Below are 57,671 nucleotides of genomic sequence, written 5' to 3'. Positions count from 1 at the left end.
AACGCGTGTATATCCACCTTGTCTATCTTCATAGCGCGCAGCAACATCATCAAATAGTTTTTGAATTACATTATTTTCTTCATCCGCTTCTTTGTTGTATAAAAATGCTGCAGCTTGACGGCGTGCATGTAAATCCCCACGCTTACCAAGAGTAATCATTTTATCTACAATCGATCTTAACTCTTTCGCTTTTGCTTCTGTTGTTTCAATGCGTTCATGAATGATTACATCAGCTGCAAGGTTGCGAAGAAGAGCCATACGACTATCTGTTGAACGTCCTAATTTTCTAGCCACGGACTATCCCTCCCTTTTTTGAAACTAGTCAGGTGACTGTTATATCAGTCATCATCTCGAAGACCTAATCCTAGATCCTCTAATTTTACTTTTACTTCTTCTAATGATTTACGTCCTAAATTACGAACCTTCATCATATCTTCTTCAGATTTATTTGCAAGCTCTTGTACAGTGTTGATGCCAGCACGTTTCAAACAGTTGTAAGAACGAACAGAAAGATCAAGCTCTTCAATGGTCATTTCCATTACTTTTTCTTTTTGATCTTCTTCTTTTTCAACCATAATTTCTACGTTCTGTGCTTCATCTGTCAAGCCGACAAAAATATTCAAATGCTCCGTAATGATTTTTGCACCTAGAGAAACTGCTTCTTCTGGGCGAATACTACCGTCAGTCGAAACATCCAATGTCAGTTTATCATAATTAGCGATTTGACCTACACGTGTGTTCTCTACTTGATACGTAACACGTGATACTGGTGTAAAAATGGAATCAATTGGAATGACACCAATTGGCTGATCATCAAAATTGTTTTCATCTGCCGGGCGATATCCGCGGCCTCTTTCAGCAGTTAACTTCATATGAAGGTTAGCTTTACTGTTTAATGTCGCAATATGAAGATCTGGGTTCATCACTTCCACATCACTATCATATGTCAAGTCTGCAGCAGTTACTGCTCCTTCTCCCTGAACATCAATTTCTAATGTCTTCGGTTCATCAGAGTAGATTTTTAGTGCAAGCTTTTTCAAATTAAGAATGATAGTAGTAACGTCCTCCACAACCCCATCAATCGTTGAAAATTCATGCAGTGCTCCATCGATATGAACAGTTGTTACAGCAGCACCTGGTAGTGAGGATAGTAAGATACGACGCAAGGAGTTTCCAAGTGTGGCACCATATCCACGTTCTAGCGGTTCAACTACAAATTTACCAAACATAGCATCATCGCTAATTTCAATCGTTTCAATTTTTGGCTTTTCTATCTCGATCATTTAACAAACCCTCCTTTAAAACGTCGAAACCCCGGCTAGACAACAAAGTCTAACCGAAATTCCTCAAATAGGCAGTTGGCGTTTCTGCTCTACCTAATAATCTTTTGTACAAACTGTCTTTGGAATCTGTTTATCTACACATGTAGATAACCGTATGTTTTATCAACCAGTATGACCAAGTTGATAAAATTCTATACGGTTAAATTAAACACGACGACGTTTTGGCGGGCGGCAACCATTATGAGGAACTGGAGTTACGTCAACAATTGCAGTAACTTCTAATCCAGCAGCCTGTAAAGAACGGATTGCAGCTTCACGACCAGCGCCAGGTCCTTTAACAGTAACTTCTAATGTTTTCATGCCGTTTTCGGTTGCAGACTTCGCAGCTGTTTCAGCAGCCATTTGTGCAGCAAACGGAGTTGATTTTTTAGATCCTTTAAAACCTAGAGCACCAGCAGAGCTCCAGCCGATAGCATTACCTTGTGTATCCGTGATAGTAACAATTGTATTGTTAAAAGTAGAACGGATATGAGCAATACCAGATTCTATATTCTTTTTCACACGACGTTTACGCGTATTTGTTTTACGTGCCATTTGTAAGCTTACCTCCTTACATTACTTTTTCTTGTTAGCCATTGTCTTACGTGGGCCTTTACGTGTACGAGAGTTATTCTTTGTCTTTTGTCCGCGAACTGGTAATCCGCGACGATGACGAATACCTCTGTAAGCACCGATTTCGATCAAACGTTTGATGTTCAAGGATACTTCACGACGAAGATCCCCTTCTGTAGTGTAGCTATCAATCGCTTGACGGATTCTTGTTAATTCGTCTTCCGTTAAATCACGGACACGAGTATCTTCAGAAACGCCTGCTTCTTTAAGGACTTCCTGTGCAGTAGTTTTTCCAATACCATAAACATATGTTAAGGAAATTACTACTCTTTTATCACGTGGAATATCAATACCTGCAATACGTGCCATAGAATGCTAGCACCTCCTATTTATTAGCCTTGTTTTTGTTTGTGTTTTGGATTTTCACAAATTACCATTACTTTACCTTTGCGTTTGATGACTTTGCATTTCTCGCAAATTGGTTTTACAGATGCTCTTACCTTCATCATCATTACCTCCTTTTAGATCGGAGCTCGTTTATTTATAACGGTACGTAATTCGTCCTTTGGTTAAATCATACGGAGAAAGCTCAACCGTAACTTTATCGCCCGGTAAAATGCGGATAAAGTGCATACGGATTTTACCAGATACATGCGCCAATACGGTATGGCCGTTTTCAAGCTCCACTTTAAACATCGCATTCGGCAATGTATCTGTCACTGTACCTTCTACTTCAATAACATCGTCTTTCGCCATTGTGTGTGATCTCCCTTCTTCAAATCAGTTACAACCTTATCTAAATCTAGGATAAAGCTTTCGTTTCCTTTTGTGACAAGCCAGTCTTGATATGCTGCTCGCTTATCTTCCGGGAAACATTGAACGTACATCTGGCGCTCTATCATCAGAAGATGATTTATAAACGCACTGCTTGCTTCTTCCATTGGCCAGCGTAGGACAACCGGCCGTTCACAACCGAGATATCAATTGTACTGACCTGAATCACTATCCTGCATCATACGTACAAATTGACCCTTGCTTTTAGAAAATCAATTTGTTAACGTATATCAGCTCTCACCATCACCTAGGCAATTGTTTGTTTTATATCAAAAGGTTGATGAACCAATTTTTTATCGTGTTTGATAAAAGCATTACACATTATCTCACCTATTATAACTCGCAGACCTAAGTTTTGCACTTATTCTGTCTGCTAAAAGGGGTGACTTATTTATCCAAAATGGATTCAATATCGGAGAACACATCGTTAATATCACGATCACCGTCCACCTTCAAAAGATATCCTTTTTCTTGATAAAAATCAAGTAATGGCTGTGTTTGCTCTACGTTAACGGCTAACCGTTTTTTCACCGTTTCAGGTTGATCATCATCTCGCTGAATTAACTGGGAGCCATCTTTATCACAAATACCTTCTGTTTTAGGAGGGTTATAAACAACGTGATAAGTTGTTCCGCAAGTCGGACAAATTCTCCGTCCAGTTAAACGCTCTACCAATTTTTCTTCTGGTACATCCACATGTATACAATAGTCGATGGTTCTATTCAAATCAGCTGTCAATTCTTCAAGTGCTTCCGCTTGAGCAATTGTGCGCGGGAATCCATCTAATAGGAAACCTTCTTTACAATCGTCCTTTGCTAAGCGCTCTTTGACTATACCGATGGTTACTTCATCTGGAACAAGATTTCCTTGGTCCATATATTCCTTTGCTTTCTTGCCAAGATCCGTACCTTCTTTAATCGCCAGTCGGAACATATCCCCCGTTGAAATGTGAGGGATGTTATATTTTTCTTCGATTTTCTCGGCCTGGGTACCTTTCCCGGCACCAGGTAGCCCCATTAAGATTAAATTCATTCTTTCCCCTCGCTTTTGTAGGCAGGAAATTTACTTAATAAACCCTTTATAATGTCGCTTTACAAGCTGACCTTCTAATTGCTTCATGGTTGTTAATGCAACACCGACAACAATGATCAAGCTCGTACCGCCGATTTGAACTGTCTGCGGAAGATTTGCAAGACCGCCCAAGATAATTGGGAACACAGAAACAGCTGCTAAGAATAATGCACCAACAAAGGTCAATCTGCGAATCACCCTTGTTAAATATTCTTCTGTATTGTGCCCCGGACGAATTCCAGGAATGTAGCCGCCCTGTCTTTGCAAGTTCTCGGACATTTGTTCTGGATTGACCTGAACAAATGTATAGAAATAGGAGAAAGCAATGATCAGTGCAACATAGATTATCATACCTACAGGTTGTGTGTAATCAAAAACGTACGTTACGATATTTGCTACTTGATTTCCTTCAAAAAATCCAGCAATGGTCGTAGGTGCAATCATAAAGGCAATCGCAAAAATAACTGGAATTACCCCTGCTGCATTTACCTTGATTGGCAGATGCGTTGACTGTCCGCCTACTGGTGTACGATTAACTAACTTTTTCGCATACTGCACTGGAATTTTACGCAATGCTTCGTTTACGAAAATAATTCCAACCGTCACAGCAATAACCACTAACACAATTAACGTTACAATAACGATATTGATAAACAATTCACTTCCCGGGTTCGAGAAATATTGATTGTATATTTGGCCAGCGCCGTTCGGAATAGCAGCAACGATACCGGCAAAGATAATGATAGAAATACCATTACCTACACCGTGAGCAGTAATCTGTTCACCTAACCACATTAGAAAAGCTGTTCCGCCTGTTAATACGATAGCAATCGTTAAGAATTTGATGACGCCAGGATCCTGAATCAGTAATCCCCCTGCCATGGCATTAAAACCGATGGACATAGCAATTGCCTGAACAAATGCTATACCGACAGCCGCATAACGTGTGACCTGAGCGATTTTCTTTCGACCCATTTCTCCTTGCTTCTTCCATTCAGCAAACTTCGGAACAACATCCATTTGCAACAACTGCATGATAATTGATGCGGTGATGTAAGGCATGATCCCCATCGCAAAAATAGAGAAGTTTTCTAACGCCCCACCGCCAAACGTATTTATGAAGCCAAACATATTTTGCTGGCTCATCATAAATTGAATTGCTGATTGATCTGTAAAGGGCACGGTAATAAACGTACCAATACGGAATATAATAAGCATTAGCAGTGTAAATATAATTTTATTTCTTATATCTTTCACACGTAAAAAATTGGAGAGTGTCTGAAACAAATTAGATCACCTCAGATTGACCGCCCGCTGCCTCAATTGCTTCTTTCGCAGATGCAGAGAACTTATGAGCTTTTACAGTCAGTTTCTTTTCTAATTGACCTTTTCCAAGAACCTTAATTCCAGCATTCAATTTGCTTACGACACCAGTTTCTAATAATAGCTCTGGAGTAACTTCAGTTCCTTCTTCAAAGCGATTAAGTGTATCCAGGTTCACAATTGCATATTCTTTACGGTTGATATTTGTAAAACCGCGCTTCGGCAGACGTTGGAATAAAGGCATTTGACCACCTTCAAAACCAAGTCTTACACCGCCGCCAGAACGTGCTTTTTGACCTTTATGTCCACGACCAGAAGTTTTTCCGTTACCTGAAGAAGTTCCGCGACCTACACGGTTTCTTTCTTTACGAGTTCCTTCTGCTGCTTTTAATTCATGAAGTTTCATGCGAGCACCTCCTCTTCACAATAAATTTATTAAACTTCTTTAACTGTCAATAAGTGGGACACTCTGTTAACCATACCGCGAACGGCTGGAGTATCTTCACGTACAACCGATTGACGAATTTTCTTTAACCCTAACGCTTCAACAGTTTTACGTTGAACGTCACTGCCTCCGATAACACTGCGAGTGAGGGTTATTTCTAATTTTTTAGACATAGTGATTCCCTCCTTATCCTAACAGTTCTTCAACAGACTTTCCACGTAATTTCGCTACGTCCTCAGCTGTTTTTAAATTAGTTAAACCGTTCAATGTAGCACGGATAACGTTAATTGGTGTGTTGGATCCTAATGATTTTGTCAGGATATCACCTACACCAGCAAGCTCTAAAATCGCACGTACTGGACCACCGGAGATAACTCCAGTACCTTCAGAAGCAGGCTTCATCAATACGTTACCAGAACCAAACTGACCATGGATTTGGTGTGGAATGGTTGTGCCTACGATTGGTACAGTAATTAAGTTTTTCTTCGCATCATCTACTGCTTTTTTAATAGCTTCAGGTACTTCTTGTGCTTTACCAGTACCGAAACCTACATGACCGTTCTTGTCACCTACAACTACTAATGCTGCAAAGCGGAAACGACGTCCACCTTTTACAACCTTTGCAACACGGTTGACCGTAACAACACGTTCTTCAAGATCTAATTTGCTCGGATCAATATTCGTAATCATTATAGATGGTTACCTCCTTTTACTTTTAAAATTCAAGGCCTTCCTCGCGAGCTGCCTCTGCTAAAGCTTTGATTCGTCCATGATATAAATAACCACCACGATCAAATACAATAGATTTATATCCTTTGTCAATTGCACGTTTTGCAACAGCTGCCCCAACTGCTTTCGCAGCGTCGACATTGCTTCCGTTGATTTCAAGCTCTTTATCAACTGTAGAAGCACTTGCCAGGGTTACACCATTGACATCATCAATCAATTGAGCATAAATGTTTTTGTTGGAACGATACACATTCAAACGTGGACGTTCTGCAGTTCCTGATAATGTTCTGCGTACACGGTTGTGACGCTTTTTACGGATAACATTTTTGTCAGGCTTTGTGATCATCTGGGTCACTCCTTTCTCGGGCTAAAAAACTTACTTAGCAGTTTTACCTTCTTTACGACGTACATATTCATCCGCATATTTGATTCCTTTACCTTTATAAGGCTCTGGCGGGCGGATTGCTCGGATATTAGCAGCAACTGCTCCTACTAACTCTTTATCGATACCTTTAACAACGATTTGTGTGTTTTTAGGTACTTCGATTTCAATACCGTCAATTGGGTCAAGTTCAACAGGATGTGAATAACCAGCGTTAACAACTGTTTTGTTTCCCTGCTTTTGAGCACGGTAACCAACACCGTTGATTTCCAATGATTTTTCAAAACCTTTACTTACTCCAACTACCATGTTATTGATTAAGCTGCGAGTAGTACCATGCAGTGCTCGGTGTTCTTTATGATCACTCGGGCGCTCCAAAGTTACGATATTACCCTCAACGTTAACTTTAATATCTGGATGAAAATCTCTTGTTAATTCACCCTTTGGTCCTTTAACTGTCAGTGTAGTTCCGTTGAATTTCAACTCTACACCTTCTGGAATTTCAATAGGCTTAAGTCCGACACGAGACATTCTCTGCACCTCCTCTGATAAATTATAGTTCTTACCAAACGTACGCTAGTACTTCTCCGCCAACTGCCTGAGAACGAGCTTCTTTGTCAGAAAGCATTCCGTTAGAAGTTGATACGATAGCAATGCCAAGTCCGTTCAATACACGTGGTACTTCATTTGCTTTAGCATATACGCGTAAACCTGGTTTACTGATACGTTTGATTCCTGTGATAACTCTATCTTCGTTTGCACTATATTTTAAGAAGATACGTAATATACCTTGTTTGTTATCTTCAACTAACTCATAATCCTTCACATAGCCTTCACGTTTCAGGATATCAGCGATCTCTTTTTTAATTTTAGAAGCAGGAAGCTCTAATTGTTCATGTTTAACCATGTTCGCATTACGAATGCGAGTAAGCATATCTGCAATTGGATCTGTCATAACCATTACTAATTACCTCCTTCCCGAATCGGGGATTACCAACTTGCTTTTTTGACACCAGGAATTTGACCTTTATAGGCAAGTTCACGGAAACAAATACGGCAAAGTTTAAATTTACGAATTACTGAATGCGGGCGACCACAGCGTTCGCAACGAGTGTACTCTTGTACTTTATATTTTTGCGGGCGCTTTTGTTTCGCTATCATAGATTTTTTAGCCAAAATTTTCCCTCCTTGTATTAGCTCACGACTACTTTTGGAAAGGCATGCCCAGCCCAGCTAAAAGTTCACGAGCTTCTTCGTCAGTGTTAGAAGTTGTTACAATAACAATATCCATACCACGAACTTTATTGACTTTATCGTAATTAATTTCTGGGAAAATCAACTGTTCTTTCACACCTAAAGTGTAGTTTCCACGACCATCAAATGCTTTTTTAGAAATACCGCGGAAGTCACGTACACGTGGAAGAGATACAGCAATCAGTTTTTGCAAGAAGTCATACATGCGTTCTCCACGCAAAGTAACTTTTGCACCAATTGGCATTCCTTCACGAAGACGGAAACCTGCGATGGATTTCTTAGCACGAGTAATCAATGGTTTTTGACCAGAAATTAAAGCTAATTCTTCAACAGCACTATCCAATGCCTTAGAGTTTTGTACTGCGTCACCAACACCCATGTTGATTACGATTTTCTCTATTTTAGGTACTTCCATTACGGAATCATAATTGAATTTATTCATTAAAGATGAAGTGATTTCATCATTATACTTTTGTTTTAATTCGTTCATGTGTTAGCCCTCCTTTCACAGAAAAACTTATTTATCTAATGCTTCACCGGATTTTTTTGCAATACGGATTTTTTTACCATCTTTTATTTCATAGCCAACACGAGTTGGTTCTCCGGACTTCGGATCGATTGGCAATACATTAGAAACATGAATTGGAGCTTCGATATTCAAGATTCCGCCTTGCGGATTATCTTGAGATGGCTTCGCATGTTTTTGGATCATGTTCACACCTTCTACTAATACGCGCTCTTTCTTCGGAAATGCTTCTAATACAGTGCCTTCTTTACCGCGGTCTTTGCCGGATAACACTTTGACTTTATCACCTTTTTTTACATGCATGCTTTACGCACCTCCTTGATGAGGAAATTTCTTCTTATAAAACTTCTGGAGCTAGAGATACGATTTTCATGAATTGAGCCTCACGTAATTCACGTGCAACAGGTCCGAAGATACGAGTTCCTCTTGGACTTTTATCATCACGGATAATTACGGCAGCATTTTCATCAAAACGGATGTAAGAACCATCTTTACGACGAGCACCAGATTTAGAACGTACAATCACTGCCTTTACAACGTCGCCTTTCTTGACAACGCCCCCTGGTGTTGCTTGTTTGACCGTGCAAACAATTACATCACCAATGTTGGCAGTTTTGCGACCGGAACCGCCTAATACTTTAATGGTTAATACTTCACGAGCACCAGAGTTATCTGCAACCTTCAAACGAGTTTCTTGTTGAATCATAACACTGTGACCTCCCTTCGGATACCTTCCGAGCGAACTTTATTAAATAATTACCGCTTCTTCTACTACTTCTACTAAACGGAAACGTTTTGTAGCTGATAGTGGGCGAGTTTCCATGATTTTTACAACATCACCAGTTTTTGCAACATTGTTTTCATCATGTGTTTTAAATTTCTTAGAATACTTAACACGTTTTCCATAAAGCTTATGGAATTTGTAAGTTTCAACTAAAACTGTAATAGTTTTATCCATTTTGTCGGATACAACACGACCAGTATAAACTTTACGATCATTACGTTCAGACATTGAGGTTAACCTCCCCTCTGGAATCTTTAGTTATTTGCACTTAGTTCGCGCTCGCGAACAACGGTTTTAAGACGAGCAATTGATTTGCGTACTTCACGGATACGTGCAGTGTTTTCCAATTGACCAGTAGCTAATTGGAAACGTAAATTAAATAACTCTTCTTTCAACGTTTTAACATTTTTTTCAATTTCGGCAGTGGTTAAATCTCTGATTTCTTTAGCCTTCATTGCTTTCACCACCAATTTCTTCACGTTTTACGAATTTCGTTTTAATAGGTAATTTATGTGCTGCAAGCCGAAGTGCTTCACGAGCTACCTCTTCAGATACACCTGCAATTTCAAACATAATTTTACCAGGCTTTACTACTGCTACCCATCCTTCTGGAGCACCTTTACCGGAACCCATACGAACCTCTAAAGGCTTTGCAGTGTAAGGTTTGTCTGGAAAGATTTTGATCCAAACTTTACCGCCACGTTTCATGTAACGAGTCATTGCAATACGCGCTGCCTCGATTTGGCGGCTTGTAATCCAAGAAGCGTCAAGTGCTTGTAAACCATATTCTCCGAAAGAAACAGTTGTACCGCCTTTTGCTTGGCCTCTCATTTTACCACGATGTTGTCTACGATATTTAACACGTTTAGGCATTAACATAGTAATGAGCCCCCTCCCTTATTTATCGGTTTTTGTTGGAAGGACTTCTCCACGATAAATCCATACTTTAACACCTAATTTACCATACGTAGTATCAGCTTCTGCTGTACCATAGTCAATGTCAGCACGTAAAGTATGAAGTGGTACTGTTCCTTCACTGTAATGTTCTGCACGAGCGATGTCCGCACCGCCTAGACGTCCAGATACTTGTGTTTTGATTCCTTTAGCTCCAGCACGCATCGCACGTTGGATAGCTTGCTTTTGAGCACGACGGAATGAAATACGATTTTCTAATTGACGAGCAATATTATCAGCAACAAGTGCTGCATCAATATCTACTTTTTTGATTTCAACGATATTGATATGAACTCGTTTGCCAGTTAAGTTGTTTAAAGATTTACGTAAAGCTTCAACTTCGGATCCGCCTTTACCAATGACCATACCTGGTTTGCCAGTATGGATAGTAATGTTTACACGGTTTGCTGCACGTTCAATTTCAATAGAAGAAACAGCAGCCGTTTTAAGACGTCCTTCAAGATATTCTCTGATTTTAATATCTTCATGCAGTAAGTCTGCATAGTCTTTCCCAGCGTACCATTTAGACTCCCAGTCCTTAATGACACCTACGCGAAGACCTGTTGGATTAACTTTTTGACCCACTGACTATCCCTCCTTCTTTTCGTTTACCACAACTGTAATGTGGCTGGTACGTTTATTGATTCTGCTTGCACGTCCTTGTGCACGTGGACGGAAACGTTTCAAAGTAGCTCCTTCGTTCACATATGCTTCAGATACTACTAAATTGTCTGCATCCATTTCATAGTTATGCTCTGCGTTCGCAACAGCAGAATTTAATACTTTTTCTACGACTGGAGAAGCTCCACGCTGTGTATGTTTTAAAATAGCGATTGCTTCGCCAACCTCTTTTCCTCGAATTAGATCTACAACTAAACGAACCTTACGAGGAGCAATACGAACTGATTTCGCAACGGCTTTAGCTTGCATGCCTGGTACCTCCTCTCATTTAACGTCTTGTTTTTTTATCGTCACCAGCGTGTCCTCTGTACGTACGAGTTGGTGCGAATTCACCTAATTTATGACCGACCATATCTTCCGTGATATATACTGGCACATGCTTACGTCCATCATATACTGCAACGGTATGACCAACGAATTGCGGGAAAATTGTTGAGCGACGAGACCAAGTTTTTATTACTTGCTTCTTGTCTTCTGTGTTCAATACTTCAATTTTCTTCATTAGATGGTCATCTGCAAAAGGTCCTTTTTTTAAACTGCGACCCATGGATAAGCCTCCTTCCAGGGATTAGAGACGGGTGCTTTAGCCCGCCCGTTTTTCCGTTTATTTTTTACGTCTACGAACGATATACTTATCAGATGGTTTATTACGTTTACGTGTTTTATAACCAAGTGTTGGTTTGCCCCAAGGTGACATTGGTGATTTACGGCCAATTGGCGCGCGTCCTTCACCACCACCATGCGGGTGATCATTAGGGTTCATAACAGAACCGCGAACAGTTGGACGGATACCTTTCCAACGGGAACGACCAGCTTTACCTACACGGATGAGTTCATGTTCAATGTTACCGACTTGACCAATTGTAGCACGGCAAGTTGTTAATACTAAACGAACTTCTCCAGAAGCAAGGCGTACAAGTGTATATTTTTCTTCGCGTCCCAAGATTTGAGCTTCTGCACCAGCAGAACGAGCAATTTGGCCTCCGCGTCCCGGTTTTAATTCGATATTATGGATAACAGTACCTACTGGAATGCTTCCAAGCGGTAATGCGTTACCTACTTTAATATCTGCATTTTCACCAGATTCAATTACTTGCCCTACTTTAACATTTTTCGGAGCAAGGATATAACGTTTCTCCCCATCAGCATAATGGATTAATGCAATGTTTGCTGAACGGTTAGGATCGTATTCGATTGTAGCAACGCGTCCTGGCACACCATCTTTATCGCGTTTGAAGTCGATAATACGATATTGGCGCTTATGACCGCCGCCGTGATGACGAACCGTTAATTTCCCTTGATTGTTACGTCCACCACGTTTAGATAATGGAGCTAAAAGGGATTTCTCAGGGGTATTCGTAGTAATCTCTGCAAAGTCTGATCCAGACATATTACGTCTACCATTTGAGGTTGGTTTATACTTTTTAATCGCCATCGTTGTCCCTCCTTTTAGTTTGGAATATATTCATTCGTATGATTAAGCCTCAAAGAAATCTAAATCTTCGCTATCTGCCGATAACTGAACGATAGCTTTTTTACGGTCTGGACGATATCCACCGTAGCGGCCCATTCGCTTAAATTTACCTTTAAGGTTCATTGTGTTTACTTTTTCTACTTTCACACCAAAGATGGTTTCTACAGCATCTTTGATTTCTGTTTTGTTCGCTTTTACAGCTACTTCAAACGTGTATTTTTTCTCTGCCATTAAGTCAGCAGAATTCTCTGTAATGACAGGGCGTTTAATTACATCGCGCAAATCTTTCATTATGCGAGCACCTCCCCTGCTTTTTCAGCTGCATCTTTTGTGATGATCAGCTTGTCATGCGTAAGCAAGTCAAGTACATTTAATTCTTCTACAGTTAATACCTTTACGTTTTGTAAGTTGTTCGCAGAGCGGGCAACTGTTTCGTCTTTCTCAGAAAGAACAACAAGTGCTTTCTCTTCAACTTTAAGTCCGTTTAAGATATTTACAATTTCTTTTGTTTTTGGAGCATCAATTGTGATTGCTTCTAAAACAAACAAGCTTTCTTCTTTTACTTTAGAAGATAATGCTGACTTTAACGCTAAGCGACGAACTTTCTTTGGTAATTTATAGCTATAGCTGCGTGGAGTAGGTCCGAAAACAGTCCCACCGCCAACCCATTGTGGTGAACGGATAGATCCTTGACGTGCACGGCCAGTTCCTTTTTGGCGCCATGGTTTGCGGCCTCCGCCACGAACTTCTGAACGATTTTTAACAGCATGTGTACCTTGACGTAAAGATGCACGTTGCATAACAACCGCTTCATGAAGTACATGTGTGTTTGGCTCGATACCAAAAACAGCGTCATTTAATTCGATTTCTCCAACATTACTTCCATCCTGTTTTAAAAGTGCTACTTTAGGCATGACATATCCTCCCTTCGTTTATGTGATTAGTTACCTTTTACTGCACTCGTAATTTTTACGTAAGATTTTTTTGCACCAGGGATATTTCCTTTAATCAGAAGTAAATTCTTTTCAGTATCTACACTGACAACTTCAAGGTTTTGAATTGTTTTTTGTTCAGAACCCATATGACCTGGTAATTTTTTACCTTTGAAAACACGCATTGCATCAATTGCAGCCATCGCACCTGGAGCTCTATGAAAATGAGAACCGTGTGTTTTTGGTCCGCGTTGTTGATTGTGACGTTTGATAGCACCTTGGAATCCTTTCCCTTTAGATGTTCCTGTCACATCGATTTTTTCACCGGCTTCAAAGATATCAACGTTGATTTCTTGACCAACTTCATAGTTGTCAACCTCTGCGCCACGGATTTCACGAACGTAGCGCTTAGGGGCAGTGCCTGCTTTCTCAGCATGACCTTTCTCCGCTTTGTTTGTACGTGATTCCTTTTTATCAGCAAAACCGATTTGCAACGCTTCGTAACCATCATTTTCTAATGTTTTCTTTTGCAACACAACATTTGCCTCAGCTTGAACAACTGTTACTGGTACAAGTTCTCCATTTTCAGAGAAAAGCTGAGTCATGCCGATTTTACGACCTAAGATTCCTTTCGTCATCCGTTACACCTCCTGTATTTAAAACGAATTATAATTTAATTTCAATATCTACACCAGATGGAAGATCTAAACGCATCAGCGCATCAACCGTTTTTGGTGTAGGCTCAAGAATATCGATCAGACGCTTGTGCGTACGCATTTCGAACTGTTCACGAGCATCTTTGTACTTATGAACCGCACGCAACACTGTATAAACAGCTCTTTCAGTCGGCAATGGAATCGGACCAGACACTTTTGCTCCGGAACGTTTTGCAGTTTCCACAATTTTCACAGCAGACTGATCTAAGATGCGGTGATCGTATGCTTTTAAACGAATTCTGATTTTCTCTTTTGCCATCATTTTCCCTCCTTCTCGCCTATATTATTATAGACATTCTCCGCGAAAATTCCTTAACACACCGCCATGGCAAAGGGGCCGGGTGTGCCAACAACCTTCCGCATCATCGCATTAATTGGTCAACTACATTAGTATAACAAATATCTTTGACCTTAGCAAGCTTATACATAGCTATCTACAAGTTTGCACATTTTTATATTATACATAGCATCCAGTATGATTGCAAGCTTATTTTAAAAGTTTTTTTATTTCCTTATATAATATCAGAAATTCTGCTTGTTCTTGTGCTAAATACTTTTAAATAAAACAATGAATAAGCGGAATCGGCTGTTTTACCGTTCCGCTTCACAATCTTATATAAACTTTCCGTTATAATAGTAGAAACCCGATCGCAATCGGAATAAAGGTAAACAGTAGAATCATGACACAAAAGCCCATAATATCCCGAATCTTCAACCCGGCAATGGCGAGTACAGGCAGGGCCCAAAATGGCTGTATCATATTTGTCCAGGCATCTCCCCAGGCAACTGCCATGGCTGTTTTTGCTGTATCGGCTCCAATTTCAAGCGCTGCTTGTATCATGATAGGGCCTTGGACAGCCCATTGTCCGCCGCCGGAAGGTACTAACGCATTAACCAAACCTGCGCTGAGAAAAGTGAAAATAGGCAGTGTATATTCGGTTGCGAAACTGACAAACCATAATGAAATCTTATCTGATAATCCAGATGCCACCATCATCCCCATTATTCCAGCGTAGAATGGAAACTGTATAATAATTCCGCCGGCGTTCTTCACACCTCTCCCTACCGTATCCAGAAACCGTCTTGGTGTTCTGTGAAGAAGGATTCCCAAGAAAAGAAAAATAAAATTGACGATATTGATATTTAGGTCAAATCCATTGGCAACGAAATGATACCCAATAAAAAGGAGTCCCATCATGCCAATCAGAAAAGACAAGGCCTGACTGTTCTCCAGCCTTTCTGCGGGTGTTACCGACTGAGGAACTTCCGCTTCCGTTTCCTCTCCGGATTCTTCCTTCCATAATGAAGGATCGATTTTACCTATAGGATCTGCTCCCTTTAATAAGTACCGATTAAAAAGCGGAAGTGTAATTAATAAGGTAATGACAATAAACAGATTAAATGAACTGAACAATGTCTCTGTTACAGGAATTATTCCAATAGCATCTTCTAAAAAATGCCCTGGTGTGGCAATGAGCAGCGGTACCGACCCGGAAAAACCGCCATGCCAGATGACCATACCGCTGTAGGCGCTGGCAATCAATATCCGATAGTCCACTGCAGGAACCCGCTTTGCCACATGAACAGCAAATAATGCTCCGACAACAAGTCCAAAGCCATAGTTTATTAAACAAGCAAGCAAAGCAACGAATGTTACCAGCATCACCGCTTGCCCCGGTGTTTTTGCCGCTCTGCTGAGTTTCGCTAAAAAACCTTTCACAACAGGTGTACTTGCTAAAATATACCCTGTCACAACCACCAGTGACATTTGCATTCCAAATTCAAGCAGGTCCCAAAAACCCTCTCCCCAATACGTTATCATTTCCACCGGGCCGCTACTTGTTATAGTGACACCCAGTAAGTAAACCAAAATCGTTAAAATAACAGCAAATAAAAATGCATCTGGTAAATATCTCTGTACCACCCTGTCAAAGAATCTTGTTAAAACTTTCAATCGAGCTCCCCCCTTGTATGCTGCTATATTATCAATCGAAACACTCTTCCAACAGCATCACCGTTTCGGTTCTTTCTATAATATATTATGACATACCGTTTCTTTAGCACGACTTCTTATGAATAAAACTTCCAGCAGCCAAGTTTTCATTCTGCTCCTTTCACAGAATTCAAAACGTATACGATCACAACCCGGCTGTTGGATTTGTGTTTTATCTATCCCTCTAGTAGATGCCCAAAGACGCTAAAATGATTGCGGCCGCTGTTGCTAAAACTGGAATAGCTACCGCTACTACAAAAATATCCTTATAGCTGTCTTTATGTGTCATCCCTGTAATGGTAAGCAACGTTAGCACTGCACCATTATGCGGCATCGCATCCAGTCCTCCCGAGGAAAGAGACGCAATTCGGTGGAATGCTTCCGGAGCAATACCTGTACTGAGTGCCAGCTCATAATATCTCTCCCCTAAAGCTTCCAAGGCGATACCCATCCCGCCTGAAGCAGAGCCTGTGGAGCCGGCTAAAACATTTACTGCAATGGCTTCAGAAATTAAGGGGTTTCCTTTCACTCCCATTAACAGCGCCGTCAACCGATCAAAGCCCGGCACCGCCTGAACAACCGTACCAAACCCAACAGCAGCGCTGGTATTTACAATGGCTGTAACAGAGCCTACTGCGCCACTATTAATTGCTTTCACAAACCCTCTGAATTTCGTAATATTTAATAGAAGCAGCAGAATAATTCCGGACAATAAAGCAATCACAATATCCCATTGAAAAATATTCAACGTTACCACAACGGTGACTAACGGTAAGATAGATAATATAAAATGAGGCGCGTTCCCTTCTACCTGTACGATTTTATTATCTTTTGGCTCGGTATAGCCCTCCCCTTTTGCAGTCAGCTGCTTTTCTCTCCATCGCATGTAACCATAACCGCCAACAGCCATAATAACAGCTGCTGTTATCCCCATAACCGGAGCTGCCATCGCATTCGTATTAAAATACGGAACCGGAATTAAGTTTTGAATTTGAGGAGTCCCGGGAATAGCTGTCATCGTAAATGTAAAAGCCCCTAATGCGACAGTACCCGGAATCAGACGTCTGCTGATATTCGCCTCCCGGAATAATGTCAACGCTAATGGATAAACAGCAAACACGACAACGAATAAACTGACCCCTCCATAGGTTAAAACCGCACAGGAAACAAGCACCCCCAGTATAGCCCGTTTCGTGCCAATTACCTTTGTTAATGCAATAGCAACGGACTTCGCCATCCCTGTGTCTTCCATCAACTTGCCAAAAACTGCCCCCAGCATAAACACAGGAAACCATTGCTTAGCAAAATTAACAAACCCGCTCATATATGTGTCTGTATATGCCTCTAAAAGATCCAGACCTCCAGCGAGTGCCACTACTCCTGCTGCAATGGGCGCTACCCAAATAATAGACCACCCTAAATAAGCAAGAACCATCAGCACAACTAAGCCTAATATAATTCCAAACATGCATACCCCTCCATTTCTCTCTTTTTTGTCGCTATGCTAATTAGAAAGAACAAATCATTTTACCGCAAATTAAATTGCCCTCTCACAGCAGAGAAGAATCTATTCTTGATGTATCATTTCAGGTTAAACAGCCTCCAAAATCATCGCAATCCCCTGCCCTCCACCAATACATAAGGAGGCAATGCCATATTTCTTCCTGCTTCGTTTCAGCTCCTTCGTTAATGTGTAGAGCACCCTTGTTCCGCTGGCTCCAATCGGATGTCCCAAAGCGATAGCGCCCCCATTGACATTGACCTTTTCCCGATCCAAGCCAAGCACTTTTTCAACAGCTAAATACTGGGCAGCAAATGCCTCATTTACTTCTATTACATCTATATCATCCAAGGTAAGATCGGCTTTTTTTAAGGCCTGTTTTATCGCAGGCACCGGCCCAATCCCCATATATTCCGGTTCCACGCCCGCAACTCCCCATGACACGATTCTTGCCAGAGGCTTTACCTGATGCCGCTCTACGTAGTGCTCATCGGCTACAATAACTGCTCCAGCACCATCATTAATCCCGCTGGCATTCCCTCCTGTCACCGTTCCATCCTTCTTAAAAGCACCCTTGAGCCCCGCAAGCTTCTCCACCGTCGTACTCTCACGGATATGCTCATCCGTATTTACAACTGTTGTTCCTTTTCTGGACATTATCTCCACTGGAATGATTTCCTCCTCCAGCTTTCCTGCTTTCTGTGCTTTTGCAGCCCGCTGGTGACTCAAACAAGCATATACATCCTGTTCTTCACGGGAAATATGATATTTCTCAGCTAAATTCTCTGCAGTAACTCCCATCCCCGAACCAATATATTCATCGGTTAAAGCTGCCCAAAGCATGTCATCCACATGAGGTGTTTTTAATTTTGTCCCGAACCTGCTTCCCCTTAATGCATAGGGAGACTGACTCATATTTTCGACTCCTCCAGCCAGTGCCACACTCGCCTCGCCGAGTAAAATGGATTGCGCGGCCGAGACGACAGACTGCAGGCCGGAGCCGCATAAACGGTTGACCGTCAAAGCAGGACTCGCTAACGGTATGCCCGCCTGCAGCGCGACATGTCTGGAAAGATAGGGCGCATTCTTTTCGGAATGAATAACATTGCCCAAAACGCTCAGATCAATAACTTCGGCCGGTATTCCGCTGCGGCGAATTGCTTCCTTACTAACTGCTATACCTAATTCAGCAGGTCCGACATCCTTCAAACTTCCGCCGAAGGTGCCAAATGGTGTTCTTGCTCCTTCAATCAAATATACATTTGTCATTTTTATTCTCACCTCTTCTTTTTATTATTGAGCTGTATAGCCGCCATCTAATGCAATTGCCTGCCCCGTAATTCCCTTTGCTTTATCACTGGCTAAGAACATGACATAATCCGCAACCTCCTGAACATCTAAAAGCCGTTTCTGAGGCACTAATGGGTATAATACTTCTTCCAGTACTTTTTCAATTGGCACACCACGATTTTTTGCCAAATCCTCAAACTGTCCGCGCACCAGCGGCGTGTCGACATACCCAGGGCAAATCGCATTCACCGTAATCCCATCTGCAGCTCCTTCTAAAGCAGACACCTTGGTCAAACCGATCACCCCGTGCTTAGCACTGTTATAGGCTGCCTTACCTGCAAAACCAATCAGCCCATTAATCGAAGCCATATTAATAATCCGTCCAAATCCTTGCTTTTTCATCAGCGGGAAAATAAGCTTGGTTGCCATAAATGGAGCAACCAGCATAACCTTAGTCATAAACTCAAATTTTTCAGTTGGAAAATCTTCAATAGCAGATACATGCTGTAACCCTGCATTGTTAATTAAAACGTCGATTCTTCCATACTTTTCTTCTGTGTAATCCAAAGCCTGTTTAAGCTCTTCTTCACTGGTAACATCGCATTTCAGTCCGATACAGTCATGGCCCTTCTTCTTTAAATTCTCCGAAGCCTCCACCACTTTCTCTTCATTCACATCTGACAAAGCTACCTTTGCACCGTTTTTTGCAAACGCACGGCCAATTTCATACCCGATACCGCTTGCTGCACCTGTTATAAAAACTACTTTATTTTCTATCATATATAATCCCCCTCGCAATACTAACCCTTAATAAAGTTTCATTTTATATCCAATCATACCAGCTTTCCGGCAAAGAGATTAATAAGCTCCCGGTTGCAAATGCTCACTAATTCGAAGCTCAGCTTCTGTTGACGCGATAATCTCTTCTGCCGTCCAGCCTTCTGCTACTTCGACAAGCATAAGACCATCTTCCTCCACATCAATCACCGCTCGATCGGTAATAATTCGATTGACGACCTGTTTGCCGGTTAAAGGCAAGCTGCATTTTTTTAAGATCTTTGGCTCATTATGCTTATTAACATGGTCCATAATAACAACGATTTTTTTTGCTCCATGGACAATATCCATTGCTCCCCCCATACCTTTGATCATTTTTCCCGGAATCATCCAGTTTGCCAAATCCCCGGTTTCAGAAACTTCCATCCCTCCCAGGATAGCAAGATTTAAATGTCCCCCCCGTATCATTGCAAATGACTCTGCATTACTAAAATAGGATGCACCGATTTGAGCTGTAACCGTCTCCTTCCCGGCATTAATCAAATCCGGATCAACCTCCGTTTTTAAAGGAGACTTTCCTATCCCGAGCAGCCCATTTTCTGATTGAAGGACAACCTGTTTCCCTTCCTGAATGTAGTTAGCAACCATGGTAGGCATTCCAATCCCTAAGTTAACGTAGTAACCGCTTTCAATTTCTTTTTCAGCCCTCCTGGCAATTCTTTCTCTGACAGAAGCTTTATCTAATTGTTTTACCATAACCTTCATCCTCCTTGATCTCGATTACATTTCCTGCCGTAATGTCAGACGTTCAATTCTTTTCTCCTGTTTCCCTTCAATCATTCCCTGAACATAGATTCCCGGCGTATGGACATGATCTGGATCGATAGAACCTGTTTCAACCAGCTGCTCTACCTCTGCAATGGTTACTTTTCCTGCAGCAGCCATCATCGGATTAAAATTTCTCGCTGTCTTGTTGTAAACTAAATTTCCGGCATCATCTCCGACAGCGGCTCTGATTAAGCTGAAATCTGCCTTTAATGCAGTCTGCAGCAAATACTCTTTTCGATCAAAAACACGCACTTCTCCATTTTCTGCAACAGGGGTTCCGACTCCAGCCGGTGTATAAAACGCAGGAATACCTGCCCCCCCTGCCCGAACCCGCTCTGCCAGCGTGCCCTGAGGTGTTAATTCTACCTCTAATTCTCCCGCCAGCACCTGCCGCTCAAACTCTTTATTTTCTCCAACATAGGAACCAATCATTTTATCTATTTGCTTATTTTTTAAAAGTAATCCCAGTCCCCAATCATCTACTCCGCAATTATTCGATATAACTGTAAGGTGTTTAACTCATGAGTCCACCAATGCCAAAATAAGATTCTCGGGAATACCGACCAGCCCAAACCCTCCTACCATAATCGTGGAACCATCCTGAATATTTTTTACAGCGTCTTCAAAAGATGTATAAATTGTTTTCATTTGCATCTCACCCCTCCACAGTACAGTAGCAAAAAACATGCCAAAAATGATTAAACAGAAGAATAAAGGATAGACAACAAAGTAAGCCGATAAACAGAAGGCCCGTATTCCGGATTTATGGAATACAGGCCTTCCGCTAACATTTATGTATTTGTAAGCACTTACACAGAAAGAGTTTTAAATTTTCCGGATTCACGGAATTTATTCCACGTTTCTGGAATCTATAAGTCATATTTTTTTATTTTCTCATAAAAACTCGACTTGCCGATTCCAAGTAAATCAGCAGCTCTTATCTTATCTCCATTTGATTTGTGGATAGCATGTAGCAAAGCTTGTTTTTCTGCTCTGCTCAAAATTTCTTTCAACCCCATCCCGTCTTCCGTTATATAGAGGCTTTGCTGCATATGATCAGGCAGGTCTTCCAATTCAATCATTTCTGTATTGGTCAGATGTACTGCAGATTCAATCACATTTTCCAGTTCGCGGACATTCCCCGGCCAATCATAGTGCATAAAGAAATGCATTACCGCATCACTGAAGCTGACCACTCGTTTGCCTGTACGCTGTGTGATTTTCCTCAGCAAAAACTTTGCCGTTACCCGAATATCTTCCGCTCTTTCCTTTAAAGGAGGAATTTTAATGGAAATTACATTAATCCGGTAATAAAGATCCTCCCGAAAACGATTCTCCTTTATCAGCTCTTCAATTGACTGATTTGTTGCAGAAATAATTCGGACATCAATTTTCTGTGTTTTTTCCGTTCCAACTGCTTCAATCTCTCCTTCTTGCAGCGCACGAAGAATTTTAACCTGTGCCGTTAATGGCATATCTCCAATCTCATCCAAAAACAGTGTCCCGCCATCAGCCAGTTGAAATTTACCCTTTTTTCCTTCTTTTTTAGCTCCGGTAAATGCGCCGCCTTCATAACCAAATAATTCGGACTCCAGTAAATCTACTGGAATGGCTGCACAGTTCACTTTTATAAATGGCTTAGCACTGCGTTCACTTAAATGATGAATACTATGGGCAAATAGCTCCTTTCCCGTGCCGCTGCCTCCCTCTAATAATATCGAGGCATCTCCTGACGAAACCTTTTTAATCTTTTCTTTAATGTCATTTATCTGGATAGAGCTGCCGACAATATCATTTAATGAATAGGTGGCCCCTTTTGGATTACGTAATTTTTTCTGATAGTTTTCAATTTCTAATAACAACGCTTTCACATGGGAGTTCATTTTCTTCCATTCTTCGGTGTCTTTGTATAGCACGGTTCCGACAGCTCCAACTAGCTCCCCTTCAGCAAACAGCGGGATGCGATTTGCAATCATATGGTTCCCTTTTATATATTGCAGATCTGCAATTTCTTCTGTTCCCGTCTCTGCGACAATATGCATCCTGGTATTTTCAATAACATCGGTGACATGCTTACCCAGCACATCGTCTAATGTCACCTCAATGAAATCACAGTAATTTTTATTTAAATAAGTAATCAATCCCTCTCGATTGACTACAACAAAACAAAAATTAGTTTTTTCAAATACAGCTTCAATAATCTCTTCTCTGTACTTATTATTAAAAAGCATCTTCTCTCTCCCATCACAAAAATCCTGATTGCATATCCAATTCACTAACACGTATTTTCATTTACTGCTCTTTTATCATAACAAATTCATATCTATTGGAGGAGTTGTTTTTTTTCTAACTTTTTATACCATATGGCAGTTACACCACAGTCTTATTCCTTCATTACATATCGCTATCTTAACAAGCACCACGAAATAAAAACTAAAAATAATAATCAATAATAAATGAAATATATTGATATAAAATGAAAACTGTATTACTATTAATTTAATACTCATTTTGTTATATTACTTTAAAAGCACCTTCTGAATGATGTATTTCATAATCGTTATTTCGTTTTACAAATAAAAATTCTAAAGGAGTTGGCAGTTATGAATCAGTTCATTCAAGAATTTCTGCATGTTACCGAGTCCGCAGCACTTGCAACATATCCTTGGATTGGCACGGGAAATAAAATAGAAGCTGATCAGGCAGCTACAGATTCGATGCGTACCCAGCTAAATAAAATCCATATGGACGGGGAAATCGTTATCGGGGAAGGAGAAATCGATGAAGCGCCTATGCTGTTTATCGGTGAAAAGGTGGGCACCGGACACGGAAAAGGCATTGACTTGGCTGTTGATCCAATTGATGGGACTACTTCTACTTCTAAAGGAAAAAATAATGCGATTGCCGTCATTGCCATTGCAAAGAAAGGTACACTGCTTCATGCGCCTGATATGTATATGGAGAAGATTGTAACTGGTCCGGAAGCAGCCGGCAAAATTAATATTGATTTTCCTCTGGAGAAAAACTTGCGTATCATTGCAGAGGCCAAAGGAAAGAAGCTGGAAGAATTAAAAATAATTACACAGGATAGAGAAAGGCACAATCACTGGGTAGAAGAAGCACGTGCTTTAGGTGTTCGAACAGAATTGTTTGAAGAGGGCGATATTATCCCTGCCATTTCAACATGTATACATCGCCAAGGCAACGCTGACTTATTTATTGGTATCGGCGGTGCACCAGAAGGAGTTCTGGCAGCTGTCGGAGTAAAAAGCTTAGGCGGAGAGATGCAGGCAAGGTTGCTTCCTAATACAGATGAGCAATGGAATCGTTGCGTATCTATGGGACTTGCCCGCCCAAATGAAGCACTTTCTCACCATGAGCTGGTCAACACAGATGAATGCGCTTTTATAGCTACAAGTATAACCAGTAATATGCTCTCACAAGGAATTGAGAATAATCAAGATGTCTTTATAACACATTCTATCGTTTTAAATGCATTAGATAAATGCTTTCGCCATATTGCAACGGAACACCCTAAAGTTACTGTATAATATAAAAAAGAACCTTCGATAATCAGCTGATAATTTATCGAAGGTTCTTTTTTATTAGGAATAGAAAGACAACGTCGTCACGCTGCCTTCCTATATGAAAAGCATTTATTATTTTTCGATAGTAGATACAACGCCAGATCCAACTGTACGTCCACCTTCACGGATAGAGAAACGAGTTCCGTCTTCAATCGCGATTGGTGCAATAAGTTCTACTGACATTTCGATGTTATCTCCAGGCATTACCATTTCAGTTCCTTCTGGAAGCGTGATTACTCCAGTTACATCCGTTGTACGGAAGTAGAACTGTGGACGGTAGTTAGAGAAAAATGGCGTATGACGTCCACCTTCATCTTTTGATAATACATAAACTTCTGCTTTGAAGTTTGTATGTGGAGTGATTGAACCAGGCTTAGCTAGTACTTGTCCACGGTTGATATCTTCACGGGAAACACCACGAAGTAGTGCACCAATGTTATCACCAGCTTCAGCATAGTCAAGAAGCTTACGGAACATTTCTACTCCAGTTACAGTAGTTTTAGAAGATTCTTCGTTGATACCGATGATTTCTACTTCGTCTCCAACGCGAACTTCTCCACGCTCAACACGGCCTGTAGCAACAGTACCACGACCAGTGATAGAGAATACGTCCTCAACTGGCATCATGAATGGTTTATCTGTATCACGTTCTGGAGTTGGAACATATTCGTCCACTGCAGCCATTAATTCAACGATTTTTTCTTCATACTCTTCATCGCCTTCAAGTGCTTTAAGAGCAGAACCTGCGATAACTGGTACATCATCACCAGGGAAATCATATTCAGATAATAAATCACGAACTTCCATTTCTACTAATTCAAGTAGCTCTTCATCGTCTACCATATCTGTTTTGTTAAGGAATACTACGATAGAAGGTACCCCAACGTTACGAGATAATAGGATATGCTCACGAGTTTGTGGCATTGGGCCATCTGCAGCAGATACTACAAGGATAGCTCCGTCCATTTGTGCAGCACCAGTGATCATGTTTTTAACATAGTCAGCGTGACCTGGGCAGTCAACGTGTGCATAGTGACGAGTTTCAGTTTCGTACTCTACGTGAGAAGTTGCGATTGTAATTCCGCGTTCTTTCTCTTCTGGAGCACCATCAATTTGGTCATAAGCCATTGCAGTGCCATCACCATTTCTTTTTGCCATTACTGTAGTGATTGCAGCAGTTAAAGTTGTTTTACCATGGTCAACGTGACCAATTGTTCCAATGTTTACGTGACTTTTCGAGCGGTCGAATTTTTCTTTAGCCATTTATAGTTCCTCCTTTAAATATATAGCAATTTTTTATATGCCAGGAAATCGTTAAAAATTTCCCAGCCTTTATTAAATGTTATACGTCAGATTGAAGAAAAAATCAATTATTGACCTGCATTTTTCTTGATAATTTCTTCTGTAATGCTTTTAGGTGTTTCTTCATAGTGGTCAAAGTGCATCGTGTACACTCCACGACCTTGTGTGTTTGAACGTAATGCAGTTGCATAACCAAACATTTCAGCAAGCGGTACGAACGCTTTAACTACTTGAGCAGTTCCGCGTGCTTCCATACCTTCTACACGTCCACGACGAGATGTTACATCACCCATGATGTCTCCCATGTATTCTTCTGGAACAACAATTTCTACTCTCATCATTGGTTCAAGCAGAACTGGGTTACATTTGTTTTTAGCAGCTTTAAGTGCCATAGAAGCAGCTACTTTAAACGCCATTTCGTTGGAATCGACATCATGATAGCTTCCATCATATAATGTAGCTTTTACGTCGATTAATGGATATCCGGCAAGGACACCATTTTCCATGGATTCTTCGATACCTTGTTGAACAGCCGGGATGTATTCACGAGGAACAACACCACCAACGATATTGTTAACAAATTCGAATCCAGCGCCTTCTTCGTTTGGCTCAAATTTAACCCAAACGTGACCGAACTGTCCACGTCCACCAGACTGACGTACGAATTTACCTTCTACTTCAGCAGCAGCACGGAAAGTTTCTCTGTAAGAAACTTGTGGAGCACCAACTTGTGCACCAACTTTAAATTCACGTTTTAAACGATCAACGATGATATCTAAGTGAAGCTCACCCATACCAGAGATGATTGTTTGTCCAGTTTCTACGTTTGTTTCTGTACGGAAGGTTGGATCCTCTTCTGCAAGTTTAGCAAGAGCAATCGCCATTTTATCTTGGTCTGCTTTTGTTTCTGGTTCAATCGCAACCGAGATAACCGGCTCAGGGAATTCCATGGACTCAAGAATAACAAGATCCTTTTCATCGCATAGTGTATCACCTGTTGAAGTATCCTTCAAGCCTACCGCAGCAGCGATTTCGCCAGCATATGCAACCGAAATCTCTTCACGGGAGTTTGCGTGCATTTGCAGGATACGTCCAATACGCTCACGCTTATCTTTTACAGAGTTCTTCACATAAGAACCTGATTTAAGTGTACCGGAGTACACACGGAAGAATGTTAATCTACCAACATAAGGGTCAGTCATTACTTTAAATGCCAATGCAGAGAATGGACCTTCATCAGATGATGGACGAGTTACTTTTTCTTCTGTTCCAGGAACAATACCTTCGATTGGAGGTACGTCTGTTGGAGCAGGAAGATAATCGATAACCGCATCCAGCATTAACTGAACACCTTTGTTTTTAAATGCAGAACCGCAAAGTACCGGATAGAAATCAACATTCAAAGTAGCTTGACGAATTGCGTTTACAAGCTCCTCTTCAGAGATTTCTTCTCCTTCAAGATACTTCATCATAAGCTCTTCATCCGTTTCAGCTACGCCTTCAATCAGGTTAGCACGTAACTCTTCCGCTTGGTCTTTTAATTCATCAGGAATTTCAGTTGTTTCCGATTTTTGCCCTAAATCATCTAAATAGATGTGAGCTTCCATCTTAATCAAGTCGATAATTCCGTTAAATTCATCTTCAGCACCAATTGGCATTTGAATTGGATGTGCGTTTGCACCAAGGCGTTCTTTTAATGTATTTGTTGAATACAAGAAATCAGCGCCTGTTTTATCCATTTTGTTAATAAACACAATACGAGGAACACCGTATGTTGTCGCTTGACGCCATACTGTCTCCGTTTGTGGTTCTACACCTGATTGTGCATCAAGTACAGTTACCGCACCATCAAGTACACGAAGGGAACGCTCAACTTCAACAGTGAAGTCCACGTGTCCAGGTGTATCGATAATGTTTATACGATGGTCATTCCAAGCAGCAGTTGTTGCAGCGGAAGTAATCGTGATTCCACGCTCCTGCTCTTGTTCCATCCAGTCCATTTGTGAAGCACCCTCGTGGGTTTCACCAATTTTATGAATACGTCCTGTATAGAAAAGAATACGCTCAGTAGTTGTTGTCTTTCCCGCATCAATGTGCGCCATAATACCGATATTACGTGTCTTTTCCAAGGAGAACTCTCTAGCCATGTATTCTTCTCCTTCCTATAAAAAGCTTTTGTTAGATTTATATTACCAACGGTAGTGAGCGAATGCTTTGTTCGCTTCTGCCATTTTATGCATATCTTCTCTTCTCTTAACAGCAGCTCCTGTGTTATTAGAAGCATCAAGAATTTCATTAGCAAGACGTTCTTCCATTGTTTTTTCTCCGCGCAGACGGGAGTAGTTAACAATATAACGTAATCCTAACGCTTGACGACGTTCTGGACGAACCTCCACTGGTACTTGATAGTTTGAACCACCAACACGGCGGGCACGTACTTCAAGTACTGGCATAACATTTTTCATTGCCTGCTCAAAAACTTCCATTGCGTTTTGGCCGCTTCTTTCAGCAACTAATTCAAACGCATTATAAAGGATTTTTTGTGCTTTACCACGCTTACCATCAATCATAATTTGATTAATGAGACGTGTAACTAATTTTGAGTTATAAAGCGGATCTGGTAATACATCACGCTTTGGTACTGGACCTTTACGAGGCATTGTACATCCTCCTTTCCTTCATATGAGTAATTTTATTTATTTTTTCTGTTTCGGTTTTTTCGTTCCGTATTTTGAACGACCTTGCATACGGCCTTCTACTCCAGCAGTATCAAGTGCACCACGTACGATGTGATAACGTACCCCAGGTAAGTCTTTTACACGACCGCCGCGGATAAGAACAACACTATGCTCCTGCAGATTGTGACCAATTCCAGGAATGTATGCAGTTACCTCCATGTTGTTAGACAAACGTACACGCGCATATTTACGAAGTGCAGAGTTTGGTTTCTTAGGAGTCAGTGTACCTACACGAGTACATACACCACGCTTTTGCGGAGCGTTCTCATCAGTCATTTTCTTTTTAAAGCTGTTATAACCTTTATTAAGTGCTGGTGAGTCAGATTTCTTTGACTTTGACACACGGCCTTTACGCACTAACTGATTAATTGTTGGCATTGCATTTTCCTCCTCTCAATTTCAATTTAGTAATCAAACAACAACCTTTTGTAATACCACACATCCAGGTGGTTCATTTTTAGTGATAAAAAAATCTCTCACAAATCAATGCGAAAAATGATTTACCTTATACTCAGATTGCTTTTTGTTATTATTATTTAGCATAAACCGAAGTTCCGATTAGGCTCTGCTCTGATAATTACTTTTGCAAGCATAATCAGAAGCACCTTGAATATAGTACCACCCTCAATATTGTTTGTCAATATATTCATGGTATTTTTTTAGACTGTTTTCAAAAATAGCGCACTTATTTATTATCAGGAGGGAGAGGCTCCCTCCTGATTACATATTATACTCTTTGTGTGCTTTCTTCGTCTGCGACTTCTTCATCTGATTCCGGCGCATCAAGCTCTGCTTCTAACGTACGGTATTGAGGCATCCCTGTACCAGCTGGAACAAGTTTACCAATGATAACATTCTCTTTTAAGCCGAGAAGTTCATCGCGTTTTCCTTTAATCGCAGCATCTGTCAAGACACGAGTCGTTTCTTGGAAGGATGCAGCTGATAAGAAGGAATCTGTTTCAAGCGATGCTTTGGTAATACCAAGTAACACCGGGCGGCCTGTTGCAGGCTCTGTACCTTCTTTAAATACCTTATGGTTTGCATCTCGGAATTGGTGCAGTTCAAGCAGGGAACCTGGCAATACTTCTGTATCTCCAGAAGATACAACACGGATTTTACGAAGCATCTGGCGAACCATTACCTCAACGTGTTTGTCTCCAATTTCTACCCCTTGCATACGATATACACGCTGTACTTCTTTCAGCAAGTAGTCTTGAACACCTTCTACACCTTTCACTCGAAGAAGTTCTTTTGGATCAACGGAACCTTCTGTAAGCTCTTGCCCGGCTTCCACTTGATCTCCTTCTTGAACTTTCATACGGGCGTTGTAAGGAACGGCATAGCTGCGCTGTTCTACATTCCCTTGGATAACAATTTCTTGTTTATCCTTCACTTCCTTCATTTCCAGAACGGTACCGGCAACTTCTGTAATGACTGCCTGCCCTTTTGGATTACGGGCTTCAAACAGCTCTTGGATACGCGGTAAACCTTGCGTAATATCGTCTCCGGCAACCCCGCCTGTATGGAAGGTACGCATTGTCAGCTGTGTACCTGGCTCACCGATAGATTGAGCTGCGATAATTCCAACCGCTTCGCCAACCTCTACATCGGAACCTGTAGCTAGGTTACGGCCATAACATTTCTGACATACGCCATGTTTTGTGTTACAAGTGAAGGCAGTACGGATAATGACTTCCTCAATACCGGCTTCCACAATAGCTTTTGCCTGGTCTTCGTGAATAAGTTCATTTTTCTCGACAATGACTTCTCCTGTTTCCGGATGTGCCACATTTTCGAATGCGGTTCTGCCAATCAAACGATCTAGAAGCGGTTCAATCACTTCTGAGCCGTCTACGAGTGCAGCAACTTTCAAGCCGCGATCCGTTCCGCAATCTTCCTCACGAATAATAACATCCTGTGCCACATCTACAAGGCGGCGGGTCAAGTAACCTGAATCGGCTGTTTTCAGTGCTGTATCGGCAAGACCTTTACGAGCCCCGTGTGTGGAAATAAAGTATTCCATTACTGTTAGTCCTTCACGGAAACTTGATTTGATTGGGATTTCAATGATTTTACCAGATGGGTCAGCCATCAATCCACGCATACCAGCAAGCTGGGTGAAGTTTGATGCGTTACCACGGGCACCGGAATCACTCATCATATAAATCGGATTTCGGTTGCTCAATGAGCCCATCAAGCGATCCTGAATAACATCTTTCGCTTCTGACCAGATGGCAATGACACGGTCATACCGCTCTTCTTCTGTAATCAGACCACGACGGAATTGTTTTAACACTTTATCTACTTTCGTTTGTGCTTCATCTAAGATACCCTGTTTTTCAGCAAGTACAACGATATCTGAGATACCAACTGTCATACCGGCTTTGGTAGAGTAGCTGAAGCCTAAATCTTTCATACGGTCAAGCATTTTTGAGGTTTCCGTGATTTTGAATCGCTTGAATACCTCAGCAATAATATCACCTAAGAAACCTTTCTTAAATGGTTTAACCTCTTCACGGTTTTTAATTTCCTCTTTAATGTCTGTACCAGGATCAATAAAATAATTTTCTGGTGTTTTTTCTTCTAAATTCCCTTTTGTAGGTTCATTCATGTAAGGGAAAGAATCCGGAAGAATTTCATTAAAGATCAGCTTACCAACTGTTGTTAACAATAGCTGGCTATTTTGTTTCTCTGTAAATGTTTTATTATTTAAGCTGGATGCTTGCACTGCAATACGTGTATGCAGATGAGCATACCCAGTTTGATAAGCAATTAATGCTTCGTTCGTATCTTTGAAGTAAGAACCTTCTCCAACAGCACCTTCACGCTCTAAGGTAAGGTAGTAGTTTCCAAGTACCATATCCTGTGATGGTGTAACAACTGGTTTCCCGTCTTTCGGGTTAAGAATGTTTTGTGCTGCCAGCATTAAGATTCTTGCTTCTGCCTGTGCTTCTGCTCCAAGCGGAACGTGTACAGCCATTTGGTCTCCGTCAAAGTCAGCGTTATATGCGGTACATACAAGCGGATGCAAACGGATGGCACGGCCATCGACCAATGTAGGTTCGAATGCCTGAATACCTAATCTGTGAAGCGTTGGTGCACGGTTAAGCAGTACCGGGTGTTCTTTAATAACATCCTCCAGAACATCCCATACATCAGGGTGCACTCTTTCAATTTTTCGCTTCGCTGATTTAATGTTGTGAGCAAGGCCTCTGGATACGAGTTCTTTCATAATGAATGGCTTGAATAGCTCTAATGCCATCTCTCTTGGCAGACCACACTGGTACATTTTCAAATGCGGTCCAACAACGATAACGGAACGTCCGGAATAGTCAACACGTTTACCTAACAGGTTTTGACGGAAACGCCCCTGCTTCCCTTTCAGCATATGAGAAAGAGATTTTAACGGACGGTTACCCGGTCCTGTTACCGGACGGCCGCGACGGCCATTATCGATCAAAGCATCGACAGCTTCCTGAAGCATCCGTTTTTCGTTCTGAACGATAATGCTTGGAGCACCTAAATCGAGCAGACGTTTTAAACGGTTGTTACGGTTGATAACACGACGGTAAAGGTCATTTAAATCTGAAGTAGCGAAGCGTCCGCCGTCTAATTGAACCATTGGACGAATTTCTGGAGGGATAACCGGAAGAACATCTAAAATCATCCAGCTTGCTTCGTTTCCAGAATTACGGAATGCTTCCATTACTTCCAAGCGTTTGATTGCACGAGTACGACGCTGACCATGAGCTGATTTCAACTCTTCACGCAGTGCATCCACTTCTTTTTCTAAATCAAGGTCTTGCAATAATTTGCGGATAGCTTCTGCTCCCATTTGAGCTTTGAAGTTATTGCCATATTTATCATAATAAGAGCGAAACTCTTTTTCAGAAAGCAATTGCTTTTTCTCAAGTGGCGTGCTTCCCGGGTCTGTTACGATATATGCAGCAAAATAGATAACTTCCTCTAATGCACGGGGAGACATATCCAATACTAATCCCATACGGCTTGGGATACCTTTGAAGTACCAAATGTGTGATACCGGTGCAGCAAGTTCAATATGTCCCATACGTTCACGCCGCACTTTCGCTTTGGTTACTTCTACGCCACAGCGGTCACAGACAACACCTTTGTAACGAACGCGTTTATATTTACCACAGTGACATTCCCAATCCTTCTGCGGGCCAAAGATACGCTCACAGAATAAACCGTCTTTTTCTGGTTTTAACGTACGATAGTTAATTGTTTCTGGTTTTTTCACTTCACCGTAAGACCAAGAACGAATCTTTTCTGGTGAAGCAAGCCCTATTTTCATGTACTCAAAATTATTTACATCCAACAAGGGGCAATCCTCCCTTTTACAAGTTAAGAAAGTTTGAGAAAACCTGGCTTATCGTCATGTCTCGGCGAAAGTCGGGGATTTTCTTAAATCAGGTTTCGTTTTTATAGAAAGCGCAGAATGGTTCTAAGGAAAAGGAAATTCTACGTAACCCGCGTCTGCGAGCAACGTAGAAGTCACCCTAACACATGAAAAGTGAACCATTACTGCACAAATTTTTATTGATTAAGCGGTTCTTCCACTTCAATGTTAAGCTTCGTGGATGTTTGACCTTCCTCATCTTCCAGTTCACGCATATCAATCTCATCTTCGTTACTAGAAAGCATCTTCACGTCCATACCAAGACTTTGAAGCTCTTTGATGAGTACTTTAAATGACTCAGGAACACCCGGTTCTGGCGCATTATCCCCTTTTACGATTGCTTCATATGTCTTCACGCGTCCAACGGTATCATCTGATTTAACCGTTAAGATTTCTTGAAGTGTGTATGCAGCACCGTAAGCTTCTAATGCCCAAACCTCCATCTCACCAAAACGCTGTCCGCCGAATTGTGCTTTACCGCCAAGCGGCTGCTGCGTTACGAGAGAGTAAGGTCCAGTTGAACGAGCGTGCAGCTTATCATCAACCATGTGTGCAAGTTTAATCATATACATGACACCTACAGATATACGGTTGTCAAAAGCTTCTCCTGTACGTCCATCATAAAGAACGGTTTTTGCGTCCCTCGGCATACCGGCTTCTTCAAGTGTTTCCCAAACATCCTCTTCTGTCGCTCCGTCGAATACCGGACTTGCTACATGCAGTCCGAGCTGTCTTGCAGCCATTCCTAAATGAAGCTCAAACACCTGTCCGATATTCATACGTGATGGTACCCCTAATGGGTTCAACATAATGTCGATTGGTGTACCGTCCGGCAAGAATGGCATATCCTCTTCCGGTAAGATTTTGGAGATAACCCCTTTGTTACCGTGACGTCCTGCCATTTTATCGCCTTCATGAATTTTACGTTTTTGAACAATATATACACGAACCAGCTGATTCACACCTGGTGGTAACTCATCGCCATCTTCACGATTAAAGATTTTTACATCTAAGACGATGCCGTCACCGCCATGAGGAACACGCAGGGAAGTATCTCTTACTTCACGCGCCTTCTCACCGAAAATCGCATGTAATAAGCGTTCTTCTGCGGAAAGCTCTGTCATTCCTTTCGGTGTTACTTTCCCCACAAGAATATCACTGTCTGTTACTTCTGCACCGACACGGATAATTCCTTGTTCATCAAGGTTTTTAAGGGCATCTTCCCCAACGTTAGGAATATCTCTTGTGATTTCTTCAGGTCCCAGCTTCGTATCGCGGGATTCTGATTCAAATTCTTCAATGTGAATAGAAGTATATACATCATCTTTTACAAGACGTTCGCTCATAATGATAGCATCCTCGTAGTTATAACCTTCCCAAGTCATAAAACCTACAAGAACGTTTTGACCTAATGCTAATTCGCCGTCTTCCATAGAAGGACCATCTGCAAGAACTTCTCCTTTTGTCACACGTTCTCCTTCTGCAACAATCGGACGCTGGTTATAGCAAGTTCCCTGGTTAGAACGTTTGTATTTCTGTAAACCATAACGATCTAAGTCACCTTCTACTTCTTTGCCATCTACTTCTGAAATGCGGCGCACCATAACGGTTTTTGCTTCCACACGCTCGACAATTCCATCATGACGGCAGATAACAGCAGCACCAGAGTCTTTCCCGTTGACGTATTCCATACCAGTTCCAACAATCGGCGCCTTTGGATTCATCAAAGGAACAGCCTGACGTTGCATGTTTGCTCCCATTAGTGCACGGTTGGAGTCATCATTTTCCAAGAATGGAATACATGCAGTCGCTGCGGATACAACCTGTTTTGGTGATACGTCCATATAATCAATTCGATCGCGTGACACAATAATGTTATCTTCACGGAAACGAGCGATAACTTCATCATTCACAAAGAAGTTATCATCATCTAATTGGGAGTTAGCCTGTGCAACAATATAATTATCTTGTTCATCCGCTGTCAGATAATCAATCGTATCTGTTACTTTTCCAGTCTCCGGGTCAACACGGCGATATGGTGATTCAATAAAACCAAACTTATTCACTCGCGCATAGCTGGACAGCGAGTTAATAAGACCGATGTTCGGCCCCTCCGGCGTCTCAATCGGACACATACGGCCATAGTGAGAATAGTGAACGTCTCGTACTTCGAATCCGGCACGTTCACGTGTCAAACCACCTGGTCCAAGAGCTGACAGACGACGCTTATGCGTTAACTCGCCCAACGGATTGGTCTGGTCCATAAACTGTGATAGCTGTGAGCTTCCAAAGAATTCTTTAATGGATGCAATAACCGGACGAATATTGATCAATTGCTGTGGTGTTACGCTGGAAGTGTCCTGGATAGACATTCTTTCACGCACAACACGCTCCATACGGGATAATCCGATACGGAATTGATTTTGAAGTAATTCGCCGACCGAACGCAGACGGCGGTTCCCCAAGTGATCAATATCATCTGTGTCCCCTACTTGATGAAGCAGATTAAAGAAATAACTGATAGAAGCTAAAATATCAGCTGGTGTGATATTTTTAATTTCTTTTGTTACTTCCCCATTTCCGATAACAGTTAATTCACGTTCTCCGTTCGGATCAGTTGGATCAAGAATTTTCACAGATTGTACTGTGATTTCTTCTTCCAGCACACCGTCATGCGGAGTGATCGCTTTGTCTCCGAAACGATCTTCTTTTCGCTCAAGATATGGAAGAATCTTATCTAATAATTTTCTTTCCAAACGGTCGCCTTTATTCGCAATGACTTCTCCAGTTTCAGAATCAACAACAGGCTCTGCAAGCACTTGGTTGAACAAGCGATTCTTGATATGGAGTTTTTTATTCATTTTATAACGTCCCACATGCGCTAAATCATAGCGTTTCGGGTCAAAGAAGCGAGATACTAATAGACTCTTCGCATTATCTACTGTCGGCGGTTCGCCAGGACGAAGACGTTCGTAGATTTCTAAAAGAGCTTTCTCTGCATTCTCTGTGTTATCTTTTTCTAGCGTATTTCGTAAATATTCATTTTCGCCTAACAAATCAACAATCTCTTGATCTGTACCAAATCCTAAAGCTCTTAACAGAACGGTAATTGGTAATTTACGAGTACGATCGATACGGACATAAGCAACATCTTTTGCATCTGTTTCAAACTCTAACCATGCTCCACGGTTTGGAATAACCGTTGTTGCAATGCCGCGTTTCCCATTCTTGTCGATTTTTTCGTTGTAATAAACACTCGGCGAACGCACAAGCTGTGATACAATAACACGCTCTGCACCATTGATAATAAATGTTCCTGTGTCTGTCATTAATGGGAAATCACCCATAAATACTTCCTGTTCCTTTACTTCTCCGGTTTCATTATTGATTAAACGAACCTTCACGCGAAGGGGAGCATTGTATGTCACGTCTCTTTCTTTTGCTTCATCTACAGGATATTTCGGATCACCCAAACTATAATCCACAAACTCAAGTGATAGATTTCCTGTAAAGTCTTCAATCGGAGAGATATCCTGGAACATCTCCCTTAAACCTTCTTCTAAGAACCATTCATAAGAAGCGGTTTGAATTTCGATTAGGTTAGGTAATTCTAACACTTCATTAATACGTGCATAGCTCCTGCGTTGGCGGTGCCGTCCATACTGAACTAGTTGACCTGTCAACTGCTTCACCCCTTAAATCATCCATTTTAGTAGTTGTTTCTACAAAATGTAACTCATATTTAAAAGAACGTCTGAATAAATCATCTGTTCTTTAAAAAATAAAACTATAAACTCATTATCCTATCATTTGCATCCTTTATCACTTTCCCTCTCTACGGCTTATTTTTCTTAAAGATAAAACTTTCTTTTCGCTCATTGAAAAATATAGCCTTTCCAAGGATGTTGTGATTTTAGATTGTGCAGATGAAAGAATTTTGATAAACTATAGAAAAGCGATTTGTCGAACCTTTGTTTTTCCCGATTCTACAAGCCTTTCCCATTTATAAAGATTTTATACGTCCAGCCTGGAAAAATGCGCTAGGCAAACGTACCCTAATCTTAGCATCTTCCAATCTTAGCATATCCCCATTTATTAGTCAAACTTTTTCGCTCGTAATATAAAATAACCTTTTTTCTTTGCAACTACTTCTACATTGCCAAAAATCTCTTCCAGTTTATCTTTCGCAGATGGAGCTCCCTGCTTTTTCTGAATAACCGCCCATAAATCTCCATGATTGGATAAATGACCCCAGGCTTCTTCAAAAATAGCATGCACCACTTTTTTACCGGCGCGTATCGGCGGGTTTGTTACAATGGAAGCAAATGTTTTTTCATTTAATTGCTGATATAAATCACTTTGAAGAATGGTTGTATTGGAGATTTTATTGATTTCTGCATTTTTTTGGGCCAATTCCACAGCACGTTCATTCACATCAACCATAAAAATGTGTCTGTCTGAAAAGTCGGAGGCTAAGGATAATCCGATTGGACCGTACCCGCATCCCACATCTAATATTGGTCCATCAACCTCGGGCTCCTGAAAAGATTCAATAAGCACCCTTGATCCAAAATCCACTTCACTTTTTGAAAAGACACCAACATCACTCGTAAATTGAAACGTCTTCCCCCGCAGGTCAAAAGACCAGCTTTGCGGCAGCGATTTTGCTTGTGGCTGTTTAGAATAATAATGCTCTGTCATATGGATCCGCACCCACTTTATATGAATTAAGAAAAATACCTGGGCCGCAATCGTACACTTCCTTATGATAGGACGATGTTCGAGCCAGCAACACCAACTTACATCTAATAGAAACAACCCAAATATTTTCTTTTTTAAAAAAAGGTCACCTGTTCAACTAAAAAACATTCTCGTATATAAACTTGAACTTTTTCTAGTGACAAAAGTGACCTTTATGGTTTCGTGATAAAAGAGCCCGCCTAAAATACGACGAGCTCTTTTTCTTATATTTGCTAAATTATTTAACTTCTACAGAAGCACCAGCTTCTTCAAGTTTACCTTTAATTTCTTCAGCTTCTTCTTTAGATGCTCCTTCTTTAATTGCTTTAGGAGCGTTATCTACTAAGTCTTTCGCATCTTTCAAGCCAAGTCCAGTGATTTCACGAACTGCTTTAACAACTTTGATCTTAGATGCACCAGCATCGTTAAGAACAACGTCAAATTCTGTTTTTTCTTCTTCAGCAGCACCGCCGCCAGCAGCACCTGCTGCAGCAACTGGAGCAGCAGCTGTTACGCCGAACTCTTCTTCGATAGCTTTTACTAAATCGTTTAATTCAAGTACAGTCATTTCTTTAATTGCACTGATCATTTCTTCGTTTGTCATGATTAAAATCCTCCTAATAATAAGTTTGTTTTTATAATTAAACCGTTTGGTGTATTATGCACCTTGTTCTTCTTTTTGCTCTGCAACAGCTTTTGTAGCATAAGCAAAGTTGCGGATTGGAGCTTGAAGTACGCTAAGCAGCATAGATACCATACCTTCGTAGTTTGGCAGGTCTGCAAGCTCTTTGATTTGTTCAAGTGAAGCAACGCTTCCTTCAATAACACCGCCTTTAATTTCTAAGGCTTCGTGGTCTTTACTGAAGTTGTTTAAGATTCTAGCTGGAGCTACTACATCTTCACTGAATGCAATGGCGTTTGGTCCAGTTAAGACTTCACTAAGTTCACTCAGCTCTACAGCGTCTACAGCACGGCGAACCATTGAATTTTTATATACTTTAAATTCAACGCCTGCTTCGCGGAGCTCTTTACGCAATGCAGTAACCTCTGCAACGTCAAGTCCACGATAGTCTACTACTACTGCAGATTGGCTATTACGAAACTTTTCTGCGATTTCCTCTACTAATTGTTTCTTCTGTTCAATAATCCCTGACATCTTTCCACCTCCTAATAACAGTCCCTATTATTACACCGTTCGAACGTGCTTTTCTATTAAAAAAGCTCTCATGCAGACATGAGAGCTTACTCTAGATTGGCAAAGTCGGTTTGCCCTTCTATAAATAAACACCTCGGCTGGATGATTAAGCTCTGATGAGCCCCTGCTGTCTACGGTATAACATTCGATTTTATGAAACCGAAAATTAGTATATCGAACATTGGCTTAAAAGTCAACTACTAATTAACGGAAGCTTGAAACGTCAACTTTGATTCCTGGCCCCATTGTAGATGCAATAGAAGCATTTTTAAGGTAGGTTCCTTTAGAAGCCTGAGGTTTCACTTTTACAAGTTGATCAGTAAGAGCAGTAAAGTTTTCTACTAATTTCTCTTCATCGAAAGAAATTTTCCCGATTGGAACATGAATGTTAGCAGATTTATCAACACGATATTCTACTTTACCGGCTTTAATGTCTTGAACAGCCTTTTCTACTTCGAAAGTTACTGTTCCTGTTTTAGGGTTTGGCATTAAACCTTTTGGTCCTAAAACACGACCTAATTTACCTACTTGAGCCATCATATCCGGAGTAGCAACAATCACATCAAAATCGAACCAGCCTTGGTTGATTTTATTAATATAATCTTCTTCTCCAACATAATCTGCACCAGCAGCTTCTGCTTCTTTCGCTTTCTCACCTTTAGCAAATACAAGAACGCGTTGTGTTTTACCAGTACCATGCGGTAAAACCATTGCTCCGCGGATTTGTTGATCTGCTTTTTTAGGGTCTACACCAAGACGAAAAGCAGCTTCTACTGATTCATCAAAGTTTGCTTTTGCAGTCTTTTTTGCAAGCTCTACAGCTTCTTTTATTTCATATGCTTTTGTACGATCAATCTGCTTTAAAGCTTCTTGATGTTTTTTACCATATTTAGCCATATTAATTATATCCTCCTCTTTTGTGGTTATAACGGTTGTACCTCCCACGAGACAAGAGAATCACTCTTGTCCAGCATGTGAATCATCTATCGATTTATTCTTCTCCCGAATAAGGCTGCGGATGAAAACAGCCGCAACCTTTTAACTACAAAACGTTTGTCTACGGAATACCGAATTAGTCTTCGATGGTGATTCCCATACTGCGCGCAGTACCTTCAACCATGCGCATTGCCGCATCAACATCAGCTGCATTTAAATCCGGCATTTTTGTTTCAGCGATTTCTTTTACCTGGTCGCGTTTTACAGTAGCGACTTTTGTTTTGTTAGGTTCACCTGAACCAGACTCGATTCCAGCTGCTTTTTTAAGTAGCACTGCTGCCGGCGGAGTCTTTGTAACAAATGTAAATGAACGATCCTCGAATACAGTGATTTCTACAGGGATAATTAAACCTGCTTGTTCTTGTGTTCGAGCGTTAAATTCTTTACAGAATCCCATAATGTTAACACCTGCTTGACCTAGAGCCGGCCCAACTGGTGGTGCTGGATTTGCTTTTCCCGCAGGAATTTGCAATTTTACTAATTTGATTACTTTTTTAGCCACGAGACACACCTCCTTAAAGTCCGTGATGTGGTAATAGGGTCTCTTATTTTATTTACCCTCCCACTCATTTCCTGTTCCCCTTTTAATTGAGAACAAGAATAACAAAAGAATCTTAGCATGAATTTGTGAAAAAAGCAAGCCTTGATTCTTGAAAATACCTTACTCCGCAGAACTTGTCTATACTGCTGTCACATTCTTGCTGGTCTGAAAGACTTATGAAAGCTTGTCTACTTGGGAGAAATCCAGTTCAACTGGTGTCTCTCTTCCAAACATATTCACATGTACTTTCAGTTTTTGTTTATCTGTATCAATTTGTTCAATCGTTCCTGTGAAATCTGCAAATGGACCATCTGTGACACGAACGCTTTCTTTGATCTCAAAGTCAACTTGAACAGTTGGTTCGCTGACACCCATTCTTTTCAGCACAACGTCTACTTCATCCGGCAATATCGGTGTCGGCTTTGCGCCGTGTCCGCTGGAGCCTACAAATCCGGTAACGCCAGGAGTGTTTCGTACCACGTACCACGAGTCGTCTGTCATCACCATTTCTGTTAAAACATAGCCTGGGAAAGATTTTTTCTTCACCATTTTTTTCTTGCCGTCTTTAATCTCTGCTTCTTCATCTTCCGGAACAATTACACGGAATATTTTATCTTCCATGCCCATGGACTCTACTCTTTTTTCAAGGTTCATTTTCACTTTGTTCTCATAGCCGGAATACGTGTGAACCACATACCAATTCTTTTCCATTTATATCGGACAATAACTGTCCTGTCCCCTCCTCTTCATGAATAAACGATAGCTTTTTTATCTAGCTCCGAGCGCCAAACTTTAGAGATTTCACGTCGCGCTTATGCCCTGCGGGTGAAAGTCAACATCGGTTCGTTACCTCACCGTGTTTCCTTTATCTCTTTAAGCAAAGGAAGTTCGACTAAGGTCGAACCACCCCAAAGTTCGGGGCGCAATCTCTACGTTTTTAGCAGGCGCTCTCCGCTTTTCTTATCCAATTTAAAAAACCCGCATAAATCGGGTTTTCACTGACTTTTTCTTCTTTTCATTATACCTGCATTATAAAGGAATTATTCAAAAAATGCATCTAAAAATTCTGATATGCCTAAATCAACAACGAAAAAGAATATTGCCATAAAGATAACTGTAGAAATTACCACAAAGGTATAGTTTCTTAGTTCTTTCCCTTTTGGCCAGCTTACTTTCTTCATTTCATTGGAAACATTCTTTAAGAACTTAAACATTTTATCTCTTTCCCCCCGAACTTACGCGAATCTATCCATCAATCTATATCTACTTGGTCTCACGGTGCAGCGTATGTGTTTGGCAATGTTTACAGAACTTGTTCACTTCTAATCTCTGCGATTGATTGGCTGCGTTTTTGTTCGTTGAATAGTTCCTGCTAGAACATACTGCACATGATAAGACAATCTTTTTGCTCATAATTTCCACCCCCATACATAGGGACATAGACTATATTAACATAGCACTTCGCTATCATTATGTCAATGTTATCACTCTTTTCAAAAGCACGACATTCTCTTCCGTTTCTATACAGGATAAGATAAAATGTTTGTTTAAAAGCATTTATTCCGTTACTGGCGCTGCGCTTTATTAAAAAATAAATATTTTATTTTGTTAAATGTAAAAGGAGGAAGTCCGGTAATTCCACATATATACTTCTTTGATTTCCTCTCTAAAATCTACAGGCAGATAACAGCGTTTTAAATGGTAACCCCATTCTCTTCAAGCAGGATTTCTAATTTTCGTTTCACCCGTACTAAAGCGTTATCAATTGATTTTACATGGCGATTTAATTGTTCAGCAATTTCTTGATAGGTACAGCCGTCCAAATATAGCTGCAGCACCTGTTTTTCCAATCCGCTCAACAATTCTGATAATTTAAATTCCATTGCTCCGTACGCTTCCCGATTAATAAGCGTTTCCTCCGGGTCGCTGTCCTCTGGACTGGAGATGACATCCATCAATGTCCGGTCAGATTCTTCCTCATAGATTGGCTTATCTAAAGAGACATACGAATTTAAGGGGAGATGTTTTTGCCTCGTTGCTGTTTTAATCGCCGTAATAATTTGTCTGGTCACGCATAATTCTGCAAATGCTTTAAAAGAAGTTGGCTGCTCCAGATCAAAGTCACGGATAGCCTTATATAATCCAATCATTCCCTCTTGAATAATATCTTCTTTGTCTGCGCCGACCAAAAAGTAGGTTCTTGCTTTTAACCGTACAAAATTTAAATACCGATGTATCAGGAGGTCCAATGCATAACTGTCACCTTGATCGATTAATTCCAGCAAATTAATATCTTCTAGCTTGTCCAGTTTCTTGCTGCGTGTATTGATTTGCCCACCATTCACCAACAATCCCCTCCTAAATCGATATCTCCAAATATATCCACGATAGGCACTATTATACTAGACGAGCCGAAATATCGTCAACGACCCTTTTATGACAGAAGCAGTCGTAATTTGTCGTTTTCGTGAAAATCACTAAGACTTTTCACCTAATGAATGAGTGTCTAAAAAAACGTGAACTGCTTACCTGCCATGCTCTCAAGCTGTATTTTTATTTCCTATCTAAAAATATTTTTCGTCAAAGCCATGTTTGTTCGGAGCGACATGGACAGGAACACTTCTCATGAACTGGCTGAGAGGCATTCCAGTCTATTATACTTTCCATGTATTATTCTATTTCCCGCGGCGCATCTCTTCAAACCGTTTTCGTAACTCTTGGTTTATCGGAATTTTAACAGCAGGCTTTTCTTTTTGATGCACCTCAAGATTTATACGGATTTCCTGGTTCATATCATCCATCTCAATCTGCAGCTCTCTTGCAGACTTACGCAGCGCACCCTGTCCGAAAATAGTACGCTGCTCTGCATAATCGGACGTGGCAACATACACCTGCGTTTGGATATTTTTTACGGTCTTCACGAGCTTTTCGATACATTCATCTGCAGTTTCTTTTTCCTTTGTGTAGATTACTTCCACTTTATGTTTTTCTTCTTTCGATTCAATTCCACGAACATAGTAAGCATCAAAGACGACAATCACGCGGTCTCCGGTAAATGCCTGATACTCTGCAAGGAGTTCAATAAGCCGGTCTCTTGCCTGTCCAATATCTTTTTCCTTCAGCTGCTCAAGCTCCGGCCACGCACCGATGATATTATAGCCATCTACAATTAATACAACCATTTAAGCACTCCCCAGCGGCAGACGCTTTCTGAGCACTTCATAAAGAAGTAAACTGCATGCAACAGAGGCATTTAGGGAGGATACTTGTCCAACCATCGGCAGGCTCACCGTCCAGTCACATTTCTTTCGCACGAGGCGGCTCATTCCTTTTCCTTCATTTCCAATAACTAATCCGAGAGGCAGCATTCCATCCAGCTGCCGGTAATCTTCATCTGCTTCCGCTTCCGTGCCAATAATCCATACATTTCTTTCCTTAAGTTCATCAATGGTATTCGCTATATTGGTCACTCTGGCAACAGGAATATGCTCTAACGCTCCCGCTGCTGTTTTCGCTACCGTTGCGGTTAAACCCACGGAACGATGCTTCGGGATAATTACTCCATGTGCCCCTGTTGCATCCGCCGTACGTAAAATAGATCCCAGATTATGCGGGTCCTCTAATTCATCCAGCAAAATAAAGAAAGGAGCCTCCTCTCTTTCCTCCGCTTTGGCAAAAAGGTCTTCCAGCGAGGCATAGGGATAAGAAGCAACGGAAGCAATCACTCCCTGATGATTCCCCTCCTGCATCTTATCCAGCTTCGACCTCGGAGCCTTCTGAACCACTGCTCCTGCTTCACGGGCAAGCTGCTGTATTTTATGCGCAGCCGCTCCCTGCAATTGTTCGGATATCCAAACCTTATTAACAGAACGGCCAGATTTCAATGCTTCGATTACGGGATTCTTGCCCATAATCCATTCCTTTTCCTGCGTCATTTTAAGCACTCCCTTCTTCTAGAAAATCCATTGCTTGCGTCATCAATTCCTGCAGTCTCTGTTCATTTTTTAATAAATAGTGATAGCCAATCAACGCTTCAAACGCTGTACTATAACGATACGTCTGTACATTAATATTTTTAGGAATACTGCCTGATTTTGCATTTCTCCCCCGGATGACCACTCTGCTCTCTTCTTCTGTTAAAAAGGCATCCTGTTCCAGCCAATGGAGGATAACCTTTGCCTGTGACTTACCGGATACATAACGAATCGCTGCCTGATGTAGTTGATTCGGTTTAATGGTTCCCCGCTCTAATAATTGTTCGCGCACATACACCTCATAAATCGCATCGCCGATATAGGCTAAAGCGAGACTTTTCATTTGCCTGACATCACTGGCTTTCATTATTTACCTCTTTTCCATCTTACTCCTTGTGGCGTATCCTCTAAGATAATCTGTTCCTGTTTCAATTGATCGCGTATTTCATCCGCACGGGCAAAATCACGATTTTTCCGGGCTTCATTCCGCTCTGCAATCAATGCTTCAATCGTTTCATCCAGTAATTCTTCCTGTTCATTTTCAATGTCAATTCCCAATACTCCAAGCATCGAAGCAAGGGCTTCACGGAAAGCATCAATGACTTCTTTAGCCGTTTGCTCCTCTTGGACATAGACATTCGCCTCTTTAGATAAATCAAACAGAATAGAAATTGCATTAGCTGTATTAAAGTCATCGTCCATCTCTGCTTCAAACCGTTTTGTACGCTCTTCAATACGGTCTATCCATTCCTTGTTATCTCCTCTTAAATCCATGCTTGTTTGGCGTCGATGCCCTAAATTATGATAAGCTGTTTCAATGCGTTCCAAACTTGTTTTTGCGCTTTGTAATAGCTCTTCTGTAAAGTTAATCGGATTGCGATAGTGAACAGAAAGCATAAAGAAACGCAGCACTTTCGGGTCATGCATATTTATTAAATCACGTGCCAGCACAAAATTACCAAGTGACTTCGACATTTTTTCATTATCGATATTAATATAGCCGTTATGCATCCAGTAGTTCGCAAAGGTGGTATCATTATGCGCTTCCGATTGTGCAATCTCATTCTCATGATGCGGAAAAGTTAAGTCCTGTCCCCCGGCATGGATATCAATGGTATCTCCTAAATGTTTCTTAGCCATTGCTGAGCATTCAATATGCCAGCCTGGACGTCCTTTGCCCCATGGCGCTTCCCACGCAATTTCTCCCTCTTTTGCTTCTTTCCATAAAGCAAAATCCAGCGGATCCTCTTTTTTCTCCCCTACTTGGATTCGTGCACCAGAACGTAATTCGTCAATAGACTGATGAGAAAGCCTTCCATACCCTTTAAAGGAACGCGGTTTGAAATAAACATCTCCTTCTGCTTCATAAGCATAGCCCTTGTCTATCAATTCTTTGATAAACGCTATAATTTCCTGCATCGAATCCATGACACGCGGATTTTTCGTTGCTTTTTTGACGCCTAATGCGCCCACGTCTTCTAAATACGCATCGATAAACCGGTCAGCCAATGCACCGACTTCCTCTTCTGCTTCCTTGGCTGCTTTAATAATTTTATCGTCTACATCAGTAAAGTTGAGGACATAGTTGACCTCATATCCCCGATATTCAAAATACCTGCGAACCGTGTCGAATACAATTGCCGGACGTGCATTTCCGATATGGATATAGTTATATACCGTCGGACCGCATACGTACATAGACACTTTCTCAGGCTCAATGGGTTTGAAATCTTCCTTCTGTCTCGTTAGCGTATTATATATTTGAATCGTCATGGTTGTTCATTCTCCCTTTCTTTAAATGCTCCATTTCTGCTTTCAGTTCCTCGATTTGCTCTTGCAGGCTTTTGCATTTTTCTGCAACTGGATCTGGAATATTTTGATGATCCAGGTCTCTGTTCAGGCGTATTCCATCTTGAACAACAACCTGCCCAGGAACACCGACGACTGTAGCGTTAGCAGGAACATTCTTTAATACCACTGAGCCGCCCCCGATTTTCGAGTTTTCTCCAATCGTAATGGCTCCAAGCACCTTCGCCCCTGTTGAAACCATCGCATTGTCTTCAATGGTAGGATGCCGTTTCCCTTGTTCTTTTCCCGTTCCGCCGAGTGTTACTCCTTGGAAAATAGTGACGTTATCACCTATTTCACAGGTTTCCCCGATAACCACGCCCATGCCATGGTCAATAAACAATCTTCTTCCTATTTTGGCTCCAGGATGAATTTCAATACCAGTTATAAAACGAGAGAATTGCGAAATAAAACGAGCCAAGAATTTCAGATTTTTGTTATACAGCCAATGTGCGATACGATGCGCCCAAATCGCATGTACACCAGAGTAAGTTAACATAACTTCAAAATACGTGCGGGCGGCTGGATCCTGTTCAAAAACAACATCCATATCCTCCTTCATTTTCCGAAAGACCACTATATACAGCCCCTTCTGTTTAAATTAGTTAGCAAAATCGATTACTGCCTAATGAAGTAAAAATGAATTCATCTTTTCTTTGATTAGATATAAAAAAAGCGTCTCTGTGTTATTGAAAACACAGAGACGCTTTTTAGCGCGGTTCCACTCTGTTTAGAGAAAAAAATATCTTTCTCCCCTTTGCTCTGTTAACGGCAGAGAACCGCTACCATGTACTTTATGTTCCACAATAGACTCTGAGGCGCACTTCAAAAAGAAATCTTAAAGTCACTCGCAGCAACTGTGACTCTCTCTGTGTAAGAAATTCATTTTTACTTTACCTCTTCAACGATTTAAATTTATTTGATTTTCATAGCTATCATAACATAGGCGAAACTTATAAAGATAATATATTATATTACACAAGAAATGTGAACTATTAAGCTCCCATTTCCTTTAATAATTTATCAAGACGCTTCACGATAACATCTTTCCCCAGCAATTCGATAGCAAACGGAAGCTCTGGACCGTGCATTTGTCCTGTTGTTGCAACCCGTATCGGCATAAAGAGTTTTTTACCGCGATGTCCTGTTTCTTTTTGGGTTGCTTTAAACTGCGCTTTAATCGAATCTTTATCAAACGACTCTAAATGAATTAATTTATCTGTGAACACTTGCAATACTTCAGGCACCTGCTCTTCTCCTAAAACTTCCCGTTCTGCTTCACCATAGGTAATATCCTCCTGGAAGAACAGCTCTGTCAATTCAACGATTTCTGCCCCGTAGCGCAATTGTTCACGATATAGACTAATTACATTTTCCGCCCATACACGCGTCTTCTCATCCATATTCTCTGGAAGCTTGCCCGCGTTGATTAAATGCGGTAACGCTAGATCGATGACACGGCTTAAATCTGCTTTTTTAATATATTCATTGTTCATCCATTTCAATTTATGCTGGTCAAAAATAGCGGCAGAGGTAGATAAACGCTCTGGATCAAATATAGTAATCAGTTCATCCTGTGTAAACATCTCTTCTTCGCCAACTGGAGACCATCCAAGCAAGCTGATGAAGTTAAACATCGCTTCCGGCAAATAGCCTAAATTACGATATTGCTCAATAAACTGCAGAATGTGCTCATCACGTTTACTCAGCTTTTTACGCTCTTCATTCAGAATTAACGTCATATGCCCGTAACGCGGTGCTGTCCATCCAAACGCATCATATATCATCATTTGCTTTGGTGTATTGGAAATATGCTCTTCCCCGCGCAATACATCGGTGATTTCCATCAAATGATCATCGATAGCCACAGCGAAATTATAGGTAGGAATTCCGTTTTTCTTTACAATGACCCAGTCGCCAAAATCACTGGACTCAAACGTGATTTCACCGCGGACAATGTCTTGGAACGTGTATGTTTTATTTTCAGGAACACGAATACGGATACTTGGCGTTCTGCCTTCTGCTTCAAAGCCCTGAATTTCTTCCTCTGTTAAGTTGCTATGTTTCCCGGCGTATTTAGGGACTTGTCCATTTGCACGCTGTGCTTCCCGTTCTGCCTCTAACTCGTCCTCTGTCATATAGCATTTATAAGCTAAATCACGCTCAAGCAGTTCATCTACAAACTTCTGATAGATATCTAAGCGCTCTGTCTGGCGATAAGGACCATAATTACCGCCGATATCGGCACCTTCATCCCATTCTAAGCCGAGCCATTTTAAATATTTTAATTGACTCTCTTCGCCGCCCTCTACGTTTCTTTTATCATCTGTGTCTTCTGTGCGGATAATGAATTTTCCATCAAAATGTTTTGCATATAAATAATTAAATAAAGCTGTACGAGCGTTACCAATGTGTAAATGACCCGTTGGACTAGGTGCATAACGTACGCGAACTTCCTTACTCATTTAAAATGCCTCCTTCATTGTTTATATATCATCGCTACCTGCCTTGTACCTGTTCAAAAGATCTGATAGAAATCTTTTGAAACATCTTTTATAAAAGGAATTCCTCCCCTTATCTTCCTAAACAAGCTCTATACGAAAAGTGATAACATATATATGTTATCACTTTTTTTATCCTTTATCAGTTATACCCTTTTTACAACGCTTTTTCAAGTAATTTTGGTTTTGCAAAGATCATCCGTCCCGCAGAGGTTTGTAAAACACTCGTAATAACAACCTCAATATTTTTGCCGATATAATCTCTGCCTTCTTCCACTACAATCATCGTCCCGTCATCTAAATAGGCAACACCTTGATTATGCTCTTTCCCATCTTTGATAACCTGCACATGCAGTTCTTCCCCTGGAAGAACGACCGGCTTCACTGCATTGGCCAGGTCATTAATATTTAAAACAGGCACTCCCTGGAAGTCACATACTTTATTTAAATTGAAATCGTTCGTAACTACAATGCCATCAATGACTTTTGCCAATTTGATCAATTTGCTGTCTACTTCTGGAATATCCTCAAAATCGCCTTCATAAATTTCTACTTTTACAGCGAGCTCTTTCTGAATTCTGTTCAAAATATCTAAACCGCGTCTGCCGCGGTTTCGCTTCAGCGCGTCCGATGAATCTGCAATATGCTGTAATTCACCAAGAACAAACTGCGGAATCACAATGGTTCCTTCTAAAAAGTTAGTCTGACAAATATCAGCAATTCGCCCATCAATAATCACACTTGTATCCAAAATTTTGGGGCTTAAGCTTTGCGTACCCGCATCTGTGTCCTCTTCCTCGCCGCTGCGGCGCTTGTCCTTTTTCGCCGGTTTGAGTATATTCATAAATTCCTCACGACGGCGAAAGCCAACCTGGAATCCTAAATAACCAAGTATAATCATAATGAACAGCGGCAAGACCTGTGAGAAAATACGAATACTCATATCTTGAAACGGCATATTAACAAAGTAAGCTATAACTAGACCGACAATTAACCCGATACTGCCAAAAAATAAATCCATGGCTGGTAATTTGACCAGTGCATCTTCCACCCAACGAAAGAAATTTACAATATAGTTTACTAGTAAATAAGACAAGATAAAAAATATAATAGCTCCAACAATCATTCCCAAGATAGATGAAGTTAGCCAGCTTGATTCTGCAACATTTAACAGCTGGACGATTTCTGGAATATAAAGATATCCCATGGTACCTCCTAAAATAATAAAAAATAAGTGTACTACTTTTTTCATCAATTCCTTTCACCTCCTGACTCGTATTAGTAGTATTACCAAATGACATATAATATATGCTTATCTGCTCGGAATTCTTCTAAATTTTCATCCTCAAAAAAATCTATTGATGTAATCCGATTTCTAAAGCTTCCTGTACATTGGAAACACCAATTACTTCGATACCAGCCGGATAATTCCAGCCGTCTAAATTATTTTTCGGGCAGATTACCCGTTTAAACCCCAGTTTCGCAGCCTCCTGCACCCGTTGTTCGATTCGGGATACTCTGCGAATTTCTCCTGTTAACCCAACCTCACCGATAAAAATATCCTCTGGTTTGGTTGGGTGATCGCGGAAACTCGATGCAATACTGACCGCCAGCGCTAAGTCAATCGCCGGTTCATCCAGCTTGACCCCGCCCGCTACTTTGATATAAGCATCCTGGTTTTGCAGCATCAGTCCAACGCGTTTTTCCAGCACAGCCATTAAAAGCGGCACGCGATTATGGTCTACTCCCGTGGCTGTTCTGCGCGGGTTCCCGAAGCTTGTTGGAGAAATCAGCGCTTGAATCTCTACTAAAACAGGGCGTGTACCTTCCATTGATGCTACAACGGTCGAGCCGGCAGCTCCTTGGGATCTCTCTTCTAAAAAGATTTCAGACGGATTCATTACTTCACGTAATCCTTCCTCCTTCATCTCAAAAATCCCCATTTCATTCGTACTTCCAAAGCGATTTTTTACACCTCTTAAAATACGATAGGTGTGATGACGTTCTCCTTCAAAATACAATACCGCATCCACCATATGCTCCAGTAAACGCGGACCCGCAATCGAACCTTCTTTGGTCACGTGCCCGACAATAAAAACAGGAATGCCTTTGGTCTTCGCAATTTTCATAAGCTCCATTGTACATTCTCTGACCTGTGACACGCTCCCCGGCGCGCTGGTTATCTCTTCTTTAAAAATGGTTTGAATGGAATCGACGACGACAAAGGAAGGATTGATTTCTTCTATCTGCCTGCTGATATCCATTAAATTCGTTTCTGATAATACATATAGTTCATCCGTTTTTATATCTAAACGATCTGCACGCAATTTGGTTTGCCTTGTGGATTCTTCACCAGATACGTAGAGAACCGGTAAAGCCTTCTCTGCCAGCTGTGCAGATATTTGCAACAGGAGTGTTGATTTTCCAATACCCGGATCTCCGCCAATTAAAACCAGTGACCCTAATACCACTCCCCCGCCTAATACACGGTTAAATTCCCGCATCTTCGTCGTAATGCGGGGTTCCTTCTTTGATTCGATGGAGGTAATCTTTTCGGGTTTTTGTGAGGAGGCTGTACCAGACGTGTATCCTGTCCTGCCTTTTACAGAAGCAGCTTCAATTTCTTCAACCATCGTATTCCATTGATGGCAAGCTGGACATTTCCCCATCCACTTAGCCGATTCATATCCACATTCCTGACAGACAAATTTTGTTTTCCTTTTTGCCAACGTTTCTAACCCCCTTCAAGTGAGATTCAAGCCTAGCGTCTTCTCTTGAACCACCCTTATTTATTATTATAGACTATTTCTGGTTTTCATAGGTTACAGAAAAGCATCAAATTCACAAAGAATCTTCCATACTTATGCCACAAGCATTTTTTGAGAAATGGAGAAAGCTAGAAGAACCGTGTTCTTCTAGCTTTCTGTACCTTACATCCTGTTTAAGAAAGGACAATAAATTCCCCTTTGCTGTTCAACCCTATTTTCACCTTTTGTTCCTTTTGAATGGTTCCCTTTAACAACTCTTCTGATAATAAATTCTCGATATTACTTTGAATAGAGCGTCTCAGCGGACGGGCACCATATTCTGGATCAAAGCCTTCATTAGCAATTTTTTCAATTGCCTTATCTGTAAGGGAAAGGGTCAGCTCTTGCTCTTCCAGGCGTTTTTGCAGCTGTTTAAGCATTAATGATGCAATATCTTTCATGTGTTTTCTCTCCAGGGAGTGGAACACAATGGTCTCATCAATACGATTTAGGAATTCAGGACGGAATGCTTTTTTCAATTCGTCCATCACCTTCGACTTCATATCTTCATGCTCTCTCTTCTCATCATTGTCTAGTGTAAAGCCGACATATTTATTACGTCTTAATTCACTTGCTCCGACATTAGAGGTCATGATAATAACCGTATTGCGGAAATCAACTACTCTTCCCTTTGAATCTGTTAACCGGCCATCTTCAAGGACCTGCAAGAGGATATTAAAGACTTCTGGATGTGCTTTTTCTACTTCATCCAACAGCACAACAGAATATGGTTTACGGCGAACACGTTCGGTTAATTGACCGCCCTCTTCATAGCCAACATAGCCTGGAGGCGAACCAACTAAACGGGACGTCGCATGCCTTTCCATATACTCTGACATATCGATTCGGATCATCGCATCCTCGTCCGCAAACATGACTTCAGCAAGGGCGCGGGCAAGCTCTGTTTTTCCGATACCTGTCGGCCCCAGGAATATAAAGGAACCAATTGGACGTTTAGGATCTTTTAACCCGGCACGGGCACGGCGGATTGCTTTAGCTACAGCATTCACTGCTTCCGATTGACCAATAACGCGATCATGAAGAATCTCTTCCATGTTCAGCAGGCGGTCACTTTCATCTTTCGTCAGTTTTGCAACAGGAACCCCTGTCCAGATAGATACCACTGCAGCGATATCTTCCATCGTTACTTCCGAATCGGTCTGTCCTTGTTTTTCCTTCCATTCATCCTTTGTTTTCTCAAGCTTTTCACGGTAACGCTGTTCAGAGTCCCGCAAGGATGCTGCTTTTTCAAATTCCTGACTTTGGACAGCAGCGTCTTTTTCTTTCCTTACTTCTTCCAGCTTTTGTTCTAATTCTTTTAAATTTGGCGGAACCGTGTAAGAATTTAAACGTACTTTAGAGCCAGCCTCATCGATTAAATCAATTGCCTTATCCGGCAGAAAACGATCTGTGATATATCGATCCGACAGAGATGCTGCTGCTTCAATCGCTTCATCTGTAATAGTCACACGGTGATGCGCTTCGTAGCGGTCTCTTAAACCTTTCAAGATTTGAATGGTTTCATCCAAGGTCGGCTCATCTACCTGAATTGGCTGGAAACGACGCTCTAACGCAGCATCCTTTTCAATATATTTCCGGTATTCATCTAATGTCGTTGCGCCGATACATTGCAGTTCACCGCGGGCAAGCGACGGTTTTAGAATGTTTGATGCATCGATTGCACCTTCTGCTCCCCCGGCTCCGATCAGCGTATGGAGTTCATCGATAAATAAAATAACATTGCCGGATTGACGGATTTCTTCCATTACTTTTTTCAAACGGTCCTCAAACTCACCGCGATATTTTGTACCTGCAACCACAGTACCCATATCTAACGTCATCACACGTTTGTCACGTAGTGTTTCCGGTACTTCATTATCAATGATTTGCTGTGCCAGTCCTTCTGCAACAGCTGTCTTTCCGACACCAGGCTCCCCAATCAACACAGGGTTGTTTTTGGTGCGGCGGCTCAATACTTGGATTACACGTTCAATTTCCTTAGAGCGTCCTATAACAGGATCAATTTTTCCTTCTTTCGCACTGACTGTTAAATCGCGGGCTAAAGAATCTAACGTAGGGGTGCTTGCGTTTGTTTGCTGTCCTGCACGTCCCTGACGGCCTGTCTGAGACTCATTGCTACCTAACAGTTGAAGAACTTGCTGACGGGCCTTATTTAAGCTCACACCAAGATTATTTAAAACACGGGCAGCAACACCTTCTCCTTCACGGATTAAACCTAAAAGAATATGCTCTGTTCCCACATAGGAGTGGCCCAGTTTTCTTGCTTCGTCCTGAGATAATTCAACAACCTTTTTTGCTCTGGGCGTATAATGAATCGATTGAGAAGGCTGCTTGCCGACACCAATGAGCTTTTCCACTTCTTCTTGAATTTTAGCTACTTCCAACCCAAGAGATTGCAATGCCTTGGCAGCTATGCCTTCTCCTTCACGTACTAAACCAAGAAGAATATGTTCTGTTCCAATATTATTATGGCCTAATCGTACGGCCTCATCTTGAGATAATGCCAATACCTTTTGTGCCCTCTCTGTAAAGCGACCAAACATCATATGTTTTTTCCTCCTATTTTTTCAAATTTAATCTTTCACGAATAATTGAAGCCCTGCGGATATCACGTTCATCTGAACGAAGTGCTTTATTCGCATAGTGCTGCAAGAATCCAGGCTGTGTTAAAACCATCAGTTCATTTAATATATTCTCGGAAATGTTTTCTATTATGCCTAAATCAATTCCCAAACGCAAATTAGAAATACAGGTAGCAGCCTCCTTCGAATCAATGATTCTGCTATTTTTTAACGTGCCATAGGAACGGAAGACACGATCCTCCAAGCTAATCTCAGATTGCTCGTAAATATACTGCCGCGCCATCCGTTCGTGCTCCACAAGCTGATTAACAATACTCTCCAGGTCTTCCACAATATCCTCTTCGGACTTGCCCAGTGTAATCTGATTCGATATTTGAAAAATATTCCCTCTTGCCTCACTGCCTTCACCATATATCCCTCTGACAACCAGTCCCAATTGATTAATTGCAGGAATAAGCCGGTTGATTTGCTTTGTCAGTACAAGCGCAGGCAAATGCATCATAATCGAAGCCCGCATGCCTGTTCCAATATTGGTAGGGCAGCTGGTCAGATAACCTTTTGTTTCATCAAATGCATAGTCGGCTTCTTCCTCCAGCCAATCATCTAAGTAGTACGCTTCCTCTAAAGCTTTTTTCAGCTGAAGTCCAGGATAATACACCTGAATACGCAAATGATCCTCTTCATTTACCATAATGGAGGTCTGCTCCTGTTCGGATAATAACACTGCAGCATAATCACTATGTTTGATTAAATGTGGACTTATTAAGTGTTTTTCCACCAGAACAAGTTTTTCAATCATATTTAATTGCTTCATTGGTATAAAAGTTAGTGAATCCTGCTCCGTATCCTCTTCCTTTATATAATTTTTCTTTATAAATTGCAGTACCTCTTCCAACGCTTCCTTATTACCGGATGTCGGGTACAATTTATCCGCAAAGTTGCGGGCCAGACGGACACGGCTGCTCATTACAATGTCTTTATCCGGACCGTCCTCCAGCATCCACGGGCTAATCGCTTCATTGATAAATGATTCTAATGTCACGTGTTATCACCCGCTTCCTTATCTTGATGATTCGCTTTTTCCAGCTCTCTGATTTTATCGCGCAGAACTGCTGCTTTTTCAAATTCTTCATCTTCAATCAGCTGTTTTAATTCCTCTTTGTGGGAGGATATTAATTGCTTTTGCTGAATATACTTCCCGGCACGCTTTGGAATCCTGCCAGTATGTTTGGTATTCCCAGCATGCACACGCCGTAAAATAGGCTCTACCTTGGAGTCAAAGGACGCATAACAATTTGCACATCCAAATTTCCCTGCTTTTTTAAATTCACTAAAAGTTCTCCCGCAAGAAGAACATTTCAGCTCCTGCGGCTGTTTAGGCTGATTGGAATTTGCTGTCCCTGCAGCGTTCAAAGGTATTCCATCTTTTTGAAAAAGCCCAGATAAAAGGTCATTTAATGAGAATCCTTCCTCCGGATAGGTCAAATAACCTTTTTTCTTTGCACATACTTCACAAAGGCTCACTTTCGTCTCCTGACCGTTTATAATGTGCTTAAAATGCAGGGTAGCCTTTCTTTCATGGCATTCTTGGCATTCCATACGATTCCTCCCCCCTTCAGGTAATTAATCGTTCAGATACTTGAGTGCAGTTAATGCAGATTTAAGAATACGTGCACGCAATTCATCTCTTAGCGGCAATTGAAAAGCTAACGTTGTTCGATCAATACTTGCCAATATCAGCTTTGCTTCACGTGCTGTAATCAGCTCCTCCTCTAAAAGCCGATCTAAAATATCTATAGCAGCACGCTGCGGAATCGAATCACCGATTAAATAAATAATCTCATCAATCAATTCCGATTTATCCTGATGCCGTATGCGCATAATACGAATATAGCCGCCACCGCCGCGTTTACTTTCTACGATATACCCTTTCTCAATGGTAAAACGCGTATTAATAACATAATTTATTTGAGAAGGTACACATTGAAACTGATCTGCAATTTCACTCCTTTTAATCTCAATCGCTTGTTGTTCTTCTGACTGTAATACTTTTTTCAAATATTGTTCAATGATATCTGAAATGTTACTCATCCTTCGCACCTCAAATCAAATAATTTATTTGATAAATTATTCCTTTTGACTTTGACTAACTTTGACTATGGTTTTATTATAATAAGAAATTGCCACAGTTGCAAATGGATGATATTTCTATTTTGGACAAACAGGCCAAAAAACAAAACATAATTATAAAAATCTATGAAAATATTTATGTTTTAATTTCGCTTTGTTATATTAACCACTCCCGGAAGCTTCGATATTTCATCAAATAAATAAATTAACTTATTATCCTTTTTCATATTTGTCCATATATGAATTCTGCGCCTGTTACCTTCTAACAGCTTTATCTCAACCTGCTTTATCGTAAAACCGTTCTTTTCCACTGATTTTACAGCTTCATGTATTTCAAATTCCTCTGAAGCAATCAATTCAATAAAATTACTGGTTGTAAACCGAGGGAAAAAATGCTCCATCCGGTTAAAAAATATTAAACTGATAAGGATAATAAGTGTCGTTACAATAGCAACACTATACATGCCGGCTCCAATCACTAATCCTATTCCTGCTACAGCCCATATAGAAGCAGCTGTTGTTAATCCTTTGATGGTTCCTCCATATACAATAATGGTACCAGCCCCAAGAAAACCGATACCGCTAATTACATAAGAAGGGATACGAGCAGGGTCAAATTGAATGTTATCGTATTGATTCATAAATGTAATAAAACCAAAAATCGATAAAATCATCATCAAACAAGAGCCTACTCCTACCAGTATATGCGTACGAAACCCGGCTGAATGATTATTAATTTCTCTCTCAAAACCAATTAAACCGGATAACAGCAAAGCAATAAACAAACGTAACACGATAACTCCGAAATCATCACCGATAAATTGTTCTAACTCCATTCCCTGCACCCCCTTATTGTTTTATATATTTTACAGTTTATTTATATGTATAGGCTATCATTTCATTTTATAAAATAAAACTTTATTCAGCGGGGGTCTTTCCATACCAACTATCATGAAAATTAATTTTAAACTATTTAAATAGAAGTATTCATTGCAATAAGTGTATTTTTACTTTAGCAGTAAATTGATTTATCTTCCAGAAATAAATACCAAAGAAAGGATATTTGAAGATAAACAAGCAAAAACCCATTAGACGAGCCGTATCAGCAATGAAACATTTTTTGCCTCTATACTAAGTGTGGCACATCCTCTTGTTTTCAATCATAGATAGAGTGAAGACAAAAAAATACACTTCATTTGCCACGGTGTTATTTAGGAATAAAAGGTGTCTATGTGAAGCGAAAACGCAGGGAATCAGAGAAGAAAGTCATTTCGTTGCGGGGTTATTCACAAAACGGCGTATGTAGAAATATCTATTTTGTCGAGGAAAAACCAAACCCATGGATGGCTATCACTGGCAAAGCATTCATTCAAGGATCCGCCTTTACGACAATAAATCCTATTTTATGGTGGAAAAAACGTAACATTTGTATATTTTGTCATCGTACCTACTATGAACAGATTCAGATGACATAAAACGGCATTTCTCCTAAAAATATGCAAAAAAAGAGCTAAGCATGATGCTTAACTCTTTTTCAATATGCCTGGCAACGTCCTACTCTCGCAGGGGGAAGCCCCCAACTACCATTGGCGCTGAAGAACTTAACTTCTGTGTTCGGCATGGGAACAGGTGTGACCTCTTCGCTCTCGCCACCAGACAATAAAATATGTAACTTGAAGATGTTTCCTGAAAAACAAGGACAAGTTATATTATATGCATTTTAGAATAAAAATGCAACACTTTTTTTCAAGAATTTGCACCCTGAAAACTAAATAAGAGTAACGTGACATGAAAAAACTTAGATAAGTCCTCAATCGATTAGTATCCGTCAGCTGCACGTGTCGCCACGCTTCCACCTCGGACCTATCAACCTCATCGTCTCTGAGGGATTTTACTCACT

The 57,671-nt window shown here is 41.0% G+C and carries 64 protein-coding genes, 2 rRNA genes, 1 pseudogene and 2 other annotated features (2 of these 69 running past the window's edge); of the genes and pseudogenes, 1 reads left to right on the top strand and 66 read right to left on the bottom strand.

Features of this window, described 5'->3' with window-relative positions:
- The 36 genes and pseudogenes from rplQ to MKY45_RS00735 all read right to left on the bottom strand — a co-directional run.
- Positions 1-294, bottom strand: partial view of a 50S ribosomal protein L17 gene (rplQ, locus tag MKY45_RS00910; protein ID WP_042530831.1) — the 5' portion only. 60 nt of this gene lie to the left of the window's left edge; the window shows 294 of its 354 coding nt (coding positions 1-294); the start codon lies at positions 292-294; its stop codon lies off the left edge, out of view.
- 44 nt (positions 295-338) lie between these two features.
- Entirely contained in the window at positions 339-1,283 is a 945-nt protein-coding gene (locus tag MKY45_RS00905; RefSeq protein ID WP_042530829.1) for a DNA-directed RNA polymerase subunit alpha, read from the bottom strand.
- A 204-nt stretch (positions 1,284-1,487) separates the two neighbouring features.
- A complete protein-coding gene (gene rpsK / locus MKY45_RS00900) occupies positions 1,488-1,877 on the bottom strand; it encodes a 30S ribosomal protein S11 (RefSeq protein ID WP_042530827.1) in 390 nt (129 codons plus the stop codon).
- 21 nt (positions 1,878-1,898) lie between these two features.
- On the bottom strand, positions 1,899-2,264 hold the full coding sequence (rpsM, locus tag MKY45_RS00895) for a 30S ribosomal protein S13 (RefSeq protein WP_042530825.1): 366 nt from the start codon (positions 2,262-2,264) through the stop codon (positions 1,899-1,901).
- 23 nt (positions 2,265-2,287) lie between these two features.
- Complete coding sequence (gene rpmJ / locus MKY45_RS00890; protein ID WP_010095733.1) at positions 2,288-2,401, bottom strand: 50S ribosomal protein L36; 114 nt, start codon at positions 2,399-2,401, stop codon at positions 2,288-2,290.
- Between the two features lie 31 nt (positions 2,402-2,432).
- Positions 2,433-2,651 (bottom strand): translation initiation factor IF-1, encoded by a 219-nt coding sequence (infA, locus tag MKY45_RS00885; protein WP_040985051.1) that lies wholly within the window; start codon positions 2,649-2,651, stop codon positions 2,433-2,435.
- Between the two features lie 465 nt (positions 2,652-3,116).
- A complete protein-coding gene (locus MKY45_RS00880; protein ID WP_042530822.1) occupies positions 3,117-3,761 on the bottom strand; it encodes an adenylate kinase in 645 nt (214 codons plus the stop codon).
- A 30-nt stretch (positions 3,762-3,791) separates the two neighbouring features.
- Positions 3,792-5,087, bottom strand: coding sequence for a preprotein translocase subunit SecY (gene secY, locus MKY45_RS00875; RefSeq protein ID WP_042530819.1), 1,296 nt, complete (start codon positions 5,085-5,087; stop codon positions 3,792-3,794).
- Between the two features lies 1 nt (position 5,088).
- Complete coding sequence (gene rplO / locus MKY45_RS00870; RefSeq protein WP_042530817.1) at positions 5,089-5,529, bottom strand: 50S ribosomal protein L15; 441 nt, start codon at positions 5,527-5,529, stop codon at positions 5,089-5,091.
- A 29-nt stretch (positions 5,530-5,558) separates the two neighbouring features.
- Positions 5,559-5,741: a 50S ribosomal protein L30 gene (rpmD, locus tag MKY45_RS00865; RefSeq protein ID WP_042530815.1), complete on the bottom strand. Its 183-nt coding sequence runs from the start codon at positions 5,739-5,741 to the stop codon at positions 5,559-5,561.
- A gap of 13 nt (positions 5,742-5,754) precedes the next feature.
- Positions 5,755-6,255, bottom strand: coding sequence for a 30S ribosomal protein S5 (gene rpsE, locus MKY45_RS00860; protein WP_139089182.1), 501 nt, complete (start codon positions 6,253-6,255; stop codon positions 5,755-5,757).
- Positions 6,256-6,283: 28 nt separating this feature from the next.
- Complete coding sequence (gene rplR / locus MKY45_RS00855) at positions 6,284-6,643, bottom strand: 50S ribosomal protein L18 (RefSeq protein ID WP_042530812.1); 360 nt, start codon at positions 6,641-6,643, stop codon at positions 6,284-6,286.
- Between the two features lie 30 nt (positions 6,644-6,673).
- Positions 6,674-7,210, bottom strand: coding sequence for a 50S ribosomal protein L6 (gene rplF, locus MKY45_RS00850; RefSeq protein WP_042530810.1), 537 nt, complete (start codon positions 7,208-7,210; stop codon positions 6,674-6,676).
- 31 nt (positions 7,211-7,241) lie between these two features.
- The gene (gene rpsH, locus MKY45_RS00845) at positions 7,242-7,640 is read right to left on the bottom strand and encodes a 30S ribosomal protein S8 (protein ID WP_042530808.1); all 399 of its coding nucleotides are present in this window, start codon (positions 7,638-7,640) and stop codon (positions 7,242-7,244) included.
- Between the two features lie 29 nt (positions 7,641-7,669).
- A complete protein-coding gene (locus tag MKY45_RS00840) occupies positions 7,670-7,855 on the bottom strand; it encodes a type Z 30S ribosomal protein S14 (RefSeq protein WP_010652082.1) in 186 nt (61 codons plus the stop codon).
- A 28-nt stretch (positions 7,856-7,883) separates the two neighbouring features.
- Entirely contained in the window at positions 7,884-8,423 is a 540-nt protein-coding gene (gene rplE / locus MKY45_RS00835; protein ID WP_042530805.1) for a 50S ribosomal protein L5, read from the bottom strand.
- A gap of 27 nt (positions 8,424-8,450) precedes the next feature.
- Positions 8,451-8,762: a 50S ribosomal protein L24 gene (gene rplX / locus MKY45_RS00830; protein ID WP_042530803.1), complete on the bottom strand. Its 312-nt coding sequence runs from the start codon at positions 8,760-8,762 to the stop codon at positions 8,451-8,453.
- 34 nt (positions 8,763-8,796) lie between these two features.
- A complete protein-coding gene (rplN, locus tag MKY45_RS00825; RefSeq protein WP_040985075.1) occupies positions 8,797-9,165 on the bottom strand; it encodes a 50S ribosomal protein L14 in 369 nt (122 codons plus the stop codon).
- A 42-nt stretch (positions 9,166-9,207) separates the two neighbouring features.
- On the bottom strand, positions 9,208-9,471 hold the full coding sequence (gene rpsQ, locus MKY45_RS00820; protein ID WP_042530801.1) for a 30S ribosomal protein S17: 264 nt from the start codon (positions 9,469-9,471) through the stop codon (positions 9,208-9,210).
- A 26-nt stretch (positions 9,472-9,497) separates the two neighbouring features.
- Positions 9,498-9,698 (bottom strand): 50S ribosomal protein L29, encoded by a 201-nt coding sequence (gene rpmC / locus MKY45_RS00815; RefSeq protein ID WP_042530799.1) that lies wholly within the window; start codon positions 9,696-9,698, stop codon positions 9,498-9,500.
- A complete protein-coding gene (gene rplP, locus MKY45_RS00810) occupies positions 9,688-10,122 on the bottom strand; it encodes a 50S ribosomal protein L16 (RefSeq protein ID WP_042530797.1) in 435 nt (144 codons plus the stop codon). Before rplP ends, rpmC begins: the two co-directional genes overlap by 11 nt.
- Positions 10,123-10,140: 18 nt before the next feature.
- The gene (gene rpsC / locus MKY45_RS00805) at positions 10,141-10,782 is read right to left on the bottom strand and encodes a 30S ribosomal protein S3 (protein WP_042530795.1); all 642 of its coding nucleotides are present in this window, start codon (positions 10,780-10,782) and stop codon (positions 10,141-10,143) included.
- Between the two features lie 3 nt (positions 10,783-10,785).
- On the bottom strand, positions 10,786-11,127 hold the full coding sequence (gene rplV, locus MKY45_RS00800; protein WP_042530793.1) for a 50S ribosomal protein L22: 342 nt from the start codon (positions 11,125-11,127) through the stop codon (positions 10,786-10,788).
- 19 nt (positions 11,128-11,146) lie between these two features.
- The gene (gene rpsS, locus MKY45_RS00795; RefSeq protein ID WP_042530791.1) at positions 11,147-11,425 is read right to left on the bottom strand and encodes a 30S ribosomal protein S19; all 279 of its coding nucleotides are present in this window, start codon (positions 11,423-11,425) and stop codon (positions 11,147-11,149) included.
- Positions 11,426-11,482: 57 nt separating this feature from the next.
- Positions 11,483-12,313, bottom strand: coding sequence for a 50S ribosomal protein L2 (rplB, locus tag MKY45_RS00790; protein WP_042530789.1), 831 nt, complete (start codon positions 12,311-12,313; stop codon positions 11,483-11,485).
- A 42-nt stretch (positions 12,314-12,355) separates the two neighbouring features.
- Positions 12,356-12,643: a 50S ribosomal protein L23 gene (gene rplW / locus MKY45_RS00785; RefSeq protein WP_042530787.1), complete on the bottom strand. Its 288-nt coding sequence runs from the start codon at positions 12,641-12,643 to the stop codon at positions 12,356-12,358.
- Positions 12,643-13,266 (bottom strand): 50S ribosomal protein L4, encoded by a 624-nt coding sequence (gene rplD / locus MKY45_RS00780; RefSeq protein WP_042530785.1) that lies wholly within the window; start codon positions 13,264-13,266, stop codon positions 12,643-12,645. The genes rplW and rplD overlap by 1 nt, the downstream gene beginning before the upstream one ends.
- 26 nt (positions 13,267-13,292) lie before the next feature.
- A complete protein-coding gene (gene rplC / locus MKY45_RS00775) occupies positions 13,293-13,922 on the bottom strand; it encodes a 50S ribosomal protein L3 (RefSeq protein ID WP_042530784.1) in 630 nt (209 codons plus the stop codon).
- A 28-nt stretch (positions 13,923-13,950) separates the two neighbouring features.
- Complete coding sequence (gene rpsJ, locus MKY45_RS00770; protein ID WP_042530782.1) at positions 13,951-14,259, bottom strand: 30S ribosomal protein S10; 309 nt, start codon at positions 14,257-14,259, stop codon at positions 13,951-13,953.
- Between the two features lie 369 nt (positions 14,260-14,628).
- Positions 14,629-15,954: a short-chain fatty acid transporter gene (locus MKY45_RS00765; RefSeq protein ID WP_193064173.1), complete on the bottom strand. Its 1,326-nt coding sequence runs from the start codon at positions 15,952-15,954 to the stop codon at positions 14,629-14,631.
- Between the two features lie 223 nt (positions 15,955-16,177).
- The gene (locus MKY45_RS00760; RefSeq protein WP_042530778.1) at positions 16,178-17,461 is read right to left on the bottom strand and encodes a GntP family permease; all 1,284 of its coding nucleotides are present in this window, start codon (positions 17,459-17,461) and stop codon (positions 16,178-16,180) included.
- 123 nt (positions 17,462-17,584) lie between these two features.
- The gene (locus MKY45_RS00755; RefSeq protein ID WP_042530776.1) at positions 17,585-18,763 is read right to left on the bottom strand and encodes a thiolase family protein; all 1,179 of its coding nucleotides are present in this window, start codon (positions 18,761-18,763) and stop codon (positions 17,585-17,587) included.
- Between the two features lie 24 nt (positions 18,764-18,787).
- The gene (locus tag MKY45_RS00750; RefSeq protein WP_042530774.1) at positions 18,788-19,564 is read right to left on the bottom strand and encodes a 3-hydroxybutyrate dehydrogenase; all 777 of its coding nucleotides are present in this window, start codon (positions 19,562-19,564) and stop codon (positions 18,788-18,790) included.
- A 78-nt stretch (positions 19,565-19,642) separates the two neighbouring features.
- On the bottom strand, positions 19,643-20,317 hold the full coding sequence (locus MKY45_RS00745) for a 3-oxoacid CoA-transferase subunit B (RefSeq protein ID WP_341172383.1): 675 nt from the start codon (positions 20,315-20,317) through the stop codon (positions 19,643-19,645).
- A 24-nt stretch (positions 20,318-20,341) separates the two neighbouring features.
- Positions 20,342-21,037: pseudogene (locus MKY45_RS00740) on the bottom strand (CoA transferase subunit A).
- A gap of 221 nt (positions 21,038-21,258) precedes the next feature.
- Entirely contained in the window at positions 21,259-22,620 is a 1,362-nt protein-coding gene (locus MKY45_RS00735; RefSeq protein WP_341172382.1) for a sigma-54 interaction domain-containing protein, read from the bottom strand.
- A 372-nt stretch (positions 22,621-22,992) separates the two neighbouring features.
- On the opposite strand from MKY45_RS00735, the gene glpX reads away from it, so the two are divergent.
- Positions 22,993-23,940: a class II fructose-bisphosphatase gene (glpX, locus tag MKY45_RS00730; RefSeq protein WP_341172381.1), complete on the top strand. Its 948-nt coding sequence runs from the start codon at positions 22,993-22,995 to the stop codon at positions 23,938-23,940.
- A 108-nt stretch (positions 23,941-24,048) separates the two neighbouring features.
- Here glpX and tuf read toward each other — a convergent pair whose 3' ends face one another.
- The 30 genes from tuf to MKY45_RS00580 form a co-directional block, all read right to left on the bottom strand.
- Positions 24,049-25,239 (bottom strand): elongation factor Tu, encoded by a 1,191-nt coding sequence (gene tuf / locus MKY45_RS00725; RefSeq protein WP_042530767.1) that lies wholly within the window; start codon positions 25,237-25,239, stop codon positions 24,049-24,051.
- A 107-nt stretch (positions 25,240-25,346) separates the two neighbouring features.
- Positions 25,347-27,425 carry an elongation factor G gene (gene fusA / locus MKY45_RS00720; protein WP_042530764.1) on the bottom strand — a complete coding sequence of 693 codons (2,079 nt, stop codon included), beginning with the start codon at positions 27,423-27,425 and terminating at the stop codon, positions 25,347-25,349.
- Positions 27,426-27,467: 42 nt separating this feature from the next.
- The gene (rpsG, locus tag MKY45_RS00715) at positions 27,468-27,938 is read right to left on the bottom strand and encodes a 30S ribosomal protein S7 (RefSeq protein ID WP_040985105.1); all 471 of its coding nucleotides are present in this window, start codon (positions 27,936-27,938) and stop codon (positions 27,468-27,470) included.
- 36 nt (positions 27,939-27,974) lie between these two features.
- Positions 27,975-28,394, bottom strand: a complete 420-nt coding sequence (gene rpsL / locus MKY45_RS00710; protein ID WP_042530761.1) for a 30S ribosomal protein S12 — start codon at positions 28,392-28,394, stop codon at positions 27,975-27,977.
- 349 nt (positions 28,395-28,743) lie between these two features.
- Positions 28,744-32,358, bottom strand: coding sequence for a DNA-directed RNA polymerase subunit beta' (rpoC, locus tag MKY45_RS00705; protein ID WP_256705464.1), 3,615 nt, complete (start codon positions 32,356-32,358; stop codon positions 28,744-28,746).
- Between the two features lie 215 nt (positions 32,359-32,573).
- Positions 32,574-36,119, bottom strand: coding sequence for a DNA-directed RNA polymerase subunit beta (rpoB, locus tag MKY45_RS00700; protein ID WP_042530757.1), 3,546 nt, complete (start codon positions 36,117-36,119; stop codon positions 32,574-32,576).
- Positions 36,120-36,531: 412 nt separating this feature from the next.
- Positions 36,532-37,137, bottom strand: coding sequence for a class I SAM-dependent methyltransferase (locus tag MKY45_RS00695; RefSeq protein WP_193064167.1), 606 nt, complete (start codon positions 37,135-37,137; stop codon positions 36,532-36,534).
- Positions 37,138-37,414: 277 nt separating this feature from the next.
- The gene (gene rplL, locus MKY45_RS00690) at positions 37,415-37,780 is read right to left on the bottom strand and encodes a 50S ribosomal protein L7/L12 (RefSeq protein WP_042530753.1); all 366 of its coding nucleotides are present in this window, start codon (positions 37,778-37,780) and stop codon (positions 37,415-37,417) included.
- Positions 37,781-37,834: 54 nt separating this feature from the next.
- A complete protein-coding gene (rplJ, locus tag MKY45_RS00685; RefSeq protein WP_193064166.1) occupies positions 37,835-38,332 on the bottom strand; it encodes a 50S ribosomal protein L10 in 498 nt (165 codons plus the stop codon).
- A 49-nt stretch (positions 38,333-38,381) separates the two neighbouring features.
- Positions 38,382-38,526: a sequence feature (ribosomal protein L10 leader region), on the bottom strand.
- Positions 38,527-38,575: 49 nt separating this feature from the next.
- The gene (gene rplA / locus MKY45_RS00680; protein WP_042530749.1) at positions 38,576-39,268 is read right to left on the bottom strand and encodes a 50S ribosomal protein L1; all 693 of its coding nucleotides are present in this window, start codon (positions 39,266-39,268) and stop codon (positions 38,576-38,578) included.
- A 175-nt stretch (positions 39,269-39,443) separates the two neighbouring features.
- Positions 39,444-39,869 carry a 50S ribosomal protein L11 gene (gene rplK / locus MKY45_RS00675; RefSeq protein ID WP_042530747.1) on the bottom strand — a complete coding sequence of 142 codons (426 nt, stop codon included), beginning with the start codon at positions 39,867-39,869 and terminating at the stop codon, positions 39,444-39,446.
- Positions 39,870-40,082: 213 nt separating this feature from the next.
- Complete coding sequence (nusG, locus tag MKY45_RS00670) at positions 40,083-40,619, bottom strand: transcription termination/antitermination protein NusG (RefSeq protein ID WP_042530745.1); 537 nt, start codon at positions 40,617-40,619, stop codon at positions 40,083-40,085.
- 329 nt (positions 40,620-40,948) lie between these two features.
- Entirely contained in the window at positions 40,949-41,122 is a 174-nt protein-coding gene (secE, locus tag MKY45_RS00665) for a preprotein translocase subunit SecE (protein ID WP_042530743.1), read from the bottom strand.
- A 49-nt stretch (positions 41,123-41,171) separates the two neighbouring features.
- On the bottom strand, positions 41,172-41,336 hold the full coding sequence (rpmG, locus tag MKY45_RS00660) for a 50S ribosomal protein L33 (RefSeq protein WP_256705463.1): 165 nt from the start codon (positions 41,334-41,336) through the stop codon (positions 41,172-41,174).
- Between the two features lie 266 nt (positions 41,337-41,602).
- Positions 41,603-42,256, bottom strand: a complete 654-nt coding sequence (gene sigH / locus MKY45_RS00655; RefSeq protein WP_042530741.1) for an RNA polymerase sporulation sigma factor SigH — start codon at positions 42,254-42,256, stop codon at positions 41,603-41,605.
- A 327-nt stretch (positions 42,257-42,583) separates the two neighbouring features.
- Positions 42,584-43,090 (bottom strand): NYN domain-containing protein, encoded by a 507-nt coding sequence (locus tag MKY45_RS00650; protein ID WP_042530739.1) that lies wholly within the window; start codon positions 43,088-43,090, stop codon positions 42,584-42,586.
- Positions 43,091-43,843 (bottom strand): 23S rRNA (guanosine(2251)-2'-O)-methyltransferase RlmB, encoded by a 753-nt coding sequence (gene rlmB, locus MKY45_RS00645; RefSeq protein WP_341172380.1) that lies wholly within the window; start codon positions 43,841-43,843, stop codon positions 43,091-43,093.
- A 1-nt stretch (position 43,844) separates the two neighbouring features.
- Positions 43,845-44,249, bottom strand: coding sequence for a Mini-ribonuclease 3 (locus tag MKY45_RS00640; protein ID WP_042530735.1), 405 nt, complete (start codon positions 44,247-44,249; stop codon positions 43,845-43,847).
- The gene (gene cysS / locus MKY45_RS00635; protein WP_341172379.1) at positions 44,249-45,655 is read right to left on the bottom strand and encodes a cysteine--tRNA ligase; all 1,407 of its coding nucleotides are present in this window, start codon (positions 45,653-45,655) and stop codon (positions 44,249-44,251) included. The genes MKY45_RS00640 and cysS overlap by 1 nt, the downstream gene beginning before the upstream one ends.
- Positions 45,636-46,292 (bottom strand): serine O-acetyltransferase, encoded by a 657-nt coding sequence (gene cysE / locus MKY45_RS00630; RefSeq protein WP_042535862.1) that lies wholly within the window; start codon positions 46,290-46,292, stop codon positions 45,636-45,638. Before cysE ends, cysS begins: the two co-directional genes overlap by 20 nt.
- 134 nt (positions 46,293-46,426) lie before the next feature.
- Positions 46,427-46,644 (bottom strand) — a binding site (T-box leader).
- An 81-nt stretch (positions 46,645-46,725) separates the two neighbouring features.
- A complete protein-coding gene (gene gltX, locus MKY45_RS00625) occupies positions 46,726-48,195 on the bottom strand; it encodes a glutamate--tRNA ligase (protein WP_042530731.1) in 1,470 nt (489 codons plus the stop codon).
- Between the two features lie 193 nt (positions 48,196-48,388).
- Positions 48,389-49,486: a PIN/TRAM domain-containing protein gene (locus MKY45_RS00620; protein WP_042530729.1), complete on the bottom strand. Its 1,098-nt coding sequence runs from the start codon at positions 49,484-49,486 to the stop codon at positions 48,389-48,391.
- Between the two features lie 100 nt (positions 49,487-49,586).
- Positions 49,587-50,960 carry a DNA repair protein RadA gene (gene radA, locus MKY45_RS00615; protein ID WP_193064163.1) on the bottom strand — a complete coding sequence of 458 codons (1,374 nt, stop codon included), beginning with the start codon at positions 50,958-50,960 and terminating at the stop codon, positions 49,587-49,589.
- Positions 50,961-51,172: 212 nt separating this feature from the next.
- A complete protein-coding gene (clpC, locus tag MKY45_RS00610; RefSeq protein ID WP_042530725.1) occupies positions 51,173-53,605 on the bottom strand; it encodes an ATP-dependent protease ATP-binding subunit ClpC in 2,433 nt (810 codons plus the stop codon).
- A 13-nt stretch (positions 53,606-53,618) separates the two neighbouring features.
- Entirely contained in the window at positions 53,619-54,683 is a 1,065-nt protein-coding gene (locus MKY45_RS00605) for a protein arginine kinase (RefSeq protein ID WP_193064162.1), read from the bottom strand.
- The gene (locus MKY45_RS00600) at positions 54,680-55,240 is read right to left on the bottom strand and encodes a UvrB/UvrC motif-containing protein (protein ID WP_042530721.1); all 561 of its coding nucleotides are present in this window, start codon (positions 55,238-55,240) and stop codon (positions 54,680-54,682) included. Before MKY45_RS00600 ends, MKY45_RS00605 begins: the two co-directional genes overlap by 4 nt.
- 24 nt (positions 55,241-55,264) lie before the next feature.
- Positions 55,265-55,732, bottom strand: coding sequence for a CtsR family transcriptional regulator (locus MKY45_RS00595; RefSeq protein ID WP_193064161.1), 468 nt, complete (start codon positions 55,730-55,732; stop codon positions 55,265-55,267).
- A gap of 182 nt (positions 55,733-55,914) precedes the next feature.
- Positions 55,915-56,607, bottom strand: a complete 693-nt coding sequence (locus tag MKY45_RS00590) for an MgtC/SapB family protein (protein ID WP_042530717.1) — start codon at positions 56,605-56,607, stop codon at positions 55,915-55,917.
- A gap of 705 nt (positions 56,608-57,312) precedes the next feature.
- Positions 57,313-57,428: ribosomal RNA gene (gene rrf / locus MKY45_RS00585) — 5S ribosomal RNA — on the bottom strand.
- Between the two features lie 141 nt (positions 57,429-57,569).
- Positions 57,570-57,671, bottom strand: a 23S ribosomal RNA gene (locus MKY45_RS00580); it runs 2,820 nt beyond the window's last position.

The organism is Oceanobacillus sp. FSL K6-0251, assembly GCF_038004725.1.
GTDB classification, from domain to species: domain Bacteria; phylum Bacillota; class Bacilli; order Bacillales; family Amphibacillaceae; genus Oceanobacillus; species Oceanobacillus oncorhynchi.
The sequence above is the reverse complement of the archived record's forward strand: the minus strand, read 5'-3'. Positions and strand labels throughout refer to the sequence as shown.

Bases quoted from the DNA above. Each gene is read 5' to 3' on its own strand.
- rpmC (WP_042530799.1), bottom strand. From the start codon at position 9,698: ATGAAGGCTAAAGAAATCAGAGATTTAACCACTGCCGAAATTGAAAAA.
- MKY45_RS00735 (WP_341172382.1), bottom strand. From the start codon at position 22,620: ATGCTTTTTAATAATAAGTACAGAGAAGAGATTATTGAAGCTGTATTT.
- rplB (WP_042530789.1), bottom strand. From the start codon at position 12,313: ATGGCGATTAAAAAGTATAAACCAACCTCAAATGGTAGACGTAATATG.
- rplC (WP_042530784.1), bottom strand. From the start codon at position 13,922: ATGACGAAAGGAATCTTAGGTCGTAAAATCGGCATGACTCAGCTTTTC.
- MKY45_RS00695 (WP_193064167.1), bottom strand. From the start codon at position 37,137: ATGACAGAGCATTATTATTCTAAACAGCCACAAGCAAAATCGCTGCCG.
- rpsH (WP_042530808.1), bottom strand. From the start codon at position 7,640: ATGGTTATGACAGATCCAATTGCAGATATGCTTACTCGCATTCGTAAT.
- glpX (WP_341172381.1), top strand. From the start codon at position 22,993: ATGAATCAGTTCATTCAAGAATTTCTGCATGTTACCGAGTCCGCAGCA.
- MKY45_RS00590 (WP_042530717.1), bottom strand. From the start codon at position 56,607: ATGGAGTTAGAACAATTTATCGGTGATGATTTCGGAGTTATCGTGTTA.
- MKY45_RS00755 (WP_042530776.1), bottom strand. From the start codon at position 18,763: ATGACAAATGTATATTTGATTGAAGGAGCAAGAACACCATTTGGCACC.
- rpsK (WP_042530827.1), bottom strand. From the start codon at position 1,877: ATGGCACGTAAAACAAATACGCGTAAACGTCGTGTGAAAAAGAATATA.
- rplJ (WP_193064166.1), bottom strand. From the start codon at position 38,332: ATGTCAGGGATTATTGAACAGAAGAAACAATTAGTAGAGGAAATCGCA.
- MKY45_RS00745 (WP_341172383.1), bottom strand. From the start codon at position 20,317: ATGGTAAAACAATTAGATAAAGCTTCTGTCAGAGAAAGAATTGCCAGG.
- rlmB (WP_341172380.1), bottom strand. From the start codon at position 43,843: ATGACGCAGGAAAAGGAATGGATTATGGGCAAGAATCCCGTAATCGAA.
- rplR (WP_042530812.1), bottom strand. From the start codon at position 6,643: ATGATCACAAAGCCTGACAAAAATGTTATCCGTAAAAAGCGTCACAAC.
- MKY45_RS00595 (WP_193064161.1), bottom strand. From the start codon at position 55,732: ATGAGTAACATTTCAGATATCATTGAACAATATTTGAAAAAAGTATTA.
- MKY45_RS00905 (WP_042530829.1), bottom strand. From the start codon at position 1,283: ATGATCGAGATAGAAAAGCCAAAAATTGAAACGATTGAAATTAGCGAT.
- fusA (WP_042530764.1), bottom strand. From the start codon at position 27,425: ATGGCTAGAGAGTTCTCCTTGGAAAAGACACGTAATATCGGTATTATG.
- tuf (WP_042530767.1), bottom strand. From the start codon at position 25,239: ATGGCTAAAGAAAAATTCGACCGCTCGAAAAGTCACGTAAACATTGGA.
- rplL (WP_042530753.1), bottom strand. From the start codon at position 37,780: ATGACAAACGAAGAAATGATCAGTGCAATTAAAGAAATGACTGTACTT.
- cysS (WP_341172379.1), bottom strand. From the start codon at position 45,655: ATGACGATTCAAATATATAATACGCTAACGAGACAGAAGGAAGATTTC.
- MKY45_RS00600 (WP_042530721.1), bottom strand. From the start codon at position 55,240: ATGGAATGCCAAGAATGCCATGAAAGAAAGGCTACCCTGCATTTTAAG.
- rplA (WP_042530749.1), bottom strand. From the start codon at position 39,268: ATGGCTAAATATGGTAAAAAACATCAAGAAGCTTTAAAGCAGATTGAT.
- MKY45_RS00760 (WP_042530778.1), bottom strand. From the start codon at position 17,461: ATGTTTGGAATTATATTAGGCTTAGTTGTGCTGATGGTTCTTGCTTAT.
- rplV (WP_042530793.1), bottom strand. From the start codon at position 11,127: ATGCAAGCTAAAGCCGTTGCGAAATCAGTTCGTATTGCTCCTCGTAAG.
- rpsJ (WP_042530782.1), bottom strand. From the start codon at position 14,259: ATGGCAAAAGAGAAAATCAGAATTCGTTTAAAAGCATACGATCACCGC.
- secE (WP_042530743.1), bottom strand. From the start codon at position 41,122: ATGTTTAAGTTCTTAAAGAATGTTTCCAATGAAATGAAGAAAGTAAGC.
- MKY45_RS00750 (WP_042530774.1), bottom strand. From the start codon at position 19,564: ATGATAGAAAATAAAGTAGTTTTTATAACAGGTGCAGCAAGCGGTATC.
- gltX (WP_042530731.1), bottom strand. From the start codon at position 48,195: ATGAGTAAGGAAGTTCGCGTACGTTATGCACCTAGTCCAACGGGTCAT.
- rpsQ (WP_042530801.1), bottom strand. From the start codon at position 9,471: ATGTCTGAACGTAATGATCGTAAAGTTTATACTGGTCGTGTTGTATCC.
- clpC (WP_042530725.1), bottom strand. From the start codon at position 53,605: ATGATGTTTGGTCGCTTTACAGAGAGGGCACAAAAGGTATTGGCATTA.
- rpsM (WP_042530825.1), bottom strand. From the start codon at position 2,264: ATGGCACGTATTGCAGGTATTGATATTCCACGTGATAAAAGAGTAGTA.
- rpmD (WP_042530815.1), bottom strand. From the start codon at position 5,741: ATGTCTAAAAAATTAGAAATAACCCTCACTCGCAGTGTTATCGGAGGC.
- MKY45_RS00880 (WP_042530822.1), bottom strand. From the start codon at position 3,761: ATGAATTTAATCTTAATGGGGCTACCTGGTGCCGGGAAAGGTACCCAG.
- rplE (WP_042530805.1), bottom strand. From the start codon at position 8,423: ATGAACGAATTAAAACAAAAGTATAATGATGAAATCACTTCATCTTTA.
- rpmJ (WP_010095733.1), bottom strand. From the start codon at position 2,401: ATGAAGGTAAGAGCATCTGTAAAACCAATTTGCGAGAAATGCAAAGTC.
- rplO (WP_042530817.1), bottom strand. From the start codon at position 5,529: ATGAAACTTCATGAATTAAAAGCAGCAGAAGGAACTCGTAAAGAAAGA.
- rplX (WP_042530803.1), bottom strand. From the start codon at position 8,762: ATGCATGTAAAAAAAGGTGATAAAGTCAAAGTGTTATCCGGCAAAGAC.
- rplD (WP_042530785.1), bottom strand. From the start codon at position 13,266: ATGCCTAAAGTAGCACTTTTAAAACAGGATGGAAGTAATGTTGGAGAA.
- MKY45_RS00640 (WP_042530735.1), bottom strand. From the start codon at position 44,249: ATGAAAGCCAGTGATGTCAGGCAAATGAAAAGTCTCGCTTTAGCCTAT.
- rpsG (WP_040985105.1), bottom strand. From the start codon at position 27,938: ATGCCTCGTAAAGGTCCAGTACCAAAGCGTGATGTATTACCAGATCCG.
- rpsL (WP_042530761.1), bottom strand. From the start codon at position 28,394: ATGCCAACAATTAATCAGTTAGTGCGTAAAGGCCGTGTGTCAAAGTCA.
- rplP (WP_042530797.1), bottom strand. From the start codon at position 10,122: ATGTTAATGCCTAAACGTGTTAAATATCGTAGACAACATCGTGGTAAA.
- rpsS (WP_042530791.1), bottom strand. From the start codon at position 11,425: ATGGGTCGCAGTTTAAAAAAAGGACCTTTTGCAGATGACCATCTAATG.
- cysE (WP_042535862.1), bottom strand. From the start codon at position 46,292: ATGAAGGAGGATATGGATGTTGTTTTTGAACAGGATCCAGCCGCCCGC.
- nusG (WP_042530745.1), bottom strand. From the start codon at position 40,619: ATGGAAAAGAATTGGTATGTGGTTCACACGTATTCCGGCTATGAGAAC.
- rpmG (WP_256705463.1), bottom strand. From the start codon at position 41,336: ATGGGGGTGGAAATTATGAGCAAAAAGATTGTCTTATCATGTGCAGTA.
- MKY45_RS00650 (WP_042530739.1), bottom strand. From the start codon at position 43,090: ATGGTTGTATTAATTGTAGATGGCTATAATATCATCGGTGCGTGGCCG.
- rplN (WP_040985075.1), bottom strand. From the start codon at position 9,165: ATGATTCAACAAGAAACTCGTTTGAAGGTTGCAGATAACTCTGGTGCT.
- rplF (WP_042530810.1), bottom strand. From the start codon at position 7,210: ATGTCTCGTGTCGGACTTAAGCCTATTGAAATTCCAGAAGGTGTAGAG.
- rplW (WP_042530787.1), bottom strand. From the start codon at position 12,643: ATGAAAGATTTGCGCGATGTAATTAAACGCCCTGTCATTACAGAGAAT.
- infA (WP_040985051.1), bottom strand. From the start codon at position 2,651: ATGGCGAAAGACGATGTTATTGAAGTAGAAGGTACAGTGACAGATACA.